The sequence below is a fragment of the Sphingobacterium sp. BIGb0165 genome (assembly GCF_024810095.1).
GTDB lineage: Bacteria > Bacteroidota > Bacteroidia > Sphingobacteriales > Sphingobacteriaceae > Sphingobacterium > Sphingobacterium detergens.
Genome location: NZ_JANUEB010000002.1, coordinates 288358 through 346028, shown reverse-complemented (window position 1 = coordinate 346028; position 57671 = coordinate 288358). Strand labels below are relative to the sequence as shown.

43 protein-coding genes and 1 riboswitch (2 of these 44 only partly in view) are annotated in these 57671 nt (G+C 39.5%); of the genes, 21 read left to right on the top strand and 22 right to left on the bottom strand.

Going from position 1 to position 57671, the window contains the following annotated elements:
* From M2408_RS05195 to dnaK, 3 genes are all read left to right on the top strand, one after another.
* On the top strand, positions 1-1773 hold the 3' portion of the coding sequence (locus M2408_RS05195) for an outer membrane beta-barrel protein (protein WP_259179896.1). It extends 912 nt beyond the left edge of the window; 1773 of the gene's 2685 nt are visible here — the last part of the coding sequence; its start codon lies beyond the left edge, outside the window; it ends in the stop codon at positions 1771-1773.
* Positions 1766-2644: a GLPGLI family protein gene (locus M2408_RS05190; RefSeq protein ID WP_259179894.1), complete on the top strand. Its 879-nt coding sequence runs from the start codon at positions 1766-1768 to the stop codon at positions 2642-2644. The genes M2408_RS05195 and M2408_RS05190 overlap by 8 nt, the downstream gene beginning before the upstream one ends.
* Before the next feature lie 133 nt (positions 2645-2777).
* Positions 2778-4682, top strand: coding sequence for a molecular chaperone DnaK (gene dnaK, locus M2408_RS05185; RefSeq protein ID WP_120260287.1), 1905 nt, complete (start codon positions 2778-2780; stop codon positions 4680-4682).
* Positions 4683-4815: 133 nt separating this feature from the next.
* On the opposite strand, the gene M2408_RS05180 is transcribed toward dnaK, so the two are convergent.
* The 3 genes from M2408_RS05180 to M2408_RS05170 all read right to left on the bottom strand — a co-directional run bounded on the left by M2408_RS05180 (position 4816) and on the right by M2408_RS05170 (position 8260).
* Complete coding sequence (locus M2408_RS05180; protein WP_259179892.1) at positions 4816-5493, bottom strand: TIGR02117 family protein; 678 nt, start codon at positions 5491-5493, stop codon at positions 4816-4818.
* Between the two features lie 179 nt (positions 5494-5672).
* Positions 5673-6584, bottom strand: a complete 912-nt coding sequence (locus M2408_RS05175; RefSeq protein ID WP_120260289.1) for a sugar phosphate nucleotidyltransferase — start codon at positions 6582-6584, stop codon at positions 5673-5675.
* A gap of 134 nt (positions 6585-6718) precedes the next feature.
* On the bottom strand, positions 6719-8260 hold the full coding sequence (locus tag M2408_RS05170) for a DUF853 domain-containing protein (protein WP_259179889.1): 1542 nt from the start codon (positions 8258-8260) through the stop codon (positions 6719-6721).
* 170 nt (positions 8261-8430) lie between these two features.
* On the opposite strand from M2408_RS05170, the gene M2408_RS05165 reads away from it, so the two are divergent.
* The 4 genes from M2408_RS05165 (at position 8431) to M2408_RS05150 (ending at position 13061) form a co-directional block, all read left to right on the top strand.
* Positions 8431-8766 carry a hypothetical protein gene (locus M2408_RS05165; RefSeq protein ID WP_223581658.1) on the top strand — a complete coding sequence of 112 codons (336 nt, stop codon included), beginning with the start codon at positions 8431-8433 and terminating at the stop codon, positions 8764-8766.
* 182 nt (positions 8767-8948) lie between these two features.
* The gene (locus tag M2408_RS05160) at positions 8949-10484 is read left to right on the top strand and encodes a SulP family inorganic anion transporter (protein WP_259179883.1); all 1536 of its coding nucleotides are present in this window, start codon (positions 8949-8951) and stop codon (positions 10482-10484) included.
* Positions 10485-10571: 87 nt separating this feature from the next.
* Positions 10572-11219, top strand: coding sequence for a carbonic anhydrase (locus M2408_RS05155; protein ID WP_259179882.1), 648 nt, complete (start codon positions 10572-10574; stop codon positions 11217-11219).
* A 171-nt stretch (positions 11220-11390) separates the two neighbouring features.
* The gene (locus tag M2408_RS05150) at positions 11391-13061 is read left to right on the top strand and encodes a glutamine--tRNA ligase/YqeY domain fusion protein (RefSeq protein ID WP_259179881.1); all 1671 of its coding nucleotides are present in this window, start codon (positions 11391-11393) and stop codon (positions 13059-13061) included.
* A gap of 54 nt (positions 13062-13115) precedes the next feature.
* Here the strand turns inward: M2408_RS05150 and M2408_RS05145 are convergent, their stop codons facing one another.
* The 5 genes from M2408_RS05145 to M2408_RS05125 form a co-directional block, all read right to left on the bottom strand.
* Positions 13116-16145: a DUF2723 domain-containing protein gene (locus M2408_RS05145; protein ID WP_259179878.1), complete on the bottom strand. Its 3030-nt coding sequence runs from the start codon at positions 16143-16145 to the stop codon at positions 13116-13118.
* Between the two features lie 304 nt (positions 16146-16449).
* Positions 16450-17406, bottom strand: coding sequence for a methylenetetrahydrofolate reductase (locus tag M2408_RS05140; RefSeq protein WP_120260295.1), 957 nt, complete (start codon positions 17404-17406; stop codon positions 16450-16452).
* 71 nt (positions 17407-17477) lie between these two features.
* Positions 17478-17580: riboswitch (SAM riboswitch) on the bottom strand.
* 102 nt (positions 17581-17682) lie between these two features.
* A complete protein-coding gene (locus M2408_RS05135; RefSeq protein WP_259179876.1) occupies positions 17683-18534 on the bottom strand; it encodes a hypothetical protein in 852 nt (283 codons plus the stop codon).
* A gap of 272 nt (positions 18535-18806) precedes the next feature.
* A complete protein-coding gene (gene rimM, locus M2408_RS05130; protein ID WP_259179872.1) occupies positions 18807-19331 on the bottom strand; it encodes a ribosome maturation factor RimM in 525 nt (174 codons plus the stop codon).
* A 228-nt stretch (positions 19332-19559) separates the two neighbouring features.
* Positions 19560-20081, bottom strand: coding sequence for a 30S ribosomal protein S16 (locus tag M2408_RS05125; protein WP_108634790.1), 522 nt, complete (start codon positions 20079-20081; stop codon positions 19560-19562).
* A 521-nt stretch (positions 20082-20602) separates the two neighbouring features.
* Here M2408_RS05125 and M2408_RS05120 point away from each other — a divergent pair.
* The gene (locus M2408_RS05120) at positions 20603-23953 is read left to right on the top strand and encodes an exodeoxyribonuclease V subunit beta (protein ID WP_259179868.1); all 3351 of its coding nucleotides are present in this window, start codon (positions 20603-20605) and stop codon (positions 23951-23953) included.
* 9 nt (positions 23954-23962) lie between these two features.
* Complete coding sequence (locus tag M2408_RS05115; RefSeq protein WP_259179866.1) at positions 23963-26848, top strand: PD-(D/E)XK nuclease family protein; 2886 nt, start codon at positions 23963-23965, stop codon at positions 26846-26848.
* Between the two features lie 78 nt (positions 26849-26926).
* Here M2408_RS05115 and M2408_RS05110 read toward each other — a convergent pair whose 3' ends face one another.
* From M2408_RS05110 to M2408_RS05100, 3 genes are all read right to left on the bottom strand, one after another.
* Positions 26927-27796 carry a cupin-like domain-containing protein gene (locus M2408_RS05110; protein ID WP_259179865.1) on the bottom strand — a complete coding sequence of 290 codons (870 nt, stop codon included), beginning with the start codon at positions 27794-27796 and terminating at the stop codon, positions 26927-26929.
* A 440-nt stretch (positions 27797-28236) separates the two neighbouring features.
* Complete coding sequence (locus M2408_RS05105; RefSeq protein ID WP_077437140.1) at positions 28237-29007, bottom strand: uroporphyrinogen-III synthase; 771 nt, start codon at positions 29005-29007, stop codon at positions 28237-28239.
* 11 nt (positions 29008-29018) lie between these two features.
* The gene (locus tag M2408_RS05100) at positions 29019-29990 is read right to left on the bottom strand and encodes a DUF4271 domain-containing protein (RefSeq protein WP_259179859.1); all 972 of its coding nucleotides are present in this window, start codon (positions 29988-29990) and stop codon (positions 29019-29021) included.
* A gap of 120 nt (positions 29991-30110) precedes the next feature.
* Between M2408_RS05100 and M2408_RS05095 the strand changes: the two genes are divergently transcribed.
* Positions 30111-30677 carry a DNA-3-methyladenine glycosylase I gene (locus M2408_RS05095; RefSeq protein WP_259179855.1) on the top strand — a complete coding sequence of 189 codons (567 nt, stop codon included), beginning with the start codon at positions 30111-30113 and terminating at the stop codon, positions 30675-30677.
* A 133-nt stretch (positions 30678-30810) separates the two neighbouring features.
* Here the strand turns inward: M2408_RS05095 and M2408_RS05090 are convergent, their stop codons facing one another.
* Both M2408_RS05090 and M2408_RS05085 read right to left on the bottom strand, forming a co-directional pair.
* The gene (locus M2408_RS05090; protein WP_259179852.1) at positions 30811-31350 is read right to left on the bottom strand and encodes a phosphoribosyltransferase; all 540 of its coding nucleotides are present in this window, start codon (positions 31348-31350) and stop codon (positions 30811-30813) included.
* Between the two features lie 153 nt (positions 31351-31503).
* Positions 31504-33708 (bottom strand): transglycosylase domain-containing protein, encoded by a 2205-nt coding sequence (locus M2408_RS05085; protein WP_259179851.1) that lies wholly within the window; start codon positions 33706-33708, stop codon positions 31504-31506.
* Between the two features lie 368 nt (positions 33709-34076).
* On the opposite strand from M2408_RS05085, the gene M2408_RS05080 reads away from it, so the two are divergent.
* A complete protein-coding gene (locus tag M2408_RS05080) occupies positions 34077-35138 on the top strand; it encodes an Mrp/NBP35 family ATP-binding protein (protein WP_259179849.1) in 1062 nt (353 codons plus the stop codon).
* A gap of 226 nt (positions 35139-35364) precedes the next feature.
* On the opposite strand, the gene M2408_RS05075 is transcribed toward M2408_RS05080, so the two are convergent.
* The 5 genes from M2408_RS05075 to M2408_RS05055 form a co-directional block, all read right to left on the bottom strand.
* Positions 35365-36132, bottom strand: coding sequence for an exodeoxyribonuclease III (locus tag M2408_RS05075; RefSeq protein ID WP_259179848.1), 768 nt, complete (start codon positions 36130-36132; stop codon positions 35365-35367).
* A gap of 48 nt (positions 36133-36180) precedes the next feature.
* On the bottom strand, positions 36181-36888 hold the full coding sequence (locus M2408_RS05070; RefSeq protein ID WP_259179845.1) for a peptidylprolyl isomerase: 708 nt from the start codon (positions 36886-36888) through the stop codon (positions 36181-36183).
* 54 nt (positions 36889-36942) lie between these two features.
* The gene (locus M2408_RS05065) at positions 36943-37290 is read right to left on the bottom strand and encodes a hypothetical protein (protein WP_120260307.1); all 348 of its coding nucleotides are present in this window, start codon (positions 37288-37290) and stop codon (positions 36943-36945) included.
* A 165-nt stretch (positions 37291-37455) separates the two neighbouring features.
* Positions 37456-37899 (bottom strand): low molecular weight protein-tyrosine-phosphatase, encoded by a 444-nt coding sequence (locus tag M2408_RS05060; RefSeq protein WP_259179837.1) that lies wholly within the window; start codon positions 37897-37899, stop codon positions 37456-37458.
* Positions 37900-38461: 562 nt separating this feature from the next.
* Positions 38462-40018, bottom strand: a complete 1557-nt coding sequence (locus M2408_RS05055; protein ID WP_259179836.1) for a Do family serine endopeptidase — start codon at positions 40016-40018, stop codon at positions 38462-38464.
* A 230-nt stretch (positions 40019-40248) separates the two neighbouring features.
* On the opposite strand from M2408_RS05055, the gene dapF reads away from it, so the two are divergent.
* Both dapF and M2408_RS05045 read left to right on the top strand, forming a co-directional pair.
* Positions 40249-41028: a diaminopimelate epimerase gene (gene dapF, locus M2408_RS05050; protein WP_259179834.1), complete on the top strand. Its 780-nt coding sequence runs from the start codon at positions 40249-40251 to the stop codon at positions 41026-41028.
* 185 nt (positions 41029-41213) lie between these two features.
* A complete protein-coding gene (locus M2408_RS05045) occupies positions 41214-44099 on the top strand; it encodes a DEAD/DEAH box helicase (protein WP_259179833.1) in 2886 nt (961 codons plus the stop codon).
* Positions 44100-44109: 10 nt separating this feature from the next.
* On the opposite strand, the gene M2408_RS05040 is transcribed toward M2408_RS05045, so the two are convergent.
* Positions 44110-44919, bottom strand: a complete 810-nt coding sequence (locus M2408_RS05040; protein WP_259179830.1) for an AraC family transcriptional regulator — start codon at positions 44917-44919, stop codon at positions 44110-44112.
* 273 nt (positions 44920-45192) lie between these two features.
* Between M2408_RS05040 and M2408_RS05035 the strand changes: the two genes are divergently transcribed.
* Positions 45193-46242, top strand: a complete 1050-nt coding sequence (locus M2408_RS05035) for an HlyD family secretion protein (RefSeq protein WP_259179829.1) — start codon at positions 45193-45195, stop codon at positions 46240-46242.
* A 6-nt stretch (positions 46243-46248) separates the two neighbouring features.
* A complete protein-coding gene (locus M2408_RS05030) occupies positions 46249-47826 on the top strand; it encodes an MFS transporter (RefSeq protein WP_259179827.1) in 1578 nt (525 codons plus the stop codon).
* A 53-nt stretch (positions 47827-47879) separates the two neighbouring features.
* Here M2408_RS05030 and gltX read toward each other — a convergent pair whose 3' ends face one another.
* Positions 47880-49400 carry a glutamate--tRNA ligase gene (gene gltX / locus M2408_RS05025; protein WP_259179825.1) on the bottom strand — a complete coding sequence of 507 codons (1521 nt, stop codon included), beginning with the start codon at positions 49398-49400 and terminating at the stop codon, positions 47880-47882.
* 121 nt (positions 49401-49521) lie between these two features.
* On the opposite strand from gltX, the gene M2408_RS05020 reads away from it, so the two are divergent.
* From M2408_RS05020 to M2408_RS05000, 5 genes are all read left to right on the top strand, one after another.
* Entirely contained in the window at positions 49522-50751 is a 1230-nt protein-coding gene (locus tag M2408_RS05020; RefSeq protein ID WP_259179823.1) for a HAMP domain-containing sensor histidine kinase, read from the top strand.
* Positions 50732-51280, top strand: coding sequence for a DinB family protein (locus M2408_RS05015; protein ID WP_120260317.1), 549 nt, complete (start codon positions 50732-50734; stop codon positions 51278-51280). Before M2408_RS05020 ends, M2408_RS05015 begins: the two co-directional genes overlap by 20 nt.
* Positions 51246-51671, top strand: coding sequence for a hotdog fold thioesterase (locus M2408_RS05010; protein WP_259179821.1), 426 nt, complete (start codon positions 51246-51248; stop codon positions 51669-51671). Before M2408_RS05015 ends, M2408_RS05010 begins: the two co-directional genes overlap by 35 nt.
* Before the next feature lie 280 nt (positions 51672-51951).
* Positions 51952-53244, top strand: coding sequence for a glucose/galactose MFS transporter (gene gluP, locus M2408_RS05005; RefSeq protein ID WP_259179819.1), 1293 nt, complete (start codon positions 51952-51954; stop codon positions 53242-53244).
* Positions 53245-53477: 233 nt separating this feature from the next.
* Positions 53478-54323, top strand: coding sequence for a DUF2911 domain-containing protein (locus tag M2408_RS05000; RefSeq protein ID WP_259179817.1), 846 nt, complete (start codon positions 53478-53480; stop codon positions 54321-54323).
* 146 nt (positions 54324-54469) lie between these two features.
* Here M2408_RS05000 and cdaA read toward each other — a convergent pair whose 3' ends face one another.
* Positions 54470-55264 (bottom strand): diadenylate cyclase CdaA, encoded by a 795-nt coding sequence (gene cdaA, locus M2408_RS04995; RefSeq protein WP_208642578.1) that lies wholly within the window; start codon positions 55262-55264, stop codon positions 54470-54472.
* A 60-nt stretch (positions 55265-55324) separates the two neighbouring features.
* Between cdaA and M2408_RS04990 the strand changes: the two genes are divergently transcribed.
* Positions 55325-56041, top strand: coding sequence for a pyridoxine 5'-phosphate synthase (locus M2408_RS04990; RefSeq protein WP_259179811.1), 717 nt, complete (start codon positions 55325-55327; stop codon positions 56039-56041).
* Positions 56042-56180: 139 nt separating this feature from the next.
* On the opposite strand, the gene lepB is transcribed toward M2408_RS04990, so the two are convergent.
* Positions 56181-57671: the 3' portion of a signal peptidase I gene (lepB, locus tag M2408_RS04985; protein ID WP_259179810.1), read on the bottom strand. Its footprint extends 78 nt past the window's final position; 1491 of the gene's 1569 nt are visible here — the last part of the coding sequence; its start codon lies beyond the right edge, outside the window; it ends in the stop codon at positions 56181-56183.

Genomic DNA, 57671 nt, shown 5'->3' with positions numbered 1-57671 from the left:
CTCAAAAAGGCTTTAAAGGTAAATGCGAATTATAATTACAATAACAGCAGCAACAAAAATCAATCGGAAAATTACAACAAAAACATCCTCCCCGATAACTCGATCTTAGAACGAAACAGCAAAAATTACAACGAAAATAGCGCAAGAAGCAATGGCGTCAGATCCAATCTCTCCATGAGACTGGATTCAACTCAAAATATAGAACTACAGACCAACGGAAATTGGTCAAATAATTTCAGTTTAAGTCAGTCGGAAAGTGCCACCAAAGATGGTGCCGGTGCTGCTGTTAGTTCCTTTAATGAGAAAAATGAATCGAATACTTCGAGCCAAAGCAATAATTTTCGCCTGAACTATAGAAAAAGACTCAAAGCCGGCAGCTCATTGAATCTAATGGTTGGAAACAACTATAATGAATCAACTTCGGACAGCAAGGTTAACTCAGAAACAATTATCCATCAGAGCAATGATACCACGCGTATTAACCAAAATAGAAGGGGTAATAACAAAGGCAATAACTTTTCTACTTCATTGAATTTCAATAACAGGCTAAATGACGCCATGAATTTAGCTTTGGGCTACAGCTTCAATCAGTCAAACAACAGGAATGAACAGATATCAACAGACATAGAAACTAAAGAGAAAGATCCCTTATACTCTAAAAATCAGATTGACAATAATACCAACCAGGGAGTTAATGTCCATTTGTCTTATCGGAAGGATAAATTTGAGGTCAATCTCTCCAACCGCACATTCTACAAAAATCAAAAGTTAAGCGATAGTGACCGGGATATAAACCTTTCGAGAAATTTTTGGGACAACAATCTAAACTTTGATGCCAATTACCGGATTTCAAACAGCAAAAATATCCGACTGGCCTACCAGAGTTCGAATATCATTCCTTCCTTTGATCAGTTACAACCACTGCAACCGCAGACCAACCCATTGTTTCAACAGATCGGTAACCCTGACCTTAAACGGGCTGTCAACAATAACATCTCGGCAAATTATAATGCATTCAGTTTATTGAAGGGAACCAACATTAATATTAACGGAAATTTCTCTTTTGTCAATAACCCAATTGTCAATAAGACAACAGTCATGGAGAATTCGGCCCAGATCAGTAGCTATGAAAATTTATCGGGTAAATCAAACTGGAATGGTGGATTAAACATCAATCATATGCAACCCCTGGCCAATCGTCGTATTAACTTCAATAAAAGTGCAAATATCCGATACAACAATAGTTACAGCTACACAAAATTTGAAAGTGGTCAATCTCAAGGTGAGTTTCTCTTGAACAATTCAAAAAACACCTCATTCGGCCTAGGCTCGAGTTTAAATGAACAAGATTCAGAAGGATTTGATTTTGACATATCTTTGAATGCAGGTCTTAACGCACAGCAAAATTCGATCAACACACAATATAACGCAACAAACTTTGAAGGTGGGGCTTCGGGATATATCAAATATTTTCTACCGAAGAAATTCAACATTATGACCAACGTTTATTATAGTTACACCGGCCCTACCAAGCTCTACAAGAAATCAATTAATCAATTTTACACCAATTTAGAGCTGGAAAAAAAGGTATTGAAAGATGAAAGTCTTACAGTCAGCCTTAAGGCTTTTGACCTCTTTAATACATTTAATAATACACGCCGGAATGGCAGTGATACCAATTATTCAGAATCCACCCAACAGGTATTGACGCAGTATTTTTTAGTTGGAGTCAAATGGGATTTCAATAAATATTTAGGAAAAAGCAATGATTAGAACATATTTGACCATTATTATATTTTGTCTAACCGGATTATCTCTGCAGGCACAATACGCCTATTTTGGTAATAGGGGTACCATTAGTTTTGACAAGGTGACGTATACAAAAGCCCGCATGCGACAAATGTCCAATGACATGAACTCAAAAATGATGGGTCGGGGAATAGACTTCATGGAGCACCTAGATAAAATGCCGGACTCGCATACAGATCGACTGAACTTCTACTTTGATGAGAACGCGACCGTTCTTATGCCCGAAGAAAGTGCAAGTACCGAAAAGCAGAATGGAGAAGGCAAAATGCGTGCGCCAAGTATCACTGCAAGTGGCCGTGGGGGTAGAAATCAAGGGGGGGCGCGAGGTGGAGGGAACCAACGTGTTATGCTCAGAGGTGGAGCCAGCAAAAATGGAAAAGTGCTCTACCAGGACTTAAAAGCTGGAAAGGCCGATATCCAGCTCGATATCGATGAGAAATATTTGCTTTCTGAAACGTTGGATAGTATCACTTGGCGCTTTACGGAGGAATTTCGCAATATCGCCGGCATCAACTGCCGAAGGGTGAATGGAGCGACCAAAGATTCTCTCTACTTGATTGCTTATTATGCCGAAGAAATACCAGTGTCAGCAGGACCGGCTTTGAGCCATGGTCTTCCGGGAATGATATTGGGGCTGGTCATACCCGAGATGCATATCCAATACTGGGCAACAAATATCGCCTATACCAATAACCTCGTCCCCACAGATTGGCGGGACAAAAAATCAAAACAGATGAAACTGGAAGAATTTACAGCGCTCTTTGGCAGATATATGCCACGCAATCGTCAAAATGAGTCAGCAAAAAAACGAATCTTGGAGCAACTTGTCTATTGAAAATGTCAGTTTGGCAGTACCTAACGACAAATTGATGACAAATAGTGATTTTTTTACAAAACTTTCGGATTGGCATAAGGGTTGATAATAGAGTGATAGAATTTATTTAAGTAAAAAAATTAAAATACAAGATATGTCTAAAATTATAGGAATTGACTTAGGTACTACAAACTCATGTGTTGCCGTAATGGAAGGTAACGAGCCTGTAGTAATTACGAACAACGAAGGTAAACGTACCACTCCTTCCATTGTAGCTTTCGTAGAAGGTGGTGAGCGTAAAGTGGGTGACCCAGCTAAACGTCAAGCAATTACTAATCCACATAAAACTATTTATTCTATTAAACGTTTTATGGGACTTTCATATGATGAGGCAATAAAAGAAGCTGAACACGTACCTTATAACATTGTTAAAGGTGATAACAATACACCACGCGTAGAAATCGACGATCGTAAATATACTCCACAAGAAATCTCTGCAATGATTCTTCAAAAAATGAAGAAAACTGCTGAAGACTTCTTAGGTCAAGAAGTAACTGAAGCTGTCATCACAGTACCTGCATACTTCAACGACGCACAACGTCAAGCAACAAAAGAAGCTGGTGAAATCGCTGGTTTATCTGTTAAACGTATCATCAACGAACCTACTGCTGCTGCTTTAGCTTACGGTTTAGATAAAGCGCACAAAGATATGAAAATCGTTGTGTTTGACTGTGGTGGTGGTACACATGACGTTTCCGTATTGGAATTAGGTGATGGTGTATTTGAAGTAAAATCTACTGACGGTGATACTCACTTAGGTGGTGATGACTTCGATAACGTAATCATCAACTGGTTGAATGAAGAATTTAAAAATGAAAACAATGGTTTTGATCTGAAAAAAGATCCAATGGCATTGCAACGTTTGAAAGAAGCTGCTGAAAAAGCTAAAATTGAATTATCAAGTGCGACTTCTACTGAGATCAACTTACCATATATCACAGCAGATGCTACTGGTCCAAAACACTTAGTTCGTTCATTATCACGTGCTAAATTTGAAGCTTTGGCAGCTGACTTGATCAAAAGAACAATTGCTCCTTGTGAATCTGCATTGAAAAACGCCGGTTTCAGCAAATCAGATATCGACGAAATTATCTTAGTAGGTGGTTCTACACGTATCCCTGCAATCGTTGATGCCGTAAAAGCTTTCTTCGGAAAAGAGCCTTCTAAAGGTGTAAACCCTGACGAAGTTGTTGCTTTAGGTGCTGCAATCCAAGGTGGTGTATTGACTGGTGAAGTAAAAGACGTTTTATTATTGGATGTAACTCCACTTTCATTGGGTATCGAAACAATGGGTGGTGTAATGACTAAATTGATTGAAGCGAATACAACGATCCCGACTAAAAAATCGGAAACATTCTCAACAGCTTCAGACAATCAGCCATCTGTGGAAATCCACATCTTACAAGGTGAGCGTCCAATGGCAAGTCAAAACCGTACAATCGGCCGCTTCCATTTGAACGATATTCCACCAGCACCTCGTGGTGTGCCTCAAATTGAAGTTACTTTTGATATTGATGCCAATGGTATCATCAAAGTATCTGCAAAAGATAAAGCAACTGGTAAAGAGCAAAACATCCGTATTGAAGCATCTTCAGGTTTATCTGATGACGAAATCAAACGTATGAAAGAAGAAGCTGAAGCAAATGCTGATGCTGATAAAAAAATGAAAGAAGAAGCTGACAAAGTAAATGCAGCTGATGCCTTAATCTTCTCAACTGAAAAACAATTGAAAGAATATGGAGACAAAATTTCTGCAGATAAGAAAGCTCCTATTGAAGCTGGCTTAACGAAATTAAAAGCTGCATACGAAGCGAAAAACTTTGCAGATATTGATTCAGCTTCTGAAGAATTACAAAATGCTTGGAATGCTGCTTCTGAAGAAATGTACGCTGCTTCTCAAGGTGGTGCACAACAACCTCAAGGAGATGCTGGTCAAGCACAAGGTGGAAACCAAGGTGGTGATGACGTAACTGACGTAGATTACGAAGAAGTGAAATAATCACTCCTGCTGATAAATAAAAAGCTCCGGGTAGATAACCCGGAGCTTTTTTGTTTATAAGAAACATCTCCTCTAGGCGCGCAAAAGAGCTGCTTAGCTATAGCAATTGCCCAGAAGAATCTAATAAGCTCAGCTATTTCCGATAATGGCTCAATATTCCTTTATCCAACGTCGCCCAAACTCCGGCTGGCATATCTGCCTTCTTCAAAGCATTGTTTGTCCAGGTATTACAGGAATAGAACATGCTATATGCTCCTTTGGCTTCATAAAAGGCATCTGCATCATCGTATTGTGCATCCGTCTCAACCAATATAGGTTTACCTTCATGCAAATCCAAAGAATCATAGATATACTTTACGAGTGCACGATACTGTTCCTCATTTATTTTATACCCAAAACATAGCTCATTCTCCCGAATGGAATTATAGTAGGTCACATGTATTGCAGACTGCCCCAATCCAAAGGCCGCCGTAAAGGCCGTTGATGCTTTGAGATCTTTCCATTCCGGGGTATCCAAATAAAATCCTTTGTCCCCCCAGCCTATACCCATATATTGATAACCGGCTTTTTTTCCCACCGTGTTGGCATAAGGAAATACGTTAGACCAATCCATCTCTTTCACGATGACCGGCAAAACAATATCAGTATGCACACCGTTGGATTTGACAAATACCTGAATCGTCTGATCCTTCGAGGCCTCTTTGGATGATGCCGAAAGTCGCGACAGACAATACTCAGCAACAATATATAAAACACAAAACCCAATAATTCCTAAAATAATATACCCTAACACCTTAAGTATTTTTTTCATTTAAAATAATTCGCTTTTCTATCATAATCTAATGTATCGGTTTAATCTTAGCTGCTCCCAATACCTCCGTCTCCTGAAAGAACAACACTTCCCCTATCCACAGTAGCTGCACTGTTAAGCACAAAAAAACCTGTATTGTTAAACAATACAGGTTCAATATAAGCTATTTCTCTTAGCTCTTAAAATAACTTTTCAGGATATACACCATCGGCAACCAATTTTGAAATTGATTCTTGAACGATAGGTTTATCTTCTTTATAAGTTACACCAAACCATTTCGATGATGTCGGGATTACTTTGAAATCCGCCAGTTTATGTTTCACCATATAATCTGGAACTGAAGGAATAAAGAATTCCGCTTTCAAGTTCTCTTTGTTTTCTTCAACAAAAGCTGGAAACATCGCTTGTGCTACTTCAAAGATTTTTGGCGTAAAACCCCAAAAATTCATCGATACACGTGTTTCTGGATCTAAATCGTTTTCAACGCCGTTTTCCTCATAAACGATTTTACGATCGTCACCCTCACCTTTGTAATAGATGTTTGTACGCTCTGTGACGCTGTCCATTTGTCCTGTTGGGCTAACTTCACAGACACCACGTGATACATAACCGTAATCAGACATTGTATTACCGACCTGAAAGCCCATCAACGACATTTGTTGATCTGATACTTCGGTGGTTAAAAACTTCGCCATTTTGTCAAAAGAATCTGAACCATAGAAATCGTCTGCATTGATTACACAGAATGGTTCATTTACTTTATCCTTAGCGCTCATGACAGCATGTGCTGTACCCCAAGGTTTCGTTCTTTCAATGACGTGATTCACGCCAAATTTCGTTAAATCAAAATCTTGAAAAGCGTAATCAACTTCTATTTTACCTTCCAATTTTTTATCAAAAACTTCTTTCATTTTCTCCAGGAATTCTTCCCGAATAATGAATACAACTTTTCCAAATCCTGCACGAATGGCATCATAGATTGAATAGTCAATAATTGTCTCGCCGTGTGGGCCAAAACCATCTACTTGTTTTAAAGAACCATACCGGCTAGCCATTCCTGCTGCCAAAATCAAAAGGGTTGGTTTACTCATATTTAAATTGCGTTAATAGAACTTTCGTTTCGTCCGCAAACTTAGCTAAATTTGCCCTTAAAAGCAAATTTAGCTAAGTGCTGATCACTGTCTAAAAATAGTGTATCGGGACGAAAATCATCAATAAATTTGTGTTATTTCTTTTTTAAGAATGCATTCAATAGACCGGTTGCTAATTTCCCTAAAAGCTTGACTCCTTCTCTTGCGAGTGTCGTTGTCGCAGTACGCTGCGCAGCTTCTAATGGCGTCTGCCTTCTTGATGTCGGTCGATCAGCTTTGGCCGCCTCTTTTTCTGCAGCTGCACGCTGTTCTTCCTGTTGTGCCACCTGCATTTTCTCATCGATCATCTCAGCCGCAGAACGATTTTCCTGTCTTTCCTGATATTTTGTCTTTAAGTCCGATTGATTAATAATCTGATTGATTGTCGCATCGTCTGCAGGGCCCATTACAGCACGGGCTGGTACTAGATGAGTTGCCACGACTTCCGTAGGAATACCCTTATCATTCAATACCGTAATTAAGGCCTGACCTGTACCCAAGGAGGTCAAAATCTGATCAATCTCATAGAAATCTGATTTGGGGTAGGTTTTCACTGTTTTTTTTAGGTTTTCGGCATCGTTAGGTGTAAAGGCCCGCAAAGCGTGTTGCACCCTATTTCCCAATTGGGCCAATACCGATTCCGGAACATCTGTCGGAGATTGTGTACAGAAAAACACACCGATTCCTTTGGAGCGGATAAGACGGATAATCTGATCCACCTGAGTTAAAAAGGCTTTGGAAGCTCCGTTAAAAAGAAGATGTGCCTCGTCAAAGAAAAACACCAATTTTGGTTGATCCAAATCCCCTACTTCAGGCATATTCTTAAACAGTTGAGCGAGCAGGCTCAACAAAAATGTAGAATAGAGTACCGGCTGATCCTGTACATCGGAAATGTTCAGTAAACTGATTATACCCTTTCCGTCAACTTTCTGAAATAAATCATTGATGTCAAATTCCTTCTCTCCAAAGATATGTGCTAGCCCCTGTTGCTCTAAGGCGACGATCTTACGCAAAATCGTTCCTGAACTTGCGGAACTGATCTTACCATAGTCATTTTTGATTTCCTCGCTTCCGGGACCGTCAGAAAGATAGGTTAGCAGCTTTTTGGTATCTGTAAAGTCTATTAATGGCATCTGATGATCCTGCGCGTATTTAAACATTGCTGCCAAAACCCCAGTCTGTGTTTCATTCAATTCCAGGATCCTCCCCAACAAGACAGGCCCAAAATCATCGATCGTAATGCGCATCGGAATTCCTTTGTTTCCAGACAGGGAATAGAGCTCTACAGGAAAGCTCGCTGGCTCGAAGGGCACTCCTACCGCATTTCCACGATCCAACAGCGCTTGATTTGTCACTCCCGGTACAGCAAGACCAGATAGATCACCTTTTACATCCAGCATAAATACTGGTACAGATGCATCTGATAATTGCTCGGCTATCAATTGTAGCGTCCTAGTTTTACCTGTCCCTGTTGCACCGGCAATAAGCCCGTGGCGATTCATCATTTTCAGCGCTAGATTGACCTTTGCATCCGCCAAAATTTCACCATTCAAAATACCCGCTCCCAAATATATAAAAGCCCCCTTGGGGTTATAAGAAGCTTGAACCTTCTCGATAAATTGTTCTTTATTTGCCATAGAAAAGGCTTAATATTTATAGTTCATAAATGATATTGAAAACTCTACAAAAAATAATCTTTTCGTCACAATTTCGTGCCAAAATTCATTTTTTATGCACTTTTAATTTGAAATTAACATAGAATTGCTATTTTTACCATGTAAAACAATACCATTAAAGGTACTAAAAAATGTTAAATAAGAGATTTAGATTTGTGGCAGCATTCTTATGTGCGATCATCTTTTTCACAAAGATGGCCATCTCTATATCGCCTATTTTTTCCAATAGCTTGGATCAGAATACCATTTTACAAATTGTTTTACAAATAGAAATCGAGAACAATAATGGCGCAAGCACTGACACGCTTGAAACTGCCTCAAAATTTTTCAATACAAAAACAGACGAACCCATTGTATTCGAGACTATCATTGTTGAGAACCAAGGAAAACAAAAGAATTACCTTAAAAACGAGAAAAGCATTTTAGCTTTCCATCCTACGGTTCCAACGCCGCCTCCTAACTGTTAATAAAGGCATCCCTATGGGATGTATTCAAATTATCCCCATGCTGAATCCCAGTATGCGGTTTCTTATTGATTTCTTCTGAAAGTACAATGCTTCTTGGCATTTAATACCCTTCAATTTGGTATCTATTGCTATTGTCGTAGTTGGCATCAGGAAGATTTATTATACAGATAAACACAAATTTTATGTTTGGAACTCGTACGTCGGCTTTTCTGAAACTTTCGAAAAGAGACTTAAAATATGATTTCCCTGCTAGTGTTGTGGTGTTTTTGGTGGCACTTCCATTATGTTTGGGAATTGCAATGGCCTCAGGTGCGCCATTGTTTGCAGGATTATTGACTGGTGTAATTGGTGGAATCGTTGTTGCTTCAATCAGTAAATCACCACTCAGTGTCAGTGGGCCAGCTGCTGGCCTCACAGTTATTGTTCTAGGGGCTATCCAGAGCCTAGGCGCCTATGAAACCTTTCTCCTTGCGGTTGTCATCGCAGGTGTCGTACAAGTGGTTCTCGGTATTCTAAAAGCGGGTATGATCGGAAATTATTTCCCTTCCGCAGTTATCGTCGGCATGTTGGCTGCTATCGGTATTACCATTATCATGAAACAAATCCCTTTGGCTTTGGGATTGATCGAAACACACGCTTTTGAACTGGACAATGGGCACGGTATAGGTGCATATTTTGACACCGTTGCCTCAGCCATCAATTTTGGTGCATTGATTATCTGTGCCCTATCGTTAGCCATTCTGATCTTTTGGCCAGCAATCCCTAAATTGAATAAAGTGCCCGCTCCGCTGGTAGTCGTTATTGTAGGTGTCGCTTTGGCTTATCTTTTTAATGGCTCCTTTTTTCAATTACACGATAAACAATTTGTACTCGTGCCAATTGTAGGGTCATTTGCAGAGTTTACAGGTTTATTCACATTACCTGACTTCACCCAAATCGTCAATAAAGATGTTTGGATAGCGGCATTTACCATTGCCATTATTGCTAGCTTGGAAACCCTATTGAGTATTGAAGCAGTAGACAAGATCGATCCCTATAAACGCAATACACCGACCAACCGCGAATTAGTCGCTCAGGGGATCGGTAATATGACAAGTGGACTCCTGGGCGGGTTGCCATTAACCTCTGTTATTGTACGGTCATCAGCCAATGTCAATGCTGGTGGAAAGACCAGACAGTCTGCAATCCTACACGGTATCTGGTTACTCGTTGCCATGTTGGCTATTCCGACAATGTTAAATATGATTCCGCTAGCATGTCTTGCCGCAATACTATTACATACAGGGTATAAATTGGCTAAACCAAGCTTATTTACCTCAATGTATCGAAAAGGTCTGGATCAATTCATTCCGTTTTTTGTAACTATTGTCGCTATCGTATTTACCGACCTATTAATGGGTGTTGGAATTGGAATCGTTGTGGCTACATTCTATATTCTAAGAGCAAATATGAAAAATGCTTTTAAATATAATATTGAAAAGGACAACGAAGAGGATAAGGCTGTCATTGTATTAGCAGAGGAAGTTTCATTTTTGAACAAGGTTCCTATCCAGCAGAAACTATATAGTTTACCAAAATCAGTCAGTAAGATCCGTATCGATGGGACATTCAGTAAATTTATCGACAAGGATGTTATCGAAGTCATTAAAGACTTTGAACAGAACGCAAAAAGTAAAGGCAAGGAGATCGAACTTTTACAGGTCGTTTATAAAAAATAAAGTTGTTTCTAGTAAACAATAAACTAGGAAATTTGTATTATTTTATCGAAAAAGAGCTCTAGAGCAAAGTGATATTAAAAAAGGAATATGGAAAATAAAGATTTAAAAACAGGATTTGACAATATTATTAAGGGAAATCAGGAATGGATGGATTTTGTAAAAAATGATACCACAGGACGTTTCCAACAACTTGCAAAAGGTCAAAATCCTGAAATTCTTTGGATCGGCTGTGCAGACAGCCGTGTACCAGCCAACGAGTTGACCGGTACAAAACCAGGTGAGGTTTTCGTGCACCGTAATATCGCCAATATGGTTATCCACTCAGACATGAGTTTATTAAGTGTTCTAGATTATGCCGTCAATGTATTAAAAGTACAACAGGTCATCGTAGCTGGACACTATGGTTGTGGTGGGGTTGCTGCATCTTTAAGTCGCAATCAATATGGTATCATTGATAACTGGTTAGGTCACATCAAAGATGTATACCGTTTACATAGCGAAGAGATTGATAACATCGAAGATAACGAAAAGAAAGTAGACCGCTTAGTTGAACTCAATGTCAAAGAACAGGTTTTTAATCTTTGTTCTACTTCCATCATTCAAAATGCATGGAAAAATGGACAGGCACTTGCTGTGCATGGTATGGTAATCAATATCGGAACAGGTCAATTGATTGATCAAAGCTGTACATTTACAAGCAATGAATCCCTTGGAAAGGTGTTCGCTTTCAAATAGTAACAAATCGGTAAAAAGGGACGGATCTTCGTCCCTTTTTTATTTCAAGTAATCGCTGCGCCAGCAGTCGCAACCAGGGCAAGTATTTTTCGGGTGATTACCTGCTCAGACTAAGCTGAATATCTATCATCTCCTAGCTAATATCTCGCTTCTAATAATTAACTTTGTATTATGAGTGAAGAAAAATCATTAAATTTTATCGAGGAAATTGTCGAAGAAGATCTTCGTACAGGAAAACATGGCGGACGTGTATTGACACGTTTTCCTCCTGAGCCAAATGGTTACCTCCACATTGGTCACGCCAAATCCATCTGCTTAAATTTTGGATTAGCACAGCAGTATAACGGCAAGACTAATCTACGTTTTGATGACACCAACCCTGTCACTGAGGATACCGAGTATGTTGAAAGCATCAAGAAAGATATTCAATGGCTAGGGTTCCAGTGGGCGGAAGAATTATATACTTCGGATTATTTTGAAACACTTTACAGCTACGCTGTTGAGCTCATAAAAAAAGGTTTAGCGTACGTGGACGATAGTACAGCGGAAGAAATTGCAGCAGCAAAAGGTACGCCCACAGAACCAGGTGTTCCGACACCTTACCGCGCCCGATCTATAGACGAAAATCTGACCCTATTCGCAGATATGCGAGCTGGGAAATATAAGGATGGCGAGAAAGTGCTTCGTGCAAAAATAGATTTGGCTAGTCCAAATATGCACCTGCGTGATCCTTTGTTATACCGCATCAAACATGCCCACCATCACCGGACAGGCAATCAATGGTGCATCTACCCAATGTATGATTTTGCACATGGTCAATCGGATTCAATTGAGAAAATCACACATTCGATCTGTACTCTTGAATTTATCCCACACCGTCCTCTTTATGATTGGTGTATCGATAAATTGGAAATTTTCCCTTCCAAACAATATGAATTTGCACGCTTAAACATGACATACACGGTCATGAGCAAGCGTAAATTATTGCAATTGGTCAATGATAAATTTGTTGAAAGCTGGGATGACCCACGTATGCCGACAATCTCTGGTTTGAGAAGAAGGGGATATACACCGGCGAGTATTCGTAACTTCTGCGATAAGATAGGTGTTCAAAAACGTGAAAATATGATCGACGTCAGTCTGTTGGAGTTTTGTATCCGGGAGGATCTCAACAAAACTGCTTGGCGTAGAATGGCTGTGCTTGATCCGATCAAATTAGTGATCACAAACTATCCGGATGGTCAAGTGGAAGATTTAGTCGGTGAGAATAACCCCGAAGTTGAAGGCGGTGAAGGCGCTCGGATCATCCCTTTTTCCAAAGAACTTTGGATAGAACGTGAAGATTTTATGGAAGACGCTCCAAAAAAGTTCTTCCGTCTCGGTCCAGGACTTTCCGTTCGTCTAAAACACGCTTATATCGTTACCTGCAACGATTTCATCAAAGATGAAAATGGAAAGGTAACAGAAGTACATTGTACCTACGTACCTAATTCCAAATCAGGTGAAGATACATCCGGATTAAAAGTAAAAGGAACAATCCATTGGATTTCTGTTCCTCATGCTAAGGAAGCTGAAGTAAGATTATACGACAGGTTGTTCAATGATGAAAACCCTGCAGCAGCTGAAAACTTCAAAGATTCTATCAATCCTGAAAGTTTGCATGTGATTGAACGTGCCTATATTGAGCCAGATCTGGCTACTGCAACACCTGGAAAAGGGTATCAATTTATACGTTTAGGCTATTTTACATTAGACACACATTCTACTCCAGAACATCTAGTCTTTAACCGTACAGTTACGTTGAAAGATTCTTGGGGGAAAGAAGTGAAGAAAAATGGATAAATAAACGATTACATAAAAAACAAAAGGTCGGAAACAATTCCGACCTTTTATTTTTTATTCTACACCATACCATTGCTGATACTGTTTTCTAAGCCCCTCCACACGTGCCAACCGCTTAGCATCATTTGCCTCCAATAAGATCTCTCGATAACGATCGACCGAATCAAGTGCTAGCTGCATATCGTTCCATTCAAAGCCCAAATTTTTCTTATCCAATACCAGCTGGTGCAGATATTCCATATTTTGTGAAACATAGTCCAAATTTCGATCGACTACGTTTCCTGCCAGATGTCCCTGTCCGGAACGATATAGGCTATCAACGATATCTACATAATTAATCGCATCCGACATCGCATATACACGATCAGGCAATTGGTCGTATGCTTTCTTGGCCACTTCCCCAGCTTGTTTAACCTGCCCTTTTTCCAACAGCAACCGTGCTGTCTTTCCAAAAATATCCCGCGCATACATACTCGAGAAGCGAAAGGAATCCGTATCTAAATATTTTGCATTCTTGGTATTTCCCCAATTATATTTATGCATGATATTATCATATAAGGCTTCCACGTTGACCAAAGCTGCCATCTCGCCAGCAGACGCCTGCTGTTCACTGGTCGCAGCAACTGGCATCAACCTTGAAGCGAAGCCCTCGTTGACAAGGTATTTGTCCAAGCCCAACTTAATATCACTAGGGAGCATATTCGAAAAATAGATCGGTCGATCCCAATGATTATTTTCAAGGAGGGACAACAAAGTCAGATCCGATCGGGATAAGTGGTCAGCGGGGATTTCCCATTCCATCGTTGAAACGACCGCATTCTGGAAATAAGCGGGCACAGCATTCTTTTTCAAAATCTCAGCTTTGTTAATGGCCAATTTGACCTTCTTAGTCGGAAAATAATTCTCCAGATTTCCCGAATTCAGCTGTACTTTATAATCTGGATCATCGGAAGTGACAAACTGCAATAACTGCTGGATATCCACGGCTTCATTCAACTGTCTATCCACAAAAGGTATATAATCCCGAATACCTTTTTTTGTCTTTTCGGCCGGGATCACAATCGGAAGTCCTGCTGCTTTATAAGTTGCTTTCTTGGCCTGTTGCATATACCAATCTCCTGTTAAATAACTCAGCACAACAATCCGTATATCTGGACGAACTCCTTCTACTTCCTGCAGATACCATAATGGAAAAGTATCGTGATCACCATAGGTAAACAAGATTGCATTTGGTGCACAGGTTTCTAGATAATTACGGGCCACATCCCGGGCTAGGGATTTCTCAGAACGATTATGATCATCCCAATTTTGATGTACCAGAATAATTGGTCCACCCAACAGCGCAAAAGATAATCCTGTAGCCATGGCATAGCGGTTATTGAGAAAACGTTTTAAAAAGCGCATGAGTGCAATTGTACCCAGTCCGATCCAGATCGCAAAAGCATAAAAAGATCCGGCATAAGCATAATCACGTTCACGGGGTTGCAGTGGTGTCTGATTGAGATATACAACAATCGCTACACCCGTAAAAACAAATAGCAAAGTCAACACCAGGGTATAGGGTTTATTATTTTTGTACAACCAGATCGCTCCAGCTATCCCCAATAACAAAGGCAAGAAAAAGTATGTATTTCGACTGGGATCATGTTGCTGTGACTCCGAAAGATCATGTTGCCCGCCAAGTCGCCAATTATCCAGCGTTTTCACCCCAGAGAGCCAATTCCCCTCTGTGTAGGATCCATAGCCTTGCTTGTCATTCTGCCTACCAACAAAATTCCATAAAAAGTAACGTGCATACATTTCTCCCAATTGAAAATTAAAGAAAAACTTAAAGTTATCGGAGAACTGTGGTCTTTCGCCCTCTTTTAACTTGAGATAACTTCTATAGTAGGCTTGATGATTCGCATCCTGGCTATAGATACGTGGAAAAAATGTTTCGCGATCAAATGTATACTTATCAACCTGTGTAAATGCCGTATAATTGGATTCATCTTTCCGATAACTGGTTTTGCTTTGAACGTCCACAGCCTTTGAATCATAGTATGGCCCTTTAACCAAAGGTTCCCGCGTATACTGTTCTCGCCCTAAGTAACCCAAAAATGAAAAGACATTATCCGGCGCATTGTTATTTAAGGATGGATTTGCCTTTCCACGGATCAGCACCATGGTATAGGAACTATAACCAAACAGAATAAAGCAAAATACCAATAAAGCTGTATTTAAAGTATACTTGCGTTTTTTATGGGAATAAAAAAGTCCATATACAATTGAGCCACCGAAAAGCAGACATAACAAAAGAATTCCAGTACCAAATCCTAGTCCAAAAGAATTCACAAACAATAGATCTATTTTGGAAGCAAAACCGATCAACCACTGAATAACGCCCCAAAGGATTGCTGCAAGAACTAATATCCCTAATAAAAATGCCTTTATAATACCTTTAAAATTAATTTCTGAAGTCCTTTTAAAATATACCACCATGGCTATGGCTGGAATAGCCAAAAGATTTAATAGGTGGACTCCGATCGAAAGCCCCATGACGAAAGCGATAAAAATCAGCCAGCGGTCACTTCCGGCCTGATCCGCACGCGCCTCCCATTTAAAAATCGCCCAGAAAACCACCGCAGTACAAAGCGAGGACATCGCATAAACTTCGGATTCTACGGCCGAATACCAGAAGGTATCACTGAAACTAAAGGTCATAGCCCCTACTGCACCCGCTCCAAAGATCTGTAAATAGTAAGAAAAAGCAGATTGCTGCGGCTTCCTTAAAATCTTCTTGGCAATCGCTGTGATTGTCCAAAATAAAAATGTCACAGTCAGACCGCTACAGACTGCCGAACCAATATTCATCCAGTAGGCGACCTGCCCTGTATTACCGAAAGCCAGATTGGAAAAAACATTCTGAATAAGTAGAAATAGTGGGGCGCCAGGTTGATGTGCCACCTCAAGTTTGTACGCGCAGGCGATAAATTCACCACAATCCCACCAGCTCACAGTCTTTTCAACAGTAGCAATGTAGACAAAAGTAGCAACGAGGCCACAGGTCAAACCAAATAGCGAGTTTAATTTATTATACGTCATAAGGACAATTGGTCTATATCTTAGTTCCTTTTAGTACTTCAAATTAAATAGTTATCTCGATTTAAAAATGTTAATTAACACTATTTAACACTACTGTCTAACAAAAAATATTTTTTGAAAGAGACCTCTTCTATAGTGAAAAGAGAAATGCTGATTTTGAAAGCAGGGGTAATGGCATACTTCATCCCAAAAGCTGCATATGGCCATGGAGCAAATGGGGATTCATTTCACAAGTACAAAACAGTATACCGTCTATAGGAGCAATAAAAAAGCGAGGGGAAATCCCTCGCTTCTCTGGTATTTTTTAGGCTAACTTTTCGACAATCTTTTTCGTTGGCCCGGGATTACTCATGGTATAAAAGTGCAATACTGGAGCACCAAATTTAATCAGCTCCTGACATTGTTGCACAAGCCATTCTTCACCTACTTGTCTTACATCAGCATTGGTTTTACATGCTGCAACAGCATCGCTCAATTCCTCAGGAATATCCAAGTGGAAAATTCTCGGCAAAGTAACCAGTTGCTTTTTGGTCGTCAATGGTTTGAGGCCTGGAATGATAGGCACATGGATCCCATTGTCCCGGCATTTGGTCACAAATTCCTTATATTTCTCCACGTTAAAGAACATCTGAGTTACAATAAATTCAGCTCCCATATCCACTTTTTGCTTCAGATATTTAAAATCAGTATTGAAATTAGGGGATTCAAAATGCTTCTCAGGGTATCCTGCGACACCAATACAAAAATCGGTTTTTTCAGATGTGATAATATCTTCATGGAGATACTTTCCTTTATTCATATCCGTTACCTGTTCCAATAGATCCGTTGCAAAAGCATGTCCGCCTTCACTTGGAATAAAATCAGCATCTCCTTTGCGTGCGTCACCTCGTAATACCAATACGTTATCGATACCCAAGAAATTTAAGTCGATCAGGGCATTTTCAGTTTCCTCTTTGGTAAAGCCACCACATATCAGATGGGGCACTGCATCCACTTTATACTTATTCATGATAGCAGCACATATCGCCACTGTTCCTGGTCGTTTGCGATAAGATACACGTTCCAACAGCCCGCTTGCATGTTCCTTATAGATATAATCTTCCCGATGATAAGTTACATCAATAAAGGGTGGTTTAAATTCCATCAGTTCATCCATTGTTTTAAAAATACTTTGGATGCCCTGTCCCTTTGCAGGAGGCAATAGCTCAAAAGAAAACAATGTTTTTCCTTTAGCATTCTGGATATGGTCGATAATCTTCATTAAAAAACTGTTTTAAGTTTGGGTTGGCTTACATCGAAACGCACAAGTCGAGGATATGTCTATCTGCATGTAACTTATCTTTCCCACATGGAGCAGGGTAGAATTTAGCACCTTGAACAATACAGGTTGCTAAGGCTTCACTGGGTCTAGTCCCTCGGCCTTTCTCTATAAGCGTTGCTAATATCGTCTTAAAAAATCAAACAACAAAAACATTTTTTCGAAAAGCTATAAATTATAGTGACAAAGCTGTCTTTTTTCCAGATCTTCCCATACAAATTATTTCAAAGTTGAAAGAGAATTACGTAGATTCTTTAAATAGAATGTGATCAGCAGTAAGCCAGAGACACTATACTTTTCCTTCTCTCCGTATTTAAACCCATCCATTAAATATTTATAGGCAACCAATGCATTCTCCTCATTGTAAAACAGCTCTTTCCATGAGACAGGAACGTCTTCCCATTGTTTCAATACAATGCCATTTTGCGCATAAGTAATTGGAGATTCAATCCCATCTATCTTATAATCACTATGGACGCCAGAATTTGAGATGTGTTGAAAGTATGCTATAGAATAATCTAAAAAGTTTAATGCCCGGGCCTTTACCTCTTGATCATTTTCAGCACTTGTCGGAATATTACGCCAAAGATTGACTACACTATCAAATTTACTAGGCTGCTCGCGAAGTGGTGTTTTGTCTAATTCGAAATTGAGAAACAACCGTTCCGTATTTGGTAAATGGGCTGAATTGAATTGGGAGAAATCACCTTTCAATTGCACGAAATTCTTTTTTACTTGAATTATATCCAAAGAGATGGTTCCCTTTTTATCATCCACCAATTCAATTTTATTCCCTTCAAATCTATATTTGCCATAGAGCAAGATATCACCTATCGCGAGGACAAATTGTCCTTTATCCTGAAGGGAGAGAAAGGAACGATAATGAAGCGGATGATCACAATATGCATCAGGTTCAATATTTAGCGGATCCTTAGCTTTGGCCTCTAGGTAGCCATCATTGGTATAACCGCAAATAACCTGATAATTTCCGATCGGAAATTCTTTGTTCTTCCCAAAGAAAGCACAAGAGGATAAGAATATCGCTGAAATAATTAGTAGTAATAGTTTCAAGATAGATCGTTTATAATGGTCAATATATTGATTATTCAGTACCAATTTAAACAAAATCCATCAGAGTAAGAGATCCCCGACCGTCCCAAAACAAAAATTTTGTCAGATGAAGCAAAATACGATTTAAATCCTCAACTTATTGAATCGAAAAAGGTTTAACTTCCTTTACGAACTTAGACCTTTTTCATTCAAATTTATGGGAATTAAGAACGACGCTCTAAAGTAAATTCCGAGTTGTAATCAGGGGTAATTTACGAGACATCTGTCCACTTTTATTCTTTATAAAGATCGACTAGCCCTTCAGGCAATTCTACTTCAATAATCTCCTCTTCACCATCTATGCCAACGATTAAATCATCGGATAGGGGAAACATCAATTCTTTACCGTTCATATCAACTGTCGCGACGAATTGCTGTGGAAATTCCTGTACATCCGTAATTTCCCCCAGTTCACCATGAGTTTCATCGATCACCAAAAACCCGATTAAATCCGTATATCTAAAATCATCGGGATCCCGTTCTGGCATTTTATCATTGGGTAGATAAACCTTTTTGTGAACAAGCACTTGTGCCTTGTCGATATGATCAACATCTTCAAATGTCACGTAGGCGGTACTATTTTTCTGCAGTTTTATAGCATCGATAAAATAAGGTACAAGCTTTTTGTTGACCTCTAAAAAAACGACCTCTATATCCAAACTCTCATAGTCTTCAAATTCGAAAAACAGTTGTATCTCGCCTTTTAGACCTCGTGTTTTGCTGATATAGCCTATATAAAAACTTTGATCGATAGTCATTTTGTAGTATTGCGTATTGGGATATTAGTATTGAGATTCTTTTCTTTCCAGCTTCCACTGTAAATTCAGCATCTGTTTAATTTTCACTTTTTTGTATAGAGATATGATGGTATAGCCTGCTCCTATTTTAAATTAGAGCAATCAGCATCACATTTTAACATATAAACTATTTTATTAAAAAAGCCGGCTCAAGATTGAGTCGGCTTTCTCGAATACTTTATGAAAGAATTAACCTTCAGTTTCTTCTGATGCAGGAGCTTCAGTCTCTTCTGCAGCAGGTTCTTCTGCTACAGGAGCATTTTTAGCAGCTACAGCAGCAGCTTTTTCTTCTTTTTTCTTCGCTTCAGCAGCTAAAGCAGCTTTCTTAGCATCAGCTTTAGATTGAGCTAAACCATCTTTTTTACCAGAGATTCTAGCTTCGTTAGCTTCAGTCCAAGCAGTGAATTTAGCTTCAGCAGCAGTTTCATCAAAAGCACCTTTTTTCACACCACCTTGTAAGTGTTTTTTGTAAAGAACACCTTTGTAAGAAAGGATAGCACGAGCTGTGTCAGTAGGTTGAGCACCTTTATTCATCCAATCCAAAGCTTTTTCAAAATCCAAAACGATAGTTGCTGGATTTGTGTTTGGGTTGTAAGAACCGATACGTTCGATGAATTTACCATCACGTGGAGCGCGAGAATCCGCTACGACTACGTGGTAAAAAGGACGTCCTTTTTTACCATGTCTTTGCAATCTGATTTTAGTTGCCATTTCTTAATTTTATTTTATGTATTCAACATATCCCCCGAGCTTCATACTAGAGGGGATGCAAAGATAGTTATTTTTTTTTATTCATAGACATAATTTAATAAAACTTCACGAAGAACACCATAGTGAGTCTCCTCAAAATCAGCGTTTAAAACACAACTCATCCCCGAAGGTCTTCCCTCAGGGCCTAAAGTAATTTGTACGTCCGTCTTTTTAGGCCAATCTGCCTGCACCTTTCTAATTTCCTTTTCCTCAAATGCTGCAAAAAAAAATCTCCAATTTTTTGGAAACCATTTTATGAATGCTGATCGGATTAAATCCCATTTGTTCCTATTGCTACCCTCCCGACAGAAATGGGCCTCTTATCATACTCATCTGCATTATCCTTCTGACAGGAATAACTAATAATACAGCATAAAAACAAGAAAAATAATACCCTTGATATTATCTTTGCAGATTTTAAAGAAGGATGAAGATAATATATTTTCTTTGCCAATTCACATTTTACTTTCTACCTTCATTCCATGAAATCTGTTGCGCCATTAAAAATACTTAAAGCTTCGGCCGGTTCTGGAAAAACCTTTAGTCTGACACTACATTATCTAACATTATTGCTGTCCAATGAAAACAGCTATAAAGAGATATTGGCGATAACGTTTACCAACAAGGCCACCGCAGAAATGAAAGAACGTATACTCTCTGTTCTCCACGGCCTAGCTATTGGCGAAATCAGTCCCAAAATCGAAGATTTCAGAAAACTATTGCTGCAGCAGCAACCCGATTGGACAACCTATTTGATCCAGGAGAAATCCTACCGTGTCTACCGTCGGATCTTACACGATTACAGTCATTTTACCATCAGTACAATTGATGGTTTTTCTCAGAAAGTTATCCGTGCTTTCACCTATGAGCTCAACCTCGACGCGGCCTACAAGATAGAAATGAATGTCAATAAAGTCAAAAATGAATTGACAATCATGCTCAATCAGTTGCTAGATGAACGCCCCGACCTCCTCGATTGGATCATCGCCTATGCGGAGAAAAAAATAGCCAAAAATGAAAACTGGAACTATCGACAACAATTGATGGGCCTAGCCAACCTTATTTTCTCTGAAAATTTCCAGGAATTTGACAGCTATATTAATTCAGCTAACCCAAGAGAAGTTTTCAACCTCCTGAATCAAGAAATCGAACAAAAAATAAATGCCTTTACCGAAGCACTTTCGCTGACCATCGAAACTTTCAGCGATACGTTCAAAAGATTCAACATCAGTGAAAATGAGCTCAAGGGAAAATCACGCAATAAGATTATCTCAGCCAGCAAGACCAGTAAAAAGACAGACAAGTTAAGTTCTTCCGAAATTGCCAAGATCTTGGATAAATATGTACAATTAATTGACAATGAGGACGCATTTACAGATAGTGACAAAAATATACGCTACGATCTCCAATCAACGCTTGCTCCCATCTTACAGTCTTTTCAGACACTACAGGAGAATCTGCCAGCTTACATTGCTTATCAGGCCGTACAAAACAATCTGTATTACCTATGTTTGCTCAAAGAAATGAGCGACTTATTGACCCAATGGCGTAAAGAAAACGGCGCTCAATTAATCTCCGATTCACAGATCCTGTTAAATAAACTTGGGATCGATGAGAACAGCGATCCAACATTCATCTGGGAAAAGATCGGCAATCGCTTCAATTATTTTTTATTCGACGAATTTCAGGACACCTCGCGTATTCAATGGAAAAACTACAGTCCCCTATTGATCAATGCACTCGCCGATGCCAATGGCACACTAAGCGAGCACCTCATTGTTGGCGACGTCAAACAGAGTATATACCGTTGGCGGAACGGAGATTGGCGCATATTGCTCCAACAGGTCGAACAGCAAATTGGTCATGCGTTTCACTTGGATGAGAGCGCCAAAACCAGCTTTATTGAAAATGGTAGTCTTGACACCAATTTTAGAAGTCTCCCAAATATTATCCAGCTAAACAATTATCTTTTTAACAGTATCCCTCAGCATCTGCAGCGTGTTCTCAATGAAAAGGTAGACGAAAACTTAGGCGAAGAGGGAAAACATTGGTGGGCAGCCTCAGGCAATGATAATATGCTTGTTAAAGCTTATGAAAATAGTCAACAGAAAATCCCTGCACACAAAAAAGGGAATCTCGACAAGTTGGGCTCCATCGAGATTTCGTATATTCCTGTGTCTGACGGTCGCTACAGGAGAAATCAGGTCATCGAGGAGTCTCTTCATCTTTTATGTAAGAAGATAGGTGAATGGTTTCATACTAGCCGATATCAAGCCAAACAAATAGGGATCCTTGTACGTAGTAATGCACAAGCTAAATTAGTTATTCAGAAATTGATGGATTTCAAAAAAGAGGAAAATCTTAGCTTTGAGGTCATCTCCGGAGATGCGCTATCCTTGGCCAGCAATGACGCTGTACTCCTCCTGATTGAAACATTAAAAGCGCTCGTATACAATTCGGACAAACATAGCATACATAAAGCAAAAATGGTCTATCTCTATCAGACCATCCAGAAAAATACGGTCAATCAAACCGCTTGGCTAACCTTTGCTTCAAACGACATCCGTGCGCTGAAAGATTTTCTTCCCCACGCATTGATCGACTCCTGGGAAATTTGGCAAAAACAGCCTTTGGTTCATTTAATAGAAAAACTCATCGAAATCTATGGCTTCACGACGGAACAGAACATTCACCTTCCCTACCTATTGGCATTCAAGGATATGATTTCAGCTTTCTCGACCAATGGTGAGCGTGGAATTATTCAGTTTCTAGAATTCTGGGAAGAAGATGGCAATCGTGCAGTACTACCTTCCAATGGTGATATAAACGCAATTGAAGTAACAACAATCCATAAATCAAAAGGGCTTGCCTATGATGTTGTCATGCTCCCTTTCTGTTCCTGGGATCTGGACGGGATGATCAATGGAGATTTCTGGATCGACACTTACGATACGCCATTTGCACAATTGGGAAAAATTCCCATAAAATATACAACAACAGTTGGAAAGTCTGTGTTCTTCAAACAATATTTTGAGGAAATGCTATTCAATTATATGGATGCACTAAATACGTTCTATGTAGCTACAACACGTGCCGTTGAACACCTCTATATTACTGCTCCATCATTTAAAGAGTCCGTGGACAAAAAGACCGGCGAAATTACAGGATATGATATCAAAGATGAATATATAAGCGATATCCTCTATCAAGTATTGGATTCCTCTATTGCTCCATTTACTTTAGAAGATGCCCATATAAAGGTCGATCAGACCATCGAACGAGTCGCCCCTAAAAGTCAGGAAGACAATATCATTGCACTCAGCCGCTACCCTATTTCCAAAGAACTGGAGATGGCCCTAGAGAAGTCCAGCACACGTACGATCAACGATATTATGATGTTGGAAAAAGCAGCACAATATGGGATACTGGCCCATGAAATCATGTCTCAGATCGCTAAAGAAAAAGATATTTCCAGATTAATCCGTCAGCTGATTCAGGAAGGTATACTCTCAAAAGAGGAAGAGCCCTGCCTGATGCAAGAAATCAACCGGATCTGGAACCATCCCATCATCAATCAGTGGCTTACCGGAAAATATAAAATCTGGAATGAAGCCAGTATCATTACCGCTAAAGGAGAAACCATCCGCCCTGATAAAGTCTTCACTTCAGAGGAAGAGACAATTGTCCTCGACTTTAAATTTACACAAACGGATTACATCGGACATAAATATCAGGTTGACAACTATAAGAAAAACTTAGAGAACCTAGGCTACAACAATGTCAAAGCTTACCTCTACTATGCTAAATCAAATCAATTAATTGAAGTAAAATAAACGATCACGATGCAAACAGCCTTTTTAAAATTAGTAGCAGCGGATATTCAACAACGTTTTGGAAACGATTTGAGTGAGATTGCCATCGTGTTTAACAATAAACGTCCGATTACATATCTCAAAAAACATCTTGCCGATGTCTATGGACAGGCCATCTGGTCCCCACAGTTTTTTACTATACAGGAATTCTTCAAATTATCGACCAATGATGCCGAGGCTAGCCCCTTGGGACAGTTCTTTCAACTGTTTAAAATCCATAACGAACTTTTGGCCGCTGAGGGTAAAGAACCGGAAACATTAGAAGAATTTTATCCTATTGCAGAGATTATATTGAGTGACTTTGGACAACTGGATTATGATCTGGTTCCCATCGATCAGATCTATATGGAGCTTTATGATAACACCAAAATTGATATTGCCTTTCAACACCTTACTCAAGAACAGCAAGGGTTTATCCGTCAGTTTTGGCAATCCTTTTCCATTGCTGGCCATAGCGGTGTACAAGAGCGGTTTCTACAATTATGGAAAAGACTGCCAATATTATACACAAGGTTTAAAGAAACGCTTAAAGCCGCCGGTCAAACTAATTATCCGACGATTTATCGAGATCTAGTCGAGAGCAAAGCTACCCTTCAGGATTTTACATCATCCTTTAAACAGATTCTTTTCGTTGGATTCAATGCACTGAATAGGGCCGAAGCTAAATTATTCCGTCAATGGCAAGAAGAAGGAAAGGCACTATTTTACTTCGATGCAGATTCCTATTACCTGGACGACAATATGCAAGAAGCAGGTTTGTTCATTCGTCGAAATATCTTTCAGACTGGACTTGTCAACGCGCTCGGCAGTAGCCCCAATATAATAGGCAACAGAACCTCAACGGTAAACTTATATGCAAGCACAGGAAAAATAAGTCAGACAAAACTACTCTATGACATTCTTGAAAAACAAAATAACAAAGAGCAAACCTCGGCTATTTTATTAGCCGATGAGAACCTATTGGTTCCTTTATTGCAAAGTCTTCCAGATGTTAATCCCAACATTACTACCGGCTATCCATTAACCCAATCCCCTATTTACGGTATATTGGATTTATGGATGGAAGTACATTTAGAAATTTCGCAGTTAAAGAGGAACAAGATCTCTTATCAGACCATTGAGACATTCATCAATCATCCCTTGACACAGGTTTCTTTGGAAGACAAGCTGCAAATTCAGAAAGAAATCGCCGATAAGCAATTATTTGAAATCGCACTGGAAGAGCTCCATTTCAAAAGTTCACTACCTCAATTTTTCGTTCCGATTGTACACGCGGCGCAATTGATCCCTTCGCTTATCACAATTGTTGACGATCTGCTACATAGTATTTCCGCACATGAACGCATCCGTCAGATTGACAACAACCTGCTGATAGAAACCAAAAAGACACTCAACCAGTTACTCTTGGGATTTGAGACAGTGGCACCTTTAAGTATCAGCTTCCAGATTGGTCTGATCAAGAAAGCCATATCGCCGATAAATTCCGCGATAGAAGGAAATCCGCTGGAAGGCATCCAGATTATGGGACTTCTGGAAAGCCGTTGTTTAAATTTTGACAATGTATATATTTTAGGTGCAAATGAGGGTATCCTACCTAAAACATCCAATTCCCCAACCTTTATCCCAAACAGCCTGCGAAGAGCCTATGGGCTGCCAATATTGGAAAATCAAGATGCACTGTCAGCCTATTTGTTTTATAGACACTTTCAATATAGTGAGGGGATCCATATTTTTTACAATGGACTTGTAGACGAAAGTTCAACAGGAGAGGAAAGTAGGTTTATCAAACAGCTTGAGTTCGAGAGCAAGTTTAATTTTGAACGCAAAATTCAACAACAAACAATTCAGTTCGCAGACAGAACAACAGAGATTATCATCGAAAAACAGGGTGAGGTATGGGAAAAGATGTATCAGGACTTTATTGTCGACCAGAAGAGAATATCAGCAACAGCGCTCACAACCTATCTGCAATCGCCACTGCAATTTTTTCTCAAACATATTGCGAATATCAAAGAACCACCTTCTATTTCACAGGAATTTGAGATGAACAAGTTGGGGACTGTTATCCACAATGTCATGGAGAAAATATTCCTACCCTTCAAAGATCAGAAAGACTTTACAGCAACGAATATCCTGCAGCAGCAATTCAATCAGATCGAATCTTTTGTTATTCGGGAAATAGGCTATCAATATCAGGTTGAATTAAATTCTACGGGTGATTTAAATAGCCTACAGCGCATCATGTTAAAGATTGCCTGTGAATATATCAAAATGTATCTCGAATATGATATCGCCAATTATAAGGCCATCCGTATTATAGAACTTGAGAACGACACAGATTACACACTTCCGTTCCCTATTTCTGTAAATGGTAAAGAAGAACAGGTTACTTTATACGGTATCATCGACCGTGTCGACGAAGTCGTCACCCATGATGATCGTATCATCAGTCGGATTGTCGATTACAAAACAGGAGGTGATTCAGTAATATTTAGAGAGATCGATCAAGTGTTTGCACCTAATACCGAAAATAAAGCGCTGATACAAACACTTTTCTATGCCTATGTATTTGAGCAAAAGACAGGTCGGAAGCAATTGGAGCCACATCTATATGTCGCCCGAAAAATGCGTGAGGAAGGAACTTTGTTTAATGGCAAAGAAGGTGTATTAACAGCCGACTTTCTCGCCTTTCAGAAAGAGAACTTCGTTGGATTCCTAGGCAATATACTCAGTGAGATTTTTAATCCTGAAATTCCATTTAGACATAATCCGGATGCGACCATCTACCCCAGCGATCCTTATACGCTGTTCTACAGAGAAGCGAGCAAATGGGCAGAAAATGAAGAATCGGTATAGGAAAGATCGTTATTCTGTAGATCAAACAGGTATAAACGATAAAAATAAAGGGGATATCAATTGATATCCCCTTTATTTTTATCGTTTATTTCTTTTAATGGCATTATTTGCGCGGCGCTTGGCTGTATTTATTTTGTAATGAAACCAATGATCCTTAAAGATCTTCCGCATCGTATTATCAAAATGTCTGGTTATAAAAAGATTTCGTGCCCCTTGCAATTTCTCGCTGATCGAATTAGCCAGCGCCCTTACTGAAATCGAATACCCTTCGGTCTCATACTGTATATAGTGCCACCACCCTGCGGGCATGTACAATGTTTCTCCGGGATGGATCACAGCTTCATATCCGTCCAGATATTCTATTCCCGGAAATTCTTCCACATTACTATACTTCGGATTAGCGATACTATGAAAGTTGTACGGTAACTTATACATCAGATCCGATTGATCATTCGGAAAAAGCCAGATCCGTTTCAGTCCCTGAAATTGTGAAATGAATACATGGGACATATCAATATCAAAGTGATTGCGGGTGCTAGACCCCTCTCCTCCGAAAAACATAAATGGTAGCCACTGCAACACTTTTCCTCCGGTCACATCATTATAAATAACATCCTGCTTTAACTCAGGACGTATTTTGAGCAGATTGAACAGAAATAACCGCAACTCGGTAGGTTCCTTGGTAATCAGATCCAAATATTCCGCAAATGTCATTTGCCCTACAGGAGCACTGGCAGCACGGTCCATTGAATCTTCTTCTTTTCCATAGACATCAATCTTAATATCCCCGGCTATTTCCTTAAAGTAATCATAATTCCATTTCTTCAATGCTGGACTATCAGCACTAATAAAATCTGTGATGACCACCGGAAACCCTGGTTTCAGATAGTTTTTTAAAAAGTCTTCTGATCGAATGCCCGAAATTTTATCAACTTGCTTTAACTTCACGACTGACTAATTTTGCTTAATTACAAACATAAAAAAAATATCTCTACCAAATTTTAAAAATAACGTCTACACCTTATTTTAATTGGAACAAATAACCCCAATACAATTTAATAGAAATATAATTAAAATCTCAGTGACATATGTCACTTTTATTACATTTCATCCTACAACAATCCGGATCTACTTTATAGAACCTTATTTCAACAAACGAAATGAATCACCTGTTATAGCAACTCAATTGTCTACAAACTGTATGCCTCGATCAAGTTCATAGCAGGTTTCTTTATCAACCGTATGAAAACTAAGCGACTATTTTTATTGTGATTATATTACATAGGCAAACTCAATGCAATCATAATACTTTGAATCCCAAAGAATAACCAAATCCAACAAAAAAAGGGTTTAAAAAACCCTTTATATTATCAACCTAAGATAGGTTATTATTTATTTACTTTTTTAATGTATTCTTCTACAGCCATCGTCATACTAGGTGCTTTGGGTGTAGGAGCAGGAATATCCAATATCAATCCATGTTCTAAGAGAGCCTGTTGTGTTGAAGCTCCAAACGCAGCGATACGGGTATTGTTTTGCTTAAAGTCCGGGAAGTTGTCATATAGCGACTGAACACTAGAAGGACTAAAGAATACAATTACATCATAAAATACATCCTTAAGATCACTCAGATCACTTACTACAGTTCTAAAAAGAACTGCCGGGGTAAACTTATAGCCATTTTGTTGTAACCAATTGCTTGTTTCTTCATTAGCAACATCCGAACAAGGAAACAGAAAGTTTTCAGCCTTATGTTTTTTCAAAACCTCTTCCAGATCTTTAGCTGTTTGTTTACCAAAGAAAATTTTGCGCTTTCTATATTGAATATATTTTTGAAGATAAAGGGCGATCGTCTCTGAAATGCAGAAATATTTCATTTCTGCCGACACTTCAAACCGCATCTCTTCACATATCCTAAAATAATGATCTACAGCATTTCTACTTGTAAATATTACCGCAGTGTGATCTGCTAAATTAACTTTATCCCTACGCACATCTTTGGCAGGAACCCCTTCTACGTGTATAAAACCTCGAAAGTCTAATTTTAACCCGTATTTCTTTGCTAAATCATAATAAGGGGACTTATCGTTTTCAGGTTTTGGTAAAGTAACCAGTACACTTTTTACCTTCTTTGCTCTTTCTACGTCTGAAGTTTGCATATTAACCAGTTTTAGCTCAATAATCTTAACAGTATTAATATTGGTGCTATTTCTAGGCAACAAAGGTACAAAATTAAATAGGAAATTGAAAATTTATACATCGACATAATATGCGCCGCTGTCTTAAGAAATCTATATAAGAATAACAGGATTGCTCCAATAATAGCCAAATGTAAAACGACACCAACAGCGCTTAAAGGGACAAGACTCAATATTAATAACACAGGAAGCATCAAAAAGAGCGTGTTAAAATAAATCAGATACAACACTGTCACATATTCTTTTACTAGCTTCCTTATTTCAAAAACAAAGGATAAAAATCGGATAAAGCCAATTTTTAAGGCAAATAGCCCTCCGACCATACCTACGGTTTTAATATAATTGGGAAAGGTAATAAAATCAAAGCGGTTCAATTCATAAGCATAAAACAAACTAACAAATAGTGCCATTGCCCCCGAAAATAATACAAACAGGAAAATGAACGGCCAAGAGGTTAGGATCGTATCTTCTTTACTAACCGACAACAACACCCGGTCATCGAAATAACCCTGAAAGACCAATTTTATATCAGAAGGAAAAAATATGCGAATTAACCCAACTCCAAATATCAAAAAGAGCGCAGTAAATAATATCCAGTTCTCCCGGTGTGGCTTAGGAGTTCCATATTGTCGTGCCAAAACATTATTACGCGGTTCACCTTTAAAATACTGTCTCACATCATAGTCATATATATTGTGAACAACCAGCCCCTCCGCTTCTACAGTGACAACCCGATATTGCTTTTGCAGGGCCGGATTTAAGGATGCCAGCACCTCCTGATTAGGCGATAGAATAGAATCTCTTAAAATACCTGTACTATCGGGCATGGGTACACTATCCTGGGCAACATGTCGCAATGTCCGTCGTTGTGCACTCAACTGTATAGCCGAAAACACAAAGAAGATTACAAAGACAATAAAATATTTAAAGATGTTAACTTTCATTGAAATAAACTGCTCCTTATCGGCGATGAAGAAATCACAGACCGTTTAAATTCGAAACTTTTTTATGGTCGTAAAGTTAGGATAAAAAGTTATATTGCATTCAAAAAATCTTTATAGAACATGCCAAAAGAAATTATACGCTGCCAATGGTGCGGATCTGATGAACAGTATGTCAACTATCACGATAAAGAATGGGGACGACAAGTCAAGGATGATAAAACCTTATTCGAATTTTTAGTACTGGAGTCAGCTCAGGCTGGCTTGAGCTGGATTACGATCCTCCGTCGAAGATCGGCTTATCAGGAAGCCTTTGCCAATTTTGATGTCAGCAAAGTCGCCATTTATACAGCAGATCATGTCGAAGCACTCCTGCAAGATTCCGGTATTATTAAACATCGAAATAAGATCGAATCGACCATTACAAATGCACGGCTATTTAAAAAAATCCAACTGGAATATGGTAGCTTTTACAATTACCTGTATTCATTTTTACCAGAACAGCAACCGTTGACCAACCATTGGCCGAGTTTGCAACATGTTCCAGCAACGACCGAAATTTCTGATAAAATAGCAAAAGACATGAAGAAAAGAGGTTTCAAGTTTTTTGGTTCCACGATTTGTTATGCCTACATGCAAGCAGTGGGTATGGTTAATGATCATATTGAAACTTGCGCCTTTAAATATTAAGCTACATTGCTGTAGGATCAAGGAACAAAGATAAAAACAGACTACCTCGCTGAAGGATGTTTCGCCCCTCGTTCCTTGATCTATTTCTAATAGCCAAGCAGATCTTACGAGACCAAAATTTCAATATTGAAATCTAAATAGGAACATTCTTATAAATATCCGGCAAGTTGCGACACAGACCATTAAAATCCATCCCGTAACCCACTACAAACTCCTTGCTAATCTCAAAACCAACATACGTCAACTCTTCAAAATGATATTGCAGTGCTTCAGGCTTAACCAAAAGTGCACATGCAATGACGCTGGCTGGATTTAATCGTTTCACGGCATCCAATGTATGTTTCAGCGAATGTCCGGAGTCTACAATATCTTCCACGATAATCACATCACGCCCCTCTAGATCAATCCCTAAACCCAAAAGCTCATTCAATTCAGATTGACCGGTACCGATATACGAGGCCAATTTAATAAAAGACATCTCACAGGGAACTTCTATTTGTTTAAGCAAATCTGCCATAAACATAAAACAACCATTCAAAACTCCTATAAAAACAGGTTGCTTATGCTCATATCGCAGACTAATGTCTATTCCTATCAAACGAACTCTTTTCTGAATCTGTTCTTCTTCAAAAAGGGGCTCAAAAAGCAATCCGTCAATTTCTATTTTTTTCATTCCACTATATTATTTTTATCGGTATCATTTCTTTTCTCCAGACAGATTTTCCAAGGTATTGAACAAGCCAATTTTTTGATTCTACATCCGATGATAACAAATCAAAAGCTTTCTCAATATGAAAGCAATCAACCATGAACCTATTTTATCAGATTATTTCTGTTCCTTTTTCGGGTTCTTAGTTGTCTCGTCCTCCGTTTTTCCCTTATCTTCCTTATTCCGACCTAGGATCTTATCGAAAATAGATCGCTTATGTTTTTCCGGTTCGGCCGTTTCCTCGTCCTGCTTTTCAGGATGAGACATCTTTTTTATGGTTTTAGGAAGAGAAACACCTTCTAGATTATCAGCGGCACCTCCGTTCTCCAGATCATCGAATAACAATGGATCATCCCCCATATCCAATGTGTCTATAGTATCTACAACTGCGGGTCTGGCAGCACGCAGATGCGGCTGCAATAGGACCTCATAGAAACCATAGGCTGATGTGGTCGAATCAACACCTATCTGCCCCGTTTTAGTCATGATATGGCCATAGATATTAAAATAGCGCAACATATTTCCCTTAAGATGCCCCGTCCAATCAAAAAAGTTAAGTCCTTTCTTCGGACGTGGCACAATACTCGACAAAAAGATACTTTCTCCAAGTCCGAGTTGCGCTGGAGTTTTTCCAAAATAGTAGCGGGCCGCTTCGGTGATTCCATAGACATTATTACCCCACTCGATAACATTGAGATAAACCTCATACATCCGTTTTTTACTGACCTGCTGCGAACGCTCCATCAGCCAAACCAATAGGATCTCCTCGATTTTCCGAACGACAGTCTTATTACGGTTCAGAAATACATTCTTCACCAATTGCATTGATATTGTACTTGCACCCCGTTTAAAGCCTTTTTCTTTAATATTTGTGACAATAGAGAGTTTAAAAGCCTTTTCTTCAAAACCCTTATGCTTAAAGAAAAAAGGATCTTCCGTGTTGATCAGACTAATCTGCATATAACGGGAGATCTGATCCAAAGGTGTAAAATTCGGATTTTGCGGTCCGACTACAATCTCACGCATCGGTTTACCATCCTCATAGGCCGTATAGGTAAAAGGTGTATTTAGCATCCCAATGTTAGCCTCACCCCATTTCACGACTTGCAGATCTTTATCATCCATTTTGGAGGAAAACAGAAGTTTGTCAGGTCTTTTTAATTCCAAAGCAAAATTTAGATCGTATTGAATATGCCCCTCAACCTGTATTCCATCCAACCCTGGAAACAACCCAACTGGCATTGCTTCAAAAAAGTCCTGTGCCTTGATTTTATCCGTGTGAATAGCCAAAAAAACCTCCTTATCTGGCTTATGTACATATTTTAAATAAGGAGAAAAAACAAAATCTTTGACCTGTACCGTACTCTCCTTACTGACTTCAATAGAAGAAGCTCCAATATTGAGTGCCCCCTGCATGGTCGCCTCAGGAAAAATAACGTCTTTGCTGGAGATCCGCCAATGATTTACTTTCAGGTTTTTAAAGCCCCATTGCCCATGTAATTCCAGTAACTCCTTATTGCGTCGGTTGGCCTTGTCCAATCGAAAGGATATCTCATCAAAACTAACGGCCAGACCAAACTTGCGCTGCAATAGTGGAAGATTCACCTCCTTCTTATCTGAAAAAAGCCGTAGATCACATTCCTGATTATCCGAATCTATTGTTCCTGTTAGGTTCCAGGCAGCCTCATGATCGTTTAGCAAAAACTTAGATTCCATATCACCACCATCAATGACAGCAGAGGGTATAACAATACGTTGTGAAGTACTGTCGTCCTTATAAGAAAGCTCAAAATTTTTAAGATCTAGATCATTCGGGATCTTAAAGAATACATTCTTTAGTAGACGGTCCGCCAATGCCGCCAAATTCTGTTTCGGATTATCATTCTCGACTGTGTCCTTCTTTTGTTTCTTAAACAGGAAATCGTAGTTGCTAATGGTATCTTTCTTGACCAAAGACACCGTTGCATTGTCCAAAATAACTTCCCCTAGCTTTACATCACCAAATAAAAGGGGCCAGAGTTTAACGGATACCGTCAGATCATTAATCTGTGCCAGTGGCTCCCTATTTTTAGGTAACAACTGTATATTTTTAAACTGCACCGCATTAATTCCCTGAAAAGCATAATATTGAATTTTCAAATCCATATCATACTTTTCCAGCAGCTTAGCTTTTGCTTTGTTGATCGCCCCCATGAGCATCCCGTCTCTCTTTTGGTAAGCATAAGCGCCTACCGCGATTACTAAAATCAAGAAAACAGCCAAAGTAATGTAAAGCCATCGCCACTTGCGGGACTTCAGAGATGTTATAAATCGATTGGACATAATTACAATTTCATGCAAATCCATGCATATCAATAGTCAAACTTAGATAAATTTGCCTTCATATACAATTATAATTACACGGAAACCAGACAAAGTACAACTCTTCGACAACAGCATTTAAAAGGTATATAATATGGCCTATCAAATCCCCGAATACGCAAAAAATACTGCTCCTCCCAATACTGAATTAGAAACACGCAATACAGCGAAGTTGGCTCCTCATTAATTTTCTCTGAGGTTGTAGGAAACCCTTAAGTCATCAATAATGCATAGATATATGGATCTTAATTCCATTAAAAACAAACAAATGACATGAAATTGGTCGGCAATGAGTAGTTTTGTATTCCATGATTTCAAATGAATAATAGATGGTTACCAAAGAACAAATATTAAATGCATTATCCTATGTTGAAGAGCCTGATCTAAAAAAGGATCTTGTAACATTGAATATGATTCAAAATATTCAGATCGAAGACCAAAAAATTGCCTTCGATGTCATATTGACTACCCCCGCCTGCCCACTAAAAGATCATATAGAGCATGCTTGTCGCAATGCAATAGCACATTTTATTGATAAAAATCTTGAAGTTCAGATAAACATGACTTCCAATGTGGTCGGTAAACAGGGCGCCCAGGTTTCAGGAATTAAAAACATCATTCTGGTTTCATCAGGTAAGGGCGGAGTTGGAAAATCAACGGTCGCTGCAAATTTGGCCCTTGCACTTCATGCCAAGGGTGCAAAAACAGGTCTATTGGATGCCGATATCTATGGTCCATCACTACCGATGATGTTCGGATTGGAAGGAGCCAAACCCGGATCTGTGGAGATGCCTGACGGCCAGGTTAAAATTGAACCCCTTGAAAAATTTGGGATAAAGCTACTTTCAATCGGTTTCTTTACGGATCCCAATCAACCTATTCCATGGCGTGGTCCAATGACCACTTCGGCTATCAAACAACTTTTCAATGATGCCAATTGGGGTGAACTGGATTATCTGGTTGTCGATATGCCGCCAGGAACCGGTGACATTCATATCACGGTATCACAAACTTTCCCAATCGCCGGAGCAGTTATTGTCACCACACCGCAGCAGGTAGCGCTAGCAGACGCTATCAAAGGAATCGGCATGTTTTTAATGGACAGTATCAATATCCCACTCTTGGGAGTTGTTGAAAATATGGCTTATTTTACACCGGCAGAACTGCCAGATAACAAATACTATATCTTTGGTAAAGACGGTGGAAAACGTTTAGCCGAAGAATATAAAGTACCATTCCTTGGTGAAATACCTTTGCTTAAAGGAATTTCTGATGCCGGAGACAACGGTTTCCCTGTCGCAATAGATCAAGAAGATCCTGTAACAAAATCGTTCCTGACAATTGCGGAGAAGGTTGCTCAACAACTCTCCATCATCCATAGTCAGGTTTAAATATAACAGCTATTGAGGCATAGGCTTAACAAAGCAGTCGAACTCCATCTAAATGGATTGACCAACATGCCACTTTTATAAAAACAGGGTTATCCAAAAAAGTTCGGATAACCCTGTTTTTCTTTAATTTTATTTGTATCTCCACAGCAACTTTCCAAATATTCAATGCTTAGGAGTTTCTCTGTTACTTTTTAGACAGCATATTTTTTATTAGGATCACTCTTATCTACACATCCAATTCCAGCAAAACCGGACAGTGATCGGAATGAACTGCGTTTGCTAAAATCTGTGAAGATTTGATCTGCGTCTCTAGTGGCTTTGACACCATATTATAATCGATGCGCCAGCCCAGATTTCGGGCACGTGCACCTGCACGATAACTCCACCAAGTGTAGTTATGCGGTTCTGGATTCAAATGACGGAAAGAGTCGATATATCCCGAATTGATAAAGTTTTCCATCCATTCACGTTCTTCAGGCAAAAATCCCGAAGAGTTTGCATTCGATTTAGGATTATGGATATCAATAGCACGATGACAGATATTATAGTCTCCGCATACAACCAAATTAGGTTTTTCAACCAACAACTTATTGCTATATAACTGGAAATCATCCAAAAAACGATATTTAAAATCCTGTCGAACATCTCCTGTTGTTCCAGAAGGAAAATAAGTACTCATCACTGACACTTTATCAAAATCAGCACGAATGATACGCCCTTCAAAATCATAGTCTTCATGACCACAACCATATTCGACATGTGTAGGAGTAATTTTGCTGAAAATGGCCACGCCACTATACCCCTTTTTCTGCGCTGGATACCAGTAATGCTCATAACCCATTTCTTCCAGCAAAGCAACTTCCGGAATTTGATCAGGAGTGGCTTTAATCTCTTGAAGACATATGACATCTGCATCCACATTTTTCAACCAGCCTAACCAATCTTTCTTTAAAGCGGCCCGCAAACCGTTCACATTATAGGTTACTATTTTCATTTGTTTAGATATGAGTATTGAGATATTAGATTTGAAACTTTACACCTTTTAATAATCTTTAGAGGAGAACAGATCACCTATCTTGGTAAAGAAGCCTGTTTGAGGCTTCAGACCTTTCAGTTCGCGTTCCAGGTTAAGTGCTTCACGTCTGGTCAACACGTACATGCTCATTTTCTGGTCTACTTCCGGTCGATCATGTTTGTCGGTCTTCACGGCCGCAATCTGGTCGATAATTTCTATCCCCTTAACCAATTCACCAAATACCGTATAGTTCCAGTCCAGATGTGGAGCTCCACCTATGGTTGTATACGCTTGACGTTGCGCTTCAGAAAATTTCTTTCCGTTCATCCGGGTCTGCTCTAAACGGCTGAGATCTTCAGGGGTGAACACTTTGCCCTGAACAAGGTAGAATTGAGAACCAGAAGATGCTTTCGCGGGATTATTGTCCCGGGCGGCACCTATTGTTCCTTTCTTGTGGAATAGTCCATCCTGGATTTCCGACGGAATGGTATAACCGGGACCTCCATTGCCTAGCTGAGCTCCACCGACCGCATTTCTTGAATCTGGGTCACCACCCTGTATCATAAAATTCTGAATAACCCGATGGAACAAAGTACCATCATAATATTTGCTTTTTGCTAATTTCACAAAGTTGTCCCGATGTTTTGGTGTTGCGTTATACAAACGCAAGACACAGGTACCTTTGTCCGTAACGATCTGCACATATTTATACTCCGGTTTAGCTGCAAATGCCATGATTTGCAAAAAACAAAATACTGTTACTAAACAAACTTTCAAAAATCTCATACCTTAGATGACGTTTAACTCTTCAAAATAATCAATAATCAGGGACTTCATAATAAGTTCCTGCTCCAATAAGGTGTAGTTAGGAATAGGTTTCACCAGCTCCCAGTGTGGCCATCCTTCTTCATCCAGTCCCTTTAGGGTATAGAACCCCATTGCGCTGAACAAACGACAGGTTGCGATATGCATCAACTCCTCTTTTTGTCGCTTTGAGAAAGTCTGTGGACCTTTCCCCAATTCCTGTACACCAATAAGGAATAAACACACCTTGATGTCAGGCTTTTCCATATCAAATAAAGAAGCGATTTCACCCTGCAAGGTGCTCCACTTCTTGTTTACTTCTGCTGCTTTCATTTTTTTTCTTTAAACAAAAAAGACAAATTCACCTGTATAGGCTTGTCATATTACCCTTTATAAAACATTATTCGCCGATCCCTCCAAAAGTTCTCATCTCCTTGGAATTTTTGACCATCGAAAATTAGGAATTAATTCACGATATTCAGATAATATCAATGTCATTTACGAGGAGGGTGATACCTTTGCGATCACCTCCGTACAACGCTTGTCAATCATCTGAAAAACGGGATCAAACAAATTATCATCAAAATACGGATCAGGAACGATATCATCATCTAAAAACAATTGCACCTTCTCCAAATCATCTTTGTTTTCCGCTTGTGCACAGACATCCGCAAAATTCTGACGATCCATGACAAAAATAAGATCATATTCATTAAAAAATGCAGGTTGGAAATGTCTTGCCCGTTGTCCGGAGATATCGACCCCATATTTTTTTGCAATTGCAATTGCCCTTCGGTCGGGCGCCTCACCAATATGCCAGTCACCTGTACCTGCAGATTCCACAACCCAGTTTAATTGTTTATCTTTTACTTTTTGCTTCAATATCCCATGTGCCAATGGCGAACGACAGATATTTCCCAAACAGACCATTAAAATTTTCATCGAAATACTTTTTTTAAACCATGCAACCTAAAGAGCAATACGATAAGTCGACTATCTCCATTGCTAGCAACATTCGGACAGATCATTTGTTATTGACTTCCTAATCGCCCTCTAAACTTCCATGGGTATAATTATACAACAATAACCCCTAAACTTGTTCCAGCTCATTTTTCCAAACGGGACCAGTTTCTCTCAACATTATTGCACAAAATAACTAAACTTAAACTATTAAAGAAACAAGCCTGATGAAATCGTACTTTCCGGTTACAATTGGAGCATCCGGATGATCCCTAATACCCTGGCATGTTCAATTAAATTTTCATGTATTCAATCATCCACACAAAGGTTTATGACAGTGCGCACAATAGGCGATGATAATATGTACAAAAATCTCATTGACCATTTCCTAGTGAGGGGTATTTTCTCGTGATAAATACATCAAATATTTAAAGATCCTGCTGGCTCCAAGGACAAAAACGACACCCTTTAATAAAAAAAGTGGCCTAACCTTACGGTTAGAACCACCTAAACTATATTAATCAACCAATTCTTAATTCAATTTTTAATATTCCACTGGGAAGCTGAGTTGAACTGCACCACCTTGCGGAGATACACCTTTTAAGCGTACAATATTACGTTGAGTGGTACCCAATGCAGATTCTACATCATCAACACTATTGACAGCTTTTCCATTGATCTCAGTAATTACCAAGCCTCTTTCGACACCGAAGTAATCAAATATACCACCACGGTTTACTTGTGTCACCACAACACCGGAGTTTACACCCAATTCTTTCTTCTTCGCTGCAGAAGCAGGAATAAAACTTGCACCTAATTTGTTGTAGATTTCAGTTGCGCTTTTCGAAGCTTTTCCACTCGCGCCAGAAGCTGATTTAAGCGACTCTTCGCCTTTCAATGTCAAAGAAACCTGTTTTTCCTTACCCTCACGTTTGTAGGTAATATTCACTTTATCACCTGGACGTAAGCGGCCGATAGTTTCACTTAATACAGGGGAACCAGTAATCACCTTGCCATTGACCTTCGTTAAAATGTCTCCCTTTTTAATACCAGCAGCTTCAGCAGCTCCACCAGCGACTGCATCCTCCACATATAATCCATTAATCTCTGTAATACCTTTTTCTTTGGCCAATTCCGAGGTTATAGGCACATAACTAACACCAATATAACCACGTTTTACATTACCAAATTCGACAAAATCATCTGCAATTTTTTTCACCAAATTAACCGGAATCGCAAATCCGTAACCAGCATACACTCCGGTTGGTGACGCAATCGCCGAGTTGATCCCTATTAATTCACCCGAAGCATTTGTTAATGCTCCACCACTATTCCCTTTGTTGATAACGGCATCTGTCTGTATAAAAGATTCAATAGCGGAGCTGGCAAGTGGCTGTTCTGCACCACCCCCAAAAGGATTACCGCGTTGCTGTTGTCCCTCTCTTAAGATACCAATATCGCGACCTGTAGCACTGACGATACCCGCCGTTACCGTAGACTGTAAACCAAGTGGGTAACCGAACGCCAACACCCATTCACCCACATTTACATTATCCGAATTACCCATTTTTACAACAGGAAGACCTTTGCCTGCAACTTTCAATAGTGCAATATCCGTATTGGGATCACGTCCGATCAATTTTGCTTCAAATGTACGTTTGTCTGTCAGTACCACCTCGATCTTATCCGCATCCTCTACCACGTGGTTATTGGTAACGATATAACCGTCATCCGAAATAATAACACCTGATCCCGACGCCTGTACTGGCTGTGCCTGCATCTGGCGGCGTCCACCGCCCTGTGGCATGCCGAAAAATTCCTCAAACATATCAAAAGGAGAACCCTGCGATTGTTGGGAACCTTTTCTACTATATGTTGTCTTAATATGTACCACACCTGGAGCTACCGCAGCAGAAGCTTGTGTAAAATCAGGATTGCCTGTGGAAGACATCACACCTGTAGGATTGTTGGCAAAATAAACTTTCTGTTTCTCTTCGAAAGACATGCCATCTAATTTCTTATTCTCAATAAGCTTGTAACCACCTAATGCTACTGCTCCACCGAAAACAGCTGTTAATAGCGTTAAACCGACCTTATTCATAAACTTATCTATATTTTAAATTGTCTTAATATAAGCTGATAATTTTTGCTCTTAAAATTACCGATTTTATTCGGATATGTTCAAATGTAATACCATTTCAAGGCCTTCGGAAAATCCGACACGTTAAAAAATGTTAATTGCTAGACAAATGCAATAATTTTAACAAATCTTAACTTTCTGCCGGTTTTTTGTAACAAAAAAACGTATTTTTGTTACTACAAATCAACATAATGGCATCGAAAGTAAGATTTTCAAAATATCAGGGAGCGGGAAATGATTTCATTTTAGTGGACAATCGCAACAATTCGTTTAACCGTGCAGATGAGGCACTAGTCAAAAGCCTTTGTGACCGCAGATTTGGTATTGGTGCAGATGGTCTTATGCTGCTCCAAAACAAAGAAAATTACGACTTTGAGATGATCTATTATAATGCAGATGGACGTGAAGGTAGCATGTGCGGCAATGGCGGACGTTGTATTGTAGCATTTGCACATGACCTAGGCATTATTACTGACAACACTGCCTTTTTGGCAGTAGACGGTATACATCATGCTTCCTTATCACCCGATCTTGTCAACCTACAAATGATTGATGTCAGCGAATTTGGTCGCGACGGCGATGCCTACATCTTGCAGACCGGCTCTCCCCACTATGTTTCCTTCGTTACAAATCTGAAAGAGAAAAATGTCTTTCAGGACGGCTTTTCGATCCGCAACAACACGACCTATGCCAAAGAAGGTATTAACGTTAACTTTATAGAAAAAGAAGAAGATGGCTATTTCCTCCGTACATTTGAGCGCGGTGTAGAAGACGAAACTTATGCCTGTGGCACCGGTGCTACTGCTGCTGCAATGGCGGTGGCGCTACAAGCAGATCTTCAAGGCGATATCAATATCCCAATTCGCGTATTGGGTGGCCAACTGTATGTCTCCTTCCATAAACACGGACACCATTTTACAGATGTTTTCCTCAAAGGCCCAGCACAATTTGTTTTTGAAGGCATTTTTTAGTCGTTAGATAGAAATATTACCCATTGATACATTCAAGTGTATGAATAGGCTATCTATATGTTTAATTGAACTTTTATATATAGCTTCTGCTAGCTATATTTTTTAATTTTCGTCCGACAAATTGTGATTAATGGTATATTTTATTGTATATTAGATACCTTTATTTACAAGGTCCGCTATTTTTAATGCAACAGTCAAAGTCATTTCCAGTATATAAAATCGTTTATTCTATCTGTGAGCATCCCTATCTTGGCTATCTCATTGAGCCACACATGGTCAAACTCAATCCCAATGGGACTTACTCACTACGATATCAACGTATATTTAGCAATACTGTAGATGCCTATGCTGCAGAATTGGATGAGGTAGACTACAAGCTCATCCGACTGCTCGACGATATCGAACAGACAAACCTCATCAAAAAGTACTATAAAAAAGCAATTAGACCTGTAGACTTTTTCTCTAAAGTTTTCGACAAAAAACTCTATGACCTGTTGCGCCCAAAGATTGATGAAAAGATGATTCAATTTTTTGAGTCTATCGGAGATAAACCACTTTTCATGATGAGTAAAGATGGTTATCCAGCAGATCAGGAAATCAAACGGGCAACATCCGCAGCCTCTATCTTATTTCACTTTCGCCGAACCGAAGAAGAAACACGTTACTTCCCAACCATAAAGTACGAAAACCAGCGCTTGGAGTTTATGTTTAAAAATGCTATTGTATTAACCAATGCACAGGCATGGCTAATTTTAAACAATACACTATACTATTTTGATCAGGCCCTGGAAGGAAAAAAATTGAGTCCCTTTCTCAATAAACGATACATTTCTGTTGGAAGAAGTACTGAAAAAAAATATTTTGAAACTTTTGTCTGTGGATTGATCGAACGTTATCATGTTTATGCTGAGGGCTTTGAGATACAGACACATCAGCATCAGGCAATCCCATTGCTGCATTTGATCTACGTAGAAGATGGTGCATCGCAATTACAAATGCAATTCAAATATGGCCCCCATACCTTTACCGCAGGAGCTGAAAATAAGATGACCGTCCGAATGGAGTATAACGAGGAGAAAGACCAGTATATCTTTCATCGGGTCAAACGATCTTTACAATGGGAGGAACAACATCAGGAGAATCTTAAAGCCCTAGGCCTGGAGGATCTTGACCGCCAGCTTGGATTACTTGCACCATCTATTCAATCCGGAAAACGCATTTCAATATTTGATTGGATAAATAATCATCAGGAACAAATAAAGGCCCTGGGATTTCAAATTATACAAAACAGTGAACAAAAACGCTTTTTCATCGGACACACCTCATTGGACATCGCTATCGATGAGGATAATGATTGGTTCGATATCAGTGCTATTGCTAAATTCGGCCCTTACGAAATCCCCTTTATTCAGTTAAGAAATCATATTCTAAACAATATCAAAGAATTCACCCTACCGAATGGTGAAATCGCCATGATTCCCGAAGAATGGTTTGCACAATACAATCACCTCTTTCAGTTTTCTGCCGACAGACATGAGCTTAAATTAAACAAAGTCCATATCGGCCTGCTCTTTGAGATCAGCGAACACACCAAATTGGTTTTCAATCGTAAATTGCAAAATCTCGCTACTTTCGAAGAAATTGCAGATATTCCGGAGCCAAAGCACTTCAAAGGTAATCTCCGACCTTATCAGAAAGCAGGATATAACTGGTTCAACTTTCTGAAACTATATAAGTTTGGGGGCTGTCTCGCAGATGACATGGGATTGGGTAAAACCATACAAACCCTAGCCTTATTGCAACAACAAAAAGAACAGATTATCGATCAGCAGGAAATACATACATCACTCCTGGTATTACCGACTTCACTTGTTTACAACTGGCAGAAAGAAGCACATCAATTTGCTCCCCAGCTCAAAATCCATTTGCATACGGGAAACAATCGTATTAAAGATGCCTCATTGTTCTCCAAATACGATCTAATTATCACAACCTACGGCATTGCACGTATTGATGAAGATATATTGAGTAGCTTCTATTTTAATTATATCATCTTGGATGAAAGCCAGAATATTAAAAATCCGACATCAAAATCTTTTAAGGCCATAAAAAGTCTGAAGAGCAAAAATAAACTGGCTTTAAGCGGAACACCTGTTGAAAACTCTGTTTCTGATCTTTGGGCCCAAATGCACTTTACCAATCCCGGTTTATTGGGAAGTTACACCTACTTTCAAAAGGAGTTTGTACAACCTATTGAAAAGAAAAAGGATGAAGAAAAAGCGCAACGCCTTCAGGCGATTGTCAAACCTTTCATTCTAAGACGTACAAAAGATCAGGTCGCAAAGGAACTACCGCCCAAAACAGAACAAGTGCTCTATTGTGAAATGACCGATAAACAATCGGAACTTTATGAGAAGGTCAAATCGGAGTATCGCAATGCCATTCTTGATGGACAATTGGACAACAAACCAAAATCAACGCAGATTGCACTATTACAGGGACTGACCAAACTTCGTCAGCTCGCCAATCACCCCAGAATGGTCGACGAGGACTTTTTGGGTGATTCGGGAAAATTTGACGCCGTCATTGAGACCCTTGACATGGTGATGCAACGAGGGAATAAGGTCCTTATTTTCTCCCAGTTTGTCAAACAGCTCAATATCTTCAGGCAATATTTTGATAAGAAGGGGACAAACTATGCCTACCTGGATGGGGGCACCAAAAACCGCGATGAAGCGGTGAGCCAATTCCGCAAAAACAATAACACCAAATTGTTCTTAATATCGATCAAAGCTGGTGGTGTTGGACTCAACCTGATTGAAGCGGATTATGTCTTTATACTAGATCCATGGTGGAATCCTGCCGTAGAACAACAAGCCGTAGACCGTTCACATCGTATTGGACAGACACGGAATGTATTCATCTATAAATTTATCAGTAAGGACACCGTAGAAGAGAAAATATTGGCGCTACAGAACCGCAAGAAATCCATTGCACAAAGCCTCATTACAACAGAAGAGAGTTTTATAAAATCACTTTCTCAGGAAGATTTACACGAGCTTTTGGCATAATCTAAAGCGATCAATTCTTGTATTCATTAATTTTCGACATATAAACCGAAGGACGAATACCCGTTACACGCGTAAAGATGTTACTGAAAGATGATAATTCGCTGTAGCCAATCCGCATAGCGATTTCCAGAATAGAATAGGTGTTTTCAGCCATCAGCTCCAAGGCTTTTGCAATACGTATAGCTCTTAAAAACCGGATATAGCTGATCCCCATGTCTTCCTTAAAAAGTCGTGAAAGGGATCTACTGCTCATTCCAAACTGCGCCGCCACTTGTTCGATAGTAAAGGCTTGATCAATATACATGTTTAAATATCGGGCAATACGTCGAAGCTTTTCGCTTTTAGGATAAGGATGTTGCATAGGAAATGCATCTATCGGCGGACTCATCTCAGGAATAATAGCCATCATCGCCCGTAGTAAACAATACCTTGAGTAGCTGGTCTTTCTGCTGATTCCCCCTTCCCAATCCCTCGCAAACAAGAACATCTCTCGCATCAGGTCGTTGCTTAAAAATATATTGGGATCTAAAAGAACCGGATGAACTCCCTCCAGTTCTTTAAAGTAAAAGCTATACAAGTGAATATGCGAACTGGAACTCTCCAGATGATAAGCAGTATTAGCGGGAATCCACATGTAAAACCGGCCCGGCAAATACCAATGTTTCGTGGCAGTAAAAACATGTATAATACCACCGTCCGCATAAAGTAATCGTGCTTTCTGATGTATATATTCACGGGGATCAATTCGATCGACATATGTATGACACACATAAAAGTCGTATTCATTGTCATCAATAGCCCATAATTGTTCCTGTTCCATGATTTAAAATTACATTTTTTTTACGATATGGCGTAAATGAACAAATATCCGTCCGACTATACAAAACTAAACTCCTGTCGACAGCAGTATCTTTGTGCACAGCTTCACTCCTTGCTTACAGTTGCATCCTTTACAGCGCATCCGGGCGATCTCGATTCATGAACAATTTATCATCCTATTTTGGAAATTGCTCGTTGAAACATGGGACACAAATCACCCATACCTTACCAGGAGAGTGGATGAAAAAGCATTTAAATATTCATAAAAACAATAATGGGTAAAGAAGATAATAAAGATAAGACAAAGGGATTTAATAAAGTTTTAGTTGTATTTGCCGTCACCTTACTGCTCGTAGGGATCGGCATTTTGGGTAGACATCTGCTATTTACTAGTCAGCACGTAACGACAAACGATGCTCAGATAGATCAGTATGTTACACCAGTTGCAAGTCGAATAGCAGGCTTTGTGAAAGAAGTCAGATTTGAAGAAAATCAATATGTGCATCGCGGCGACACCTTATTACTTATCGACGCCAGCGAGTATCAGACCAAAGTAGATATAGCGAATGCCGAACTTCGAAGTAGTCAGCGGAATGCCGAAGTGATTGTCAAAAGCACAGATGTCACCGCCAATAGTATTTCTGTCCAAAAAGCAAAATTAGAAGCTGCCAAAGTGAGTGTATGGCAAACGGAACAAGATTATAGACGATTTAAAAATTTGTTTGAAGCGGATGCTGTGGCCAAACAGCAATACGATAATGCCAAGGCAGCATATGAAATTTCTTTGGCGCAACTCAATGCCATACAGGAAGAATACAACGCTGCACAATTAAATACAAGCAAAGAAAAAGCCAACGAGCTACCTGCCAGAGCAAATATCGATATTAAAAAAGCAGCAAAAAACAATGCGGAGGTCTTCCTTTCCTATACGATAGTGACTGCACCTTACAACGGTTTTGTTGGGAAAAGAACAATCCAACCCGGGCAATTTGTTAAAGAAGGGCAAACTTTAGTCAATGTTGTCAGTGAAGAAAAATGGATAAATGCGAATTTTAGAGAGACCCAACTAGCGAATCTCACCGAGGGTACCGAGGTGAATATACAAGTAGATGCCTTTCCAAATTTACATCTCAAAGGCATCATTCATTCTTTTTCTCCAGCCTCGGGGTCTAAATTTTCGGCCATACCTCAGGATAACGCAACCGGAAACTTCGTTAAAATCGAACAGCGCATACCGATCAAAATTATCTTTTCACCAAAACAGGACCTGACAAAACTACGTGCTGGAATGAACGTCGTTGTTCATGCAGCTCACCAATCTTAATCATTCATGAACTCAAATACATCTTTATATTATAGGTGGGTTCCCGAATGGATTAAACTTCCCATGATGATTTTGGCCATGTTTCCGCATCTCATGTTAATGTCCCTTTTTCATTCCAATACAGCTTTTACAGCTTCCACATTAGCGATCGAAATGGAGGATATACAGTATTTTCTTTCATTGATGTATGGTGCTATTGTTGTAGCACTATTGATATTTCACAGACTATTTGCATTCTTTCGGGTAAGGACATATATACTTTTGACCTGCACAGTATCCATCCTCATTCTATTAGCCATCTCCCTGACCAGAGATCCATTTGTCATTGCTGTGCTCAGAGTGATTGAAGGCATTTTCTGTGTACTTGAAGGGGCCTGTTTTCTTCCCTTGCTGATGATGCAAATCAGGCATTCCAAAAGTCGAACCATTGCCTATTTCTTCTTGTACACTTTTATGTTGACAGGTGGCACCATAACAACATCCCTTCTAAAGGGAAGTATTATGGATTATGGCTGGGAAGATATGATCCATGTTGTACTCTATTGGCATTTGATGGTCATTGCGATTGCCTTACTACTCCTGAATAACAACAGGTTAAGCCGAAAATTCCCACTTCATCAATTGGATCTAGCTAGCTGTCTCTTCCTGTTACTTTCGTTGAGTTGTGGTGCATATGTATTAATTTATGGCCGAAAATATTATTGGTTCGAAAATGAGGCAATATCGATTAACCTGGCACTTTTCCTTATTTTTGGTTCACTTTTTATCATCAAACAACATCTCGTAAAACGACCACTATTTCATTTTGAAATTTTGAGTTATAAGAACATTATTTTTGGTGTTATCTTATTTTTCCTATTTTATTTGATCCGAAGCAGCCTTAACAATGTCTACACCGTCATGGCTAATGTATGGAAATGGCCCTGGCATTACATCGTCGACATCCAATACATTAATGTACTGGGGACCATAGTGGGAGTAAGTAGCTCAGGCATACTGTTATTGCGCGATGTATCACCGAAATACATTTTCGGACTAGGATTCCTCCTGTTAACCACATCCTGCTTTTTGTTTGTCCCCACGTTCTATCCCGATACCACAGTTTGGGTTATAGGCCCGCCATTATTTATTCAGGGAATCGGACAAGGCTGGCTCTTTACCCCACTTGTGATCTATATTATAACAGGTGTTGCTCCACATCATGCGGGCAATGCAGGTTTAATGGGCACGACCGTTAGATTCTGGAGTACCAATATTGGTTTTACCCTGATTCAGAACATCAGTTACACCTTAAATCAAAAACATTTCATCCAGTTCGAACAGCACTTAAATACGAGCAATCCAATCACGTTCGCCTATTGGAGTTCTTTAGTAGAAAAATACCTGGGAACATCCGGTGATCAATTGGCAACTAATCTCGCCAGCAAAAGTCTACAGGCAACACTTAGTCAACAGGCATCTCTGATCAGTAATATGGAGATATTTACTTATCTCGGGATATTGGGGGCATTCATCACCCTAATCATTTTTCTATTTACCCCAGCTAAAGCACTGTTCATGCGATTGAGGATTCCATACCTATAAAAAAAGCTGTTGCAATAGGTTGCAACAGCTTTTTTTACTATATATTTTAGTGTTTAAGCGTCAAATTCTTGAAGTGCCTTCTTTATACGTTCAATGACTTCGCGCTGGCCAAGTAACTCAACAATTTGAAATACATCAGGGCCAAATTTGCCGCCTACCAGCATAATCCGGAATGGCATCATCAATTCCCCCATCTTCATTCCCGAGTTTTGAATTGCTTCTTTAAAGAAAGACTCGAGCTCAGCCGCTTTCCATTCCGTAAATCCTTCAAATGACGTCATCATATTTTCAAAGAATACTGTCTTTTCAGCAGACCATTTTGGTTTTACCGCATTTAGATCGTATTCAACGGGTTGTACAAAAAAGAAAGAAGCTTGGGTCCAGAAATCCTCAACAAAGGTTAACCGCTCTTTGACGGCTGCCAAAACACGGTTTACATAACCTTCTTCAGCTGCTACCTGATGGTGAGTCAATACTTCCTTGATCTGTGGCAATAAAGAATTGCTTGAAGAACGTTTAATCCATTCGTGATTGAACCATTTTGCCTTCTCAAAATCAAATTTTGCTCCAGCTTTGCTGATGCGATCAACACCGAATTTTTGGATTAACTCCTCCAAAGAGAATAGTTCTTGTTCTGTACCATCATTCCAGCCCAATACACCAAGCATATTGACAAAAGCTTCTGGCAAGAATCCCATCTCACGGAATCCTTTGGTTGTATCACCCGACTTGGCATCTGTCCAGTTCATGGCATATACAGGAAATCCTAAACGGTCTCCATCACGTTTACTTAACTTTCCATTACCATCAGGCTTAAGGATTAACGGGAGATGCGCCCATTCTGGCATGCTGTCCCCCCATCCCAGGTATTCCCACAATAGGATATGAATCGGCGCCGAAGGCAACCATTCTTCACCCCGGAAAACATGCGAGATCTCCATCGCCTTATCATCCACGACCACGGCTAAGTGATATGTTGGCATTCCATCTGCTTTAAGCAAAACCTTATCATCGACAAGATTGGTATCAAAAGCAACTTTCCCACGGATCATATCTGTGAAAGACAGCGTTTCATCCGTTGGAATCTTTATTCGGATTGTATGCGGTGTTCCCGCATCCAATAATTGTTGAGTTTCGATCTCACTCATACTCAAAGAATTACGCAATTGCAACCTATTTTCATGGCTATAGCGGAAGTTAGGCTGCAGCTTACGCTGCTCTTCCAATTCTTCTGCTGTATCAAACGCATAATAGGCGTAACCATTCGCGATCAACTGTTCAGCATATTTGCGGTAAGACGGTTTTCGTTCACTTTGACGGTAAGGGCCATATTGACCACCTTGCAACGGACTTTCATCTGGAGTCAGGCCACACCACGCTAAACATTCGTTGATATATTCCTCGGCTCCTGGGACAAAACGAGTTTGATCCGTATCCTCGACACGTAAAATAAAATCTCCCTGATGCTGACGTGCATAGAGAAAATTAAACAAAGCTGTACGTACGCCTCCAAGGTGCAGACCACCAGTAGGACTCGGTGCAAATCGCACCCTTACTCTTCTTTCTGAACTCATGCAGCAAAATTACCACAAAATTTTTGATTTGGATAACAGGATGACTTCTAAGGTGAAATAAAAGTGCAGAAAACAGACATTTATTCATTAATTTGCAATAGAAGTACACTAATAAGGAATCATGAAACCCTCTCAGATAAGCCAACAACGCTGGAAATTTATTTTGCTCATCTTTGCAGCAATCATTGCCATCGCATCATTGGTTTACACCAATTACCTTGTCCGAAATCTTGCCCACGCCGAACGTTCAAAAGCCGAAGTATGGGCCATGAGCACCAAAAATATTATGACCATGCCCGATGTCGACGATGAATTCATTACATTCATCTACGCTGTCAGGGATAGCTTAAATTTGCCGGCAATTATTACAGACGATAAAAACGATATCATTTTCTGGCGCAATCTGGACTCCACCAAGACCAATATTAAGCCGATCCATGACGACAGTGTTACAAATGACCTGAATTATGATCCCGTTTATTTCCAGAAACAGCTTGCCTTTATGAAGAAGAGTCATCCCCCCATTACCTTGGAATTAGAAAATGGTCAAAAATGGCATGTTTACTATAAAGACTCCTGGTTTTTGCAACAATTGCGGGTATTCCCCTATGTTCAACTATCGCTGATCGCCCTCTTCCTTATTATTGCGTATACCGTTTTCAATTCCATTCGAAAATCCGAGCAGAATCTAGTCTGGGTGGGACTGACAAAAGAAGCCGCCCATCAGCTGGGCACCCCAATATCTTCATTAATGGGCTGGCTGGAGCTTATTCGGATCAAATTTGACGCCGAAGAAGACGATACGCTCAATGAAATGGAAAACGATATTAAAAGATTAGAAATCGTGGCCGATCGTTTTTCAAAAATAGGGTCAACCCCCGTGTTGACCAATCACAACCTCTATAAGGTCATCAAAAATTACATGGACTACTTCCGAATACGGACCAGTAACAAGATTATATTCGAATTACATGGAGACACACATGTGGAAGCCAAACTCAATATTCCACTCTTCGATTGGATCATTGAAAATTTATTGAAAAACGGGGTAAATGCTATTGGCACAGAGGGAAAGATAACTGTTAATATTTCAGAAAATATTGCGAAAGAAGAAATTTTTATAGACATTAGTGATACGGGCAAAGGAATTCCAAGGTTAAATTTTGAATCTGTCTTCCAGCCAGGTTTTACAACACGCAAAAGAGGTTGGGGACTTGGCCTTAGCTTAACCAAACGAATGGTACGATATCATCAAGGACAAATCTTTGTTAAAGAATCTGAAATAGGTAAAGGAACAACATTTCGAATAATCTTAAAAAGCAACTTAAAATATGAAGCCACTCAAATCTGACGAATATCCGGCAGTCTACGCTCCCTATATTGAGACTGTAGTCGATAACGTATTAGATGCATTGGAAGAACAGACGCTCTCCTTTCCTGCATTTCTGGATGCTATTCCAGAAGAAAGAGGCAATTTCAAATATGCCGAAGATAAATGGACAATCAAAGAGGTCGTCGGACATGTCATCGACAATGAGCGTATCATGGCCTACCGTGCATTGCGTTTTTCGCGCAACGATCTGAAAGAGCTCGCAGGGTATGATCAAGACTACCTTATTCAATATTCCCGTTACAATGACCGTACTTTGGAAAGTCTAAGTAAGGAATTTACTTACCTACGCAAAGCCAACCTCATGTTGTTCAACAGCTTTAACGACGCAGAATTAGAACGCAAGGGCATGGCCTCAGAGCGGCTCACGAGTGTCAAAGCATTATTGTATGTGATTGCTGGGCACCTCAATCATCACCGTATTATCATTCAAGAACGTTATTTAAATTCAGACGATGTCAAAAATTTGGTTTCAGCCTTACAGCATTGAGGAAATAAATGTCTTTTTCAATAAATACCTCTCAGGTTTATTGGAAATCAGGGCAACCGAAATAGATGATAACAGTATTACAGCAACCATGCCGGTCACAGATAATGTGAAACAACCTCATGGTATTCTGCATGGTGGCGCCTCAGTAGTGCTTGCAGAATCTTTAGGGAGTATTGCTTCCAATTTGGTGGTTGACCCCGACAAATATCGAGGGGTAGGACTCGAAGTGAACGCAAATCACATTCGGCCAGTAAGTAGTGGAGTTATCACAGCAAAATGTAGCCCAATACATATTGGCAGGTCAACCCATATCTGGGAGATAAAAATGTACGATCGCTTCGATAAATTGAATTGTATCTCAAGACTTACAGTAGCTATTGTACCAAAGTAAGCTGAAGTCTGCTAACTCGATTTACCAATCCCATGTAATTCGAAATCAACAATATTTGCAACTAAAGAAGGATAATTTTCACAATTTATTCTTCTTTTTTTTGCCAAATAATTATCAAAATACCCCTTTATTTATTTCCAATATTCAAGAAAATTAAGTAGTCTTGTAAGATGGATATTTTAAAAATCAACAAAAATAGCATGCAATCGTTTGTCTAAACCTATTTTTTTGACTGATTTCCAATCCGTGAACGATAACTTAACTAAATATAATTAAAAAAATGACCACTAATCCTAATTCGGGTAAAACAGCGATAGTTCCTATGCTTATTTGCTGTGCATTATTTTTTATTCTGGGGTATATCACCTGGGCCAATGGGGCCTTGATCCCGTTTGTGCGATTGGCATTTAATTTGGAGACAGATACGCAAGCATTTTTAATCCTTTTTGCATCGTATATCGCCTATTTTTTCCTGGCATTGCCAAGTTCATGGATTTTAGGTAAAATAGGTTTTAAAAATGGCCTTGTTGCTAGTTTGGTCTTAATTATTATTGGTGCACTTATCATTATTCCGGCAGCATCAAACCTAAGCTATCAGCTCTTCCTTGTTGCGATCTTTGTCCAAGCTTCAGGTATGGCGCTATTGCAGACAGCGATCAATCCATACCTCAGTATCATCGGGCCAATAGAAAGTGCTGCCCAACGGATCTCTATTGTAGGGATTTTCAATAAAACTGCCGGTATGATCGTACCAGTGGTTTTGGGAAGCATTTTATTAAAAGATTACGACAGTATTTCCAGCAAAATCAAAGAATTGAAAGCTGGTGCAGAGCATGATGCTTTGCTCGCTGAATTATCGGAGAGACTCCACGGACCCTATATTGGCGTAGCCATTGGTGTTGCAATTCTAGCTATTGTCGTATTCGTCGTAAAAATGCCAGAGGTTGATGTTAATAAAGAAGAAGAAACAACAGATGAAGCTGCTGTAACAAGCACAAAAAAGACAAGTATATTCCAGTTTCCACATCTATTTTTAGGATTCCTCGCTATCTTCTTCTGTGTAGCAGTGGAAGTGATGGCAGGTGATATCATTGGAACTTATGGGAGATTATTGTCTCTACCCCCATTTTTTGTTAAATATGGTACAACTTTCACCCTTGTCTGCATGCTTGTTGGTTATTTTATTGGTATTATTTCTATTCCAAAATTTGTATCGCAACAGACAGCTTTGCGTATCTGTACTATTGTCGGAATTACATTCACCGCAATTTCTGCATTTTCTACTGGTCTTACCTCCTATATCTTTGTTGCCCTATTAGGTATCGCAAATGCATTGATGTGGCCGGCTATTTTCCCACTTGGAATCAAAGGACTGGGACGATTTACAAAAACAGGATCTGGTATTATGATTATGGGTATTGCCGGAGGAGCAATCTGGCCTTTGATCTATGGTTATTTGAAAGACACTTTACATGTTGATTTTCAACATGCATTTCTCTTTGCAATGGTTCCAGCATACTTATATATCTTGTTTTTTGCCACGAAAGGGCACAAAATCGGAAAAGAAAACTAATATCAAAACAAAATATTGGTATAACGAAAGGGCATCTAAAAATAGATGCCCTTTTTTGTGAAATTCTTCCTATTTTTAAGAGATGAATCTTCGTTCGATTGCAACAGAGTTCATTCCACATGCCATGATGTAGAGTGCCTCATCCGAAATAAATGAGCCTCAACCATTAATTCGCAAAATTCTATATTCATAAATAATCGAGCAAACAAGCTCACAATGTAATTATCGAACAAATGAAAAAGAAATTCTTTGCCATTGCTTTTGCAGCAGCCCTGATGTTTACTGCAAATGAATCCTTTGCTCAGTTAAAACTCCCTGCGGCAAGTAGCGCTCAAACAATCACACAGGGATTAGGGATTGAAAACGTAACGCTAAACTATAGTCGTCCAAGCATGAACGGCCGTAAGATTTTTGGTGAACTCGTGCCTTATAATGAAGTATGGCGTACAGGTGCTAATACCAACACAACCTTAACATTTGAAGGCGATGTTAGCCTAAATGGACACAAACTCACTGCGGGAACCTATGCATTATTTACCATTCCTAATAAGAACGAATGGACTGTTATTATTAGCAAGAATACCAAGCAATGGGGTGCCTACACTTACAATCAATCTGAAGATGCATTTCGCTTCAATGTAAAATCACAAAACTTGAGCGCTCCGGTCGAAACATTTACGATCTCTTTTGACAATGTTACACCGACGGATGCAGTACTAACTCTTGCTTGGGAGAAAACAGCAATAAAAGTTGACCTTAACGTCAATCAACAGGCAAAAATTATCGCTTCCATTGATGAAGCCATGAAAGGAGAGAAAAAACCTTATTTCGCAGCTGCCCAATATTATTTCAACAACAATTTGGATCAGAATAAAGCATTAACTTGGTTTGATGAAGCCGCCAAAGCACAGCCTAAGGCTGCCCATGTATTGTACTGGAAAGCAAAAGCACAATTAAAAGCCGGCGATAAGAAAGGTGCTATAGAAACTGCTACGAAAGGAGTTGAGGTCGCTACTGAAGGTAAAAACAGCGAATACATTAAATTGAATACACAAATAATCAACGCGGCAAAAAAATAACGCATTGGAAACTGTATAACGAAAATGGGGGTATCCGACTTTTGGATCCCCCATTTTTTGTTACTTTGATTCATATCCCCCTACCCAATCTTTTCGAATATCCAATGCGAGCGGGGTTTATTTTTTATTTTTGGTCACTTTCATTTTTATAACTCATCTTTCAGCAATTGTTCCAGTTCTTCAGGCGAAACATTCATGTTCACATTACCGTCCTTTGCAAAAGAGATTTCCCCAGTTTCCTCAGAGACAATGACCGCTATGGCATCGGAGATTTCCGTCACCCCAATTGCCGCACGATGCCGTAAGCCAAATTGTAGCGGTAAATCCTCACTATCTGACAATGGCAGAACACAGGAAGCCGTCATAATCTTGAAATCGACAATCACGAGCGCTCCATCATGCAGGGGGCTATTTTTATGAAATATACTCTCAATTAAACGTTTTGAAATATGTGCATCAATATATTCACCGCTGCTCTGGTAATATTCCTCATCAAAATATTTTGAAAAAACCAGGAGTGCTCCAGTTCGTGTACGCGACATGCTTCTGCAAGCTTCCACAATCGGCCTTAAATCCTCCGTCAGGTCCTTCTGTATAGCTTTCTTATTTCCTAAAAAAGACCAGAAAACCTTTTTTCGCTTCATCGATATATTCTTGCCCACATGAAGCAAAAAGCGTCTGATTTCCTGCTGGAATACCACAATAAGCGCAATGGACCCTACTGATATAAATCCACCAAATATTTCGGTCAATAGACGCATGTGCATCTGTTTGACAACAATATAGACCCCATAAAACAAGGCAACCCCGATCAAGATATTCACGGCAATGGTACCCCGGATCAGACTATAGATATAGTAGATAATAATCGCCACCAATATAATATCGATAACGTCCAATAGGCGAAAGCCACTAAACAGGCTATAATCGATTCCATCCATATATGCAAGTTAAAAAAAAATAGATATTATTTGTATTTTTACCGTATAACATACAGGAAAATGACTAGACTTTCAGTAAATATCAATAAAATTGCAACGCTCAGAAACTCCAGAGGGGGTAATAACCCTAATCTCGTAGCTGCTGCATTAGCCTGTGAACGTTTTGGAGCACAAGGCATCACTGTCCACCCAAGACCGGACGAAAGGCATATCCGCTATCAGGATGTATTTGACTTAAAAGCCGAAATTCAGACCGAACTCAATATCGAGGGCAATTGCCAGGAACAGAAATTTATCGACCTTGTACTGGCCAACAAACCTGCTCAGGTAACCTTGGTTCCTGATGCCGAAGGCCAACTGACTTCCAATCACGGCTGGGATACGATCAAAAACAAAGTCTATCTAATGGATATGTGCCAATTGTTCAAAGATGCTGGCATCCGTGTATCAATTTTTGTAGATCCTGTAGAGGAGATGGTCGAAGCTGCAGCAGAAACAGGGACAGACCGCATAGAATTATATACCGAAGGTTTTGCCAGCGAATATGGATTTGATAAAGAAGCCGCCATCAAACCTTACTTCAAAGCCGCATTAAAAGCACGCGAGGTTGGCTTAGGTTTAAATGCAGGCCATGACCTAGATTTAAACAATCTCCAGTATTTCAACCAACATATACCTGAATTACTGGAAGTAAGCATTGGACATGCCTTGATTTCAGATGCCCTATACCTTGGACTGGAGGAAACAATCAAACGTTATCTGACCTGTCTAAAATAAATGATCCGATGAAGGCTTGATGCCTTAAACAATAGCTACTGTAAATAAAAAAGGCTTTCCCACAAGAAAGCCTTTTTTATTTTTTATCTTGATTCAAGTCCACTATCAAAAGAGAATGGATTTTTCGTTGTAGCTACTATTAATGAATTCCTTTAAATATACGGTTCCAACGGATTTTAGAAAGACCTGTACCGATTTCGTCCCAACTCATCCAGGTAAATAATGCTTTACCCACGATATGGTCTTCAGGCACAAATCCCCACCCTCTTGAATCCAGAGAATTGTGACGGTTATCTCCCATCATCCAGAAATAGTCCATTTTAAAAGTATAGTTATCCGCTTTAACATCATTGATATAGATACCATCAGCACGTTTCTCCAATTTGTTATTTTCATAAACGCGAATGGCACGCCCATAGATTGGTAAGGTCTGTGCGTTCAAAGCAACGGTCCAGCCCTTTTTCGGAATCAAGATAGGTCCAAAGTTATCAAAATCCCACTTATACTGAGAATCGTAAGGATAAGCACCTTCACTAGCTGGACTTCTTCTGATTTCCTTTACATTTGACCATGATTTCACAAGCGCGACCTCATCATCTGTCATATACAATTCATATAAACCCGGTTGCTGATCAGATCCACCACCTTCAATACGTAGTTCACGTAGACGTTCCATATCCAATGGCGTACCATCCGTCAACACATAATAATTTAACTGACTTTCAGGCGGATCAAATCCCGGTTGATCATTGATAAAGAGCTTGGCATCCTTCATTGAAATCTTATCTCCTGGTAATCCCACACAACGCTTGATATAATTTTCACGTTTGTCTATTGGTCGGGCCTGAATGGTAAACTGTGAATTAACGGTCTGCCAGCCGTAGGCTCTGACTAGGTCATAATAACTCGCATTCTGGTTTTCCAAGGCGACGGTATCGCCTGCAGGGAAGTTAAAGACAACGACATCGTTGCGTTCTATCTTTTGAAAACCCGGCAATCGTTTGTAAGGCAACTCAATCAATTCAGAGTAGGCCTTTCCACCTGTTATTGGCATCGTATGATGCGCAAAAGGAAACGCAATCGGCGTATTAGGCACACGAGGGCCATAATTTAATTTACTCACAAATAAGAAATCTCCAATCAATAAGGTACGTTCCATTGATCCTGTCGGGATCATATACGCTTCAATTAAAAATCCGCGAATAAGAGAGGCCGCCACAGTTGCAAATACGATTGCATCAGCCCATTCACGCACCATAGATTTCTTATACGGATATTTGATTTTATACTCTTTGTAGGAGGCTTGTTCAATTTCCGCAAGTTTCTCTTCGGTCAATTCCACGCCTTCCTGTGCAGCGGTCTTCAGGTTTTTAGCATACAAACCATTTAAGAAACGCACATTAGTATCCTTAGCCCACATGGGCAACACAATAAATGGCACCAAAACAGCCGCAGCATTTTCCCAAAAACGACGTTTGCCAAAACAATGGATAAAATCGAGGTAAAGGTTATAGAAGACAAAAATATTGACAATAGGAACCAATAATAAGATCACCCACCATGTCGGTCTTCCTGTTAATTTAGCCTGTATATATTGACTATAAAAAGGTACGATTGCTTCCCAGCCTTT

Coding starts and splice junctions, on each gene's coding strand:
- M2408_RS05070 (WP_259179845.1), bottom strand. CDS start 36,888: ATGGCATTTGCAGCTAAACCGGAGTATAAATATGTGCAGATCGTTACG.
- M2408_RS05065 (WP_120260307.1), bottom strand. CDS start 37,290: ATGAAAGCAGCAGAAGTAAACAAGAAGTGGAGCACCTTGCAGGGTGAA.
- M2408_RS05165 (WP_223581658.1), top strand. CDS start 8,431: ATGTTAAATAAGAGATTTAGATTTGTGGCAGCATTCTTATGTGCGATC.
- M2408_RS05060 (WP_259179837.1), bottom strand. CDS start 37,899: ATGAAAATTTTAATGGTCTGTTTGGGAAATATCTGTCGTTCGCCATTG.
- cdaA (WP_208642578.1), bottom strand. CDS start 55,264: ATGGATGGAATCGATTATAGCCTGTTTAGTGGCTTTCGCCTATTGGAC.
- M2408_RS05085 (WP_259179851.1), bottom strand. CDS start 33,708: ATGTCCAATCGATTTATAACATCTCTGAAGTCCCGCAAGTGGCGATGG.
- M2408_RS05095 (WP_259179855.1), top strand. CDS start 30,111: ATGCCAAAAGAAATTATACGCTGCCAATGGTGCGGATCTGATGAACAG.
- M2408_RS05140 (WP_120260295.1), bottom strand. CDS start 17,406: ATGAAGATTATCGACCATATCCAGAATGCTAAAGGAAAAACATTGTTT.
- M2408_RS05090 (WP_259179852.1), bottom strand. CDS start 31,350: ATGAAAAAAATAGAAATTGACGGATTGCTTTTTGAGCCCCTTTTTGAA.
- M2408_RS05155 (WP_259179882.1), top strand. CDS start 10,572: ATGGAAAATAAAGATTTAAAAACAGGATTTGACAATATTATTAAGGGA.
- M2408_RS05035 (WP_259179829.1), top strand. CDS start 45,193: ATGGGTAAAGAAGATAATAAAGATAAGACAAAGGGATTTAATAAAGTT.
- M2408_RS05115 (WP_259179866.1), top strand. CDS start 23,963: ATGCAAACAGCCTTTTTAAAATTAGTAGCAGCGGATATTCAACAACGT.
- M2408_RS05180 (WP_259179892.1), bottom strand. CDS start 5,493: ATGAAAAAAATACTTAAGGTGTTAGGGTATATTATTTTAGGAATTATT.
- M2408_RS05040 (WP_259179830.1), bottom strand. CDS start 44,919: ATGGAACAGGAACAATTATGGGCTATTGATGACAATGAATACGACTTT.
- M2408_RS05120 (WP_259179868.1), top strand. CDS start 20,603: ATGAAATCTGTTGCGCCATTAAAAATACTTAAAGCTTCGGCCGGTTCT.
- gluP (WP_259179819.1), top strand. CDS start 51,952: ATGACCACTAATCCTAATTCGGGTAAAACAGCGATAGTTCCTATGCTT.
- M2408_RS04990 (WP_259179811.1), top strand. CDS start 55,325: ATGACTAGACTTTCAGTAAATATCAATAAAATTGCAACGCTCAGAAAC.
- M2408_RS05105 (WP_077437140.1), bottom strand. CDS start 29,007: ATGCAAACTTCAGACGTAGAAAGAGCAAAGAAGGTAAAAAGTGTACTG.
- M2408_RS05150 (WP_259179881.1), top strand. CDS start 11,391: ATGAGTGAAGAAAAATCATTAAATTTTATCGAGGAAATTGTCGAAGAA.
- dnaK (WP_120260287.1), top strand. CDS start 2,778: ATGTCTAAAATTATAGGAATTGACTTAGGTACTACAAACTCATGTGTT.
- M2408_RS05170 (WP_259179889.1), bottom strand. CDS start 8,260: ATGGCAAATAAAGAACAATTTATCGAGAAGGTTCAAGCTTCTTATAAC.
- M2408_RS05160 (WP_259179883.1), top strand. CDS start 8,949: ATGTTTGGAACTCGTACGTCGGCTTTTCTGAAACTTTCGAAAAGAGAC.
- M2408_RS05075 (WP_259179848.1), bottom strand. CDS start 36,132: ATGAAAATAGTAACCTATAATGTGAACGGTTTGCGGGCCGCTTTAAAG.
- M2408_RS05175 (WP_120260289.1), bottom strand. CDS start 6,584: ATGAGTAAACCAACCCTTTTGATTTTGGCAGCAGGAATGGCTAGCCGG.
- gltX (WP_259179825.1), bottom strand. CDS start 49,400: ATGAGTTCAGAAAGAAGAGTAAGGGTGCGATTTGCACCGAGTCCTACT.
- M2408_RS05020 (WP_259179823.1), top strand. CDS start 49,522: ATGAAACCCTCTCAGATAAGCCAACAACGCTGGAAATTTATTTTGCTC.
- M2408_RS05055 (WP_259179836.1), bottom strand. CDS start 40,018: ATGAATAAGGTCGGTTTAACGCTATTAACAGCTGTTTTCGGTGGAGCA.
- M2408_RS05145 (WP_259179878.1), bottom strand. CDS start 16,145: ATGACGTATAATAAATTAAACTCGCTATTTGGTTTGACCTGTGGCCTC.
- M2408_RS05125 (WP_108634790.1), bottom strand. CDS start 20,081: ATGGCAACTAAAATCAGATTGCAAAGACATGGTAAAAAAGGACGTCCT.
- M2408_RS05190 (WP_259179894.1), top strand. CDS start 1,766: ATGATTAGAACATATTTGACCATTATTATATTTTGTCTAACCGGATTA.
- M2408_RS05030 (WP_259179827.1), top strand. CDS start 46,249: ATGAACTCAAATACATCTTTATATTATAGGTGGGTTCCCGAATGGATT.
- M2408_RS05100 (WP_259179859.1), bottom strand. CDS start 29,990: ATGAAAGTTAACATCTTTAAATATTTTATTGTCTTTGTAATCTTCTTT.
- rimM (WP_259179872.1), bottom strand. CDS start 19,331: ATGACTATCGATCAAAGTTTTTATATAGGCTATATCAGCAAAACACGA.
- M2408_RS05080 (WP_259179849.1), top strand. CDS start 34,077: ATGGTTACCAAAGAACAAATATTAAATGCATTATCCTATGTTGAAGAG.
- M2408_RS05015 (WP_120260317.1), top strand. CDS start 50,732: ATGAAGCCACTCAAATCTGACGAATATCCGGCAGTCTACGCTCCCTAT.
- M2408_RS05045 (WP_259179833.1), top strand. CDS start 41,214: ATGCAACAGTCAAAGTCATTTCCAGTATATAAAATCGTTTATTCTATC.
- M2408_RS05010 (WP_259179821.1), top strand. CDS start 51,246: ATGTCAAAAATTTGGTTTCAGCCTTACAGCATTGAGGAAATAAATGTC.
- M2408_RS05000 (WP_259179817.1), top strand. CDS start 53,478: ATGAAAAAGAAATTCTTTGCCATTGCTTTTGCAGCAGCCCTGATGTTT.
- dapF (WP_259179834.1), top strand. CDS start 40,249: ATGGCATCGAAAGTAAGATTTTCAAAATATCAGGGAGCGGGAAATGAT.